At 60.5% G+C, this 56274-nt stretch carries 54 protein-coding genes, 1 tRNA gene and 2 pseudogenes (2 of these 57 cut by a window edge); 32 read left to right on the top strand and 25 right to left on the bottom strand.

What is annotated here, in order from left to right:
* A protein-coding gene (dapD, locus tag JNB85_RS05895; protein WP_220333433.1) for a 2,3,4,5-tetrahydropyridine-2,6-dicarboxylate N-succinyltransferase crosses the window boundary here: on the bottom strand, window positions 1-844 show its 5' portion. The gene continues 14 nt to the left of window position 1, outside the view; the window shows 844 of its 858 coding nt (coding positions 1-844); it begins with the start codon at window positions 842-844; its stop codon lies beyond the left edge, outside the window.
* Between the two features lie 195 nt (window positions 845-1039).
* Here dapD and JNB85_RS05890 point away from each other — a divergent pair, with 195 nt between their 5' ends.
* Window positions 1040-1906 (top strand): LOG family protein, encoded by an 867-nt coding sequence (locus JNB85_RS05890; RefSeq protein WP_220333432.1) that lies wholly within the window; start codon window positions 1040-1042, stop codon window positions 1904-1906.
* 106 nt (window positions 1907-2012) lie between these two features.
* Here the strand turns inward: JNB85_RS05890 and JNB85_RS05885 are convergent, their stop codons facing one another.
* On the bottom strand, window positions 2013-2636 hold the full coding sequence (locus JNB85_RS05885; protein ID WP_220333431.1) for an EF-hand domain-containing protein: 624 nt from the start codon (window positions 2634-2636) through the stop codon (window positions 2013-2015).
* A 102-nt stretch (window positions 2637-2738) separates the two neighbouring features.
* Window positions 2739-3446: a pyrimidine 5'-nucleotidase gene (locus tag JNB85_RS05880; RefSeq protein WP_220333430.1), complete on the bottom strand. Its 708-nt coding sequence runs from the start codon at window positions 3444-3446 to the stop codon at window positions 2739-2741.
* Window positions 3447-3549: 103 nt separating this feature from the next.
* Here JNB85_RS05880 and JNB85_RS05875 point away from each other — a divergent pair, with 103 nt between their 5' ends.
* Both JNB85_RS05875 and JNB85_RS05870 read left to right on the top strand, forming a co-directional pair.
* Complete coding sequence (locus JNB85_RS05875) at window positions 3550-4620, top strand: bifunctional transcriptional activator/DNA repair enzyme AdaA (RefSeq protein WP_220333429.1); 1071 nt, start codon at window positions 3550-3552, stop codon at window positions 4618-4620.
* Entirely contained in the window at window positions 4617-5387 is a 771-nt protein-coding gene (locus JNB85_RS05870) for an isocitrate lyase/PEP mutase family protein (protein WP_220333428.1), read from the top strand. The genes JNB85_RS05875 and JNB85_RS05870 overlap by 4 nt, the downstream gene beginning before the upstream one ends.
* Here JNB85_RS05870 and JNB85_RS05865 read toward each other — a convergent pair.
* A pseudogene (locus JNB85_RS05865) lies at window positions 5372-6288 on the bottom strand (LysR family transcriptional regulator). The gene JNB85_RS05870 and the pseudogene JNB85_RS05865 overlap by 16 nt on opposite strands.
* A gap of 119 nt (window positions 6289-6407) precedes the next feature.
* Between JNB85_RS05865 and JNB85_RS05860 the strand changes: the two are divergent.
* Entirely contained in the window at window positions 6408-7253 is an 846-nt protein-coding gene (locus JNB85_RS05860) for an oxidoreductase (RefSeq protein WP_220333427.1), read from the top strand.
* Between the two features lie 32 nt (window positions 7254-7285).
* Here JNB85_RS05860 and argB read toward each other — a convergent pair whose 3' ends face one another.
* The gene (gene argB, locus JNB85_RS05855; RefSeq protein ID WP_037100983.1) at window positions 7286-8173 is read right to left on the bottom strand and encodes an acetylglutamate kinase; all 888 of its coding nucleotides are present in this window, start codon (window positions 8171-8173) and stop codon (window positions 7286-7288) included.
* 186 nt (window positions 8174-8359) lie between these two features.
* On the opposite strand from argB, the pseudogene JNB85_RS05850 reads away from it, so the two are divergent.
* Both JNB85_RS05850 and JNB85_RS05845 read left to right on the top strand, forming a co-directional pair.
* Window positions 8360-8770 (top strand): annotated as a pseudogene (locus JNB85_RS05850) (sigma factor-like helix-turn-helix DNA-binding protein).
* Window positions 8767-9486: an anti-sigma factor gene (locus JNB85_RS05845; RefSeq protein WP_220333426.1), complete on the top strand. Its 720-nt coding sequence runs from the start codon at window positions 8767-8769 to the stop codon at window positions 9484-9486. Before JNB85_RS05850 ends, JNB85_RS05845 begins: the two are co-directional and overlap by 4 nt.
* A gap of 98 nt (window positions 9487-9584) precedes the next feature.
* Here JNB85_RS05845 and yihA read toward each other — a convergent pair whose 3' ends face one another.
* The 4 genes from yihA to rpmH form a co-directional block, all read right to left on the bottom strand.
* The gene (gene yihA, locus JNB85_RS05840) at window positions 9585-10238 is read right to left on the bottom strand and encodes a ribosome biogenesis GTP-binding protein YihA/YsxC (protein WP_220333425.1); all 654 of its coding nucleotides are present in this window, start codon (window positions 10236-10238) and stop codon (window positions 9585-9587) included.
* 129 nt (window positions 10239-10367) lie between these two features.
* Window positions 10368-12158, bottom strand: a complete 1791-nt coding sequence (gene yidC, locus JNB85_RS05835; protein WP_220333424.1) for a membrane protein insertase YidC — start codon at window positions 12156-12158, stop codon at window positions 10368-10370.
* A complete protein-coding gene (gene rnpA, locus JNB85_RS05830; protein WP_220333423.1) occupies window positions 12158-12559 on the bottom strand; it encodes a ribonuclease P protein component in 402 nt (133 codons plus the stop codon). Before rnpA ends, yidC begins: the two co-directional genes overlap by 1 nt.
* Window positions 12560-12581: 22 nt before the next feature.
* Window positions 12582-12716, bottom strand: a complete 135-nt coding sequence (gene rpmH / locus JNB85_RS05825) for a 50S ribosomal protein L34 (RefSeq protein WP_016552555.1) — start codon at window positions 12714-12716, stop codon at window positions 12582-12584.
* A 451-nt stretch (window positions 12717-13167) separates the two neighbouring features.
* On the opposite strand from rpmH, the gene JNB85_RS05820 reads away from it, so the two are divergent.
* The 13 genes from JNB85_RS05820 (at window position 13168) to JNB85_RS05760 (ending at window position 26025) form a co-directional block, all read left to right on the top strand.
* Window positions 13168-15159 (top strand): methyl-accepting chemotaxis protein, encoded by a 1992-nt coding sequence (locus JNB85_RS05820; RefSeq protein ID WP_220333422.1) that lies wholly within the window; start codon window positions 13168-13170, stop codon window positions 15157-15159.
* 153 nt (window positions 15160-15312) lie between these two features.
* The gene (locus tag JNB85_RS05815) at window positions 15313-16833 is read left to right on the top strand and encodes a sensor histidine kinase (RefSeq protein ID WP_220333421.1); all 1521 of its coding nucleotides are present in this window, start codon (window positions 15313-15315) and stop codon (window positions 16831-16833) included.
* A 123-nt stretch (window positions 16834-16956) separates the two neighbouring features.
* A tRNA-Arg gene (locus JNB85_RS05810) sits at window positions 16957-17033 on the top strand.
* Between the two features lie 263 nt (window positions 17034-17296).
* Window positions 17297-17488, top strand: a complete 192-nt coding sequence (locus JNB85_RS05805) for a helix-turn-helix domain-containing protein (RefSeq protein WP_220333420.1) — start codon at window positions 17297-17299, stop codon at window positions 17486-17488.
* A 133-nt stretch (window positions 17489-17621) separates the two neighbouring features.
* Window positions 17622-17936: a hypothetical protein gene (locus JNB85_RS05800; protein ID WP_220333419.1), complete on the top strand. Its 315-nt coding sequence runs from the start codon at window positions 17622-17624 to the stop codon at window positions 17934-17936.
* A gap of 202 nt (window positions 17937-18138) precedes the next feature.
* On the top strand, window positions 18139-18510 hold the full coding sequence (locus JNB85_RS05795; protein WP_220333418.1) for a cell surface protein: 372 nt from the start codon (window positions 18139-18141) through the stop codon (window positions 18508-18510).
* Between the two features lie 154 nt (window positions 18511-18664).
* Window positions 18665-18940 carry a hypothetical protein gene (locus JNB85_RS05790; RefSeq protein ID WP_220333417.1) on the top strand — a complete coding sequence of 92 codons (276 nt, stop codon included), beginning with the start codon at window positions 18665-18667 and terminating at the stop codon, window positions 18938-18940.
* Between the two features lie 359 nt (window positions 18941-19299).
* Window positions 19300-19959, top strand: a complete 660-nt coding sequence (locus JNB85_RS05785) for a class I SAM-dependent methyltransferase (RefSeq protein WP_220333416.1) — start codon at window positions 19300-19302, stop codon at window positions 19957-19959.
* A 16-nt stretch (window positions 19960-19975) separates the two neighbouring features.
* A complete protein-coding gene (locus JNB85_RS05780) occupies window positions 19976-20626 on the top strand; it encodes a TetR family transcriptional regulator (protein WP_223216433.1) in 651 nt (216 codons plus the stop codon).
* Between the two features lie 288 nt (window positions 20627-20914).
* On the top strand, window positions 20915-21796 hold the full coding sequence (locus JNB85_RS05775) for an aldo/keto reductase (RefSeq protein ID WP_220333414.1): 882 nt from the start codon (window positions 20915-20917) through the stop codon (window positions 21794-21796).
* A 502-nt stretch (window positions 21797-22298) separates the two neighbouring features.
* Window positions 22299-23573 carry an alpha/beta hydrolase gene (locus JNB85_RS05770; protein ID WP_220333413.1) on the top strand — a complete coding sequence of 425 codons (1275 nt, stop codon included), beginning with the start codon at window positions 22299-22301 and terminating at the stop codon, window positions 23571-23573.
* A gap of 77 nt (window positions 23574-23650) precedes the next feature.
* Window positions 23651-24898: an NAD(P)/FAD-dependent oxidoreductase gene (locus JNB85_RS05765; RefSeq protein ID WP_220333412.1), complete on the top strand. Its 1248-nt coding sequence runs from the start codon at window positions 23651-23653 to the stop codon at window positions 24896-24898.
* A gap of 89 nt (window positions 24899-24987) precedes the next feature.
* Entirely contained in the window at window positions 24988-26025 is a 1038-nt protein-coding gene (locus JNB85_RS05760) for a 4-hydroxyproline epimerase (protein WP_220333411.1), read from the top strand.
* A 9-nt stretch (window positions 26026-26034) separates the two neighbouring features.
* Here JNB85_RS05760 and JNB85_RS05755 read toward each other — a convergent pair whose 3' ends face one another.
* Entirely contained in the window at window positions 26035-26511 is a 477-nt protein-coding gene (locus tag JNB85_RS05755; RefSeq protein ID WP_220333410.1) for an RbsD/FucU family protein, read from the bottom strand.
* Window positions 26495-27742: an ROK family transcriptional regulator gene (locus tag JNB85_RS05750; RefSeq protein WP_220333409.1), complete on the bottom strand. Its 1248-nt coding sequence runs from the start codon at window positions 27740-27742 to the stop codon at window positions 26495-26497. Before JNB85_RS05750 ends, JNB85_RS05755 begins: the two co-directional genes overlap by 17 nt.
* A 212-nt stretch (window positions 27743-27954) precedes the next feature.
* Here JNB85_RS05750 and JNB85_RS05745 point away from each other — a divergent pair, with 212 nt between their 5' ends.
* The 7 genes from JNB85_RS05745 to JNB85_RS05715 all read left to right on the top strand — a co-directional run bounded on the left by JNB85_RS05745 (window position 27955) and on the right by JNB85_RS05715 (window position 34795).
* Window positions 27955-28974, top strand: coding sequence for a sugar ABC transporter substrate-binding protein (locus tag JNB85_RS05745; RefSeq protein WP_064693630.1), 1020 nt, complete (start codon window positions 27955-27957; stop codon window positions 28972-28974).
* A 149-nt stretch (window positions 28975-29123) separates the two neighbouring features.
* A complete protein-coding gene (locus tag JNB85_RS05740; RefSeq protein ID WP_220333408.1) occupies window positions 29124-30188 on the top strand; it encodes an ABC transporter permease in 1065 nt (354 codons plus the stop codon).
* A 2-nt stretch (window positions 30189-30190) separates the two neighbouring features.
* Window positions 30191-30973: an ATP-binding cassette domain-containing protein gene (locus tag JNB85_RS05735; RefSeq protein ID WP_183823302.1), complete on the top strand. Its 783-nt coding sequence runs from the start codon at window positions 30191-30193 to the stop codon at window positions 30971-30973.
* A complete protein-coding gene (locus JNB85_RS05730) occupies window positions 30970-31602 on the top strand; it encodes a nucleoside triphosphate hydrolase (protein WP_220333407.1) in 633 nt (210 codons plus the stop codon). Before JNB85_RS05735 ends, JNB85_RS05730 begins: the two co-directional genes overlap by 4 nt.
* A 64-nt stretch (window positions 31603-31666) precedes the next feature.
* Entirely contained in the window at window positions 31667-32707 is a 1041-nt protein-coding gene (pyrC, locus tag JNB85_RS05725) for a dihydroorotase (RefSeq protein WP_220333406.1), read from the top strand.
* Between the two features lie 187 nt (window positions 32708-32894).
* Window positions 32895-34073, top strand: a complete 1179-nt coding sequence (locus tag JNB85_RS05720) for a GGDEF domain-containing protein (protein WP_220333405.1) — start codon at window positions 32895-32897, stop codon at window positions 34071-34073.
* A 185-nt stretch (window positions 34074-34258) separates the two neighbouring features.
* Window positions 34259-34795, top strand: coding sequence for a glyoxalase superfamily protein (locus JNB85_RS05715; protein ID WP_220333404.1), 537 nt, complete (start codon window positions 34259-34261; stop codon window positions 34793-34795).
* 61 nt (window positions 34796-34856) lie between these two features.
* Here JNB85_RS05715 and JNB85_RS05710 read toward each other — a convergent pair whose 3' ends face one another.
* Window positions 34857-35339 (bottom strand): anthrone oxygenase family protein, encoded by a 483-nt coding sequence (locus JNB85_RS05710; protein ID WP_220333403.1) that lies wholly within the window; start codon window positions 35337-35339, stop codon window positions 34857-34859.
* 100 nt (window positions 35340-35439) lie between these two features.
* On the opposite strand from JNB85_RS05710, the gene JNB85_RS05705 reads away from it, so the two are divergent.
* The 3 genes from JNB85_RS05705 to JNB85_RS05695 all read left to right on the top strand — a co-directional run bounded on the left by JNB85_RS05705 (window position 35440) and on the right by JNB85_RS05695 (window position 37853).
* Window positions 35440-36093: a TetR/AcrR family transcriptional regulator gene (locus tag JNB85_RS05705; protein ID WP_220333402.1), complete on the top strand. Its 654-nt coding sequence runs from the start codon at window positions 35440-35442 to the stop codon at window positions 36091-36093.
* Between the two features lie 75 nt (window positions 36094-36168).
* Window positions 36169-36864, top strand: coding sequence for an orotate phosphoribosyltransferase (locus JNB85_RS05700; protein WP_220333401.1), 696 nt, complete (start codon window positions 36169-36171; stop codon window positions 36862-36864).
* Window positions 36865-36926: 62 nt separating this feature from the next.
* Entirely contained in the window at window positions 36927-37853 is a 927-nt protein-coding gene (locus tag JNB85_RS05695; RefSeq protein WP_220333400.1) for a carbohydrate kinase family protein, read from the top strand.
* A gap of 3 nt (window positions 37854-37856) precedes the next feature.
* Here the strand turns inward: JNB85_RS05695 and JNB85_RS05690 are convergent, their stop codons facing one another.
* From JNB85_RS05690 to JNB85_RS05680, 3 genes are all read right to left on the bottom strand, one after another.
* A complete protein-coding gene (locus tag JNB85_RS05690; protein WP_220333399.1) occupies window positions 37857-38660 on the bottom strand; it encodes an alpha/beta fold hydrolase in 804 nt (267 codons plus the stop codon).
* Between the two features lie 117 nt (window positions 38661-38777).
* Entirely contained in the window at window positions 38778-40403 is a 1626-nt protein-coding gene (gene pgi, locus JNB85_RS05685) for a glucose-6-phosphate isomerase (RefSeq protein ID WP_220333398.1), read from the bottom strand.
* A 139-nt stretch (window positions 40404-40542) separates the two neighbouring features.
* Window positions 40543-42243: a long-chain fatty acid--CoA ligase gene (locus JNB85_RS05680; RefSeq protein ID WP_220333397.1), complete on the bottom strand. Its 1701-nt coding sequence runs from the start codon at window positions 42241-42243 to the stop codon at window positions 40543-40545.
* 241 nt (window positions 42244-42484) lie between these two features.
* Here JNB85_RS05680 and JNB85_RS05675 point away from each other — a divergent pair, with 241 nt between their 5' ends.
* Window positions 42485-42877, top strand: coding sequence for a PRC-barrel domain-containing protein (locus tag JNB85_RS05675; RefSeq protein WP_220333396.1), 393 nt, complete (start codon window positions 42485-42487; stop codon window positions 42875-42877).
* A 49-nt stretch (window positions 42878-42926) separates the two neighbouring features.
* On the opposite strand, the gene JNB85_RS05670 is transcribed toward JNB85_RS05675, so the two are convergent.
* The 6 genes from JNB85_RS05670 to osmF are packed head-to-tail and all read right to left on the bottom strand — an operon-like array spanning window position 42927 to window position 49655.
* Window positions 42927-45377 carry a glycoside hydrolase family 2 protein gene (locus JNB85_RS05670; protein WP_220333395.1) on the bottom strand — a complete coding sequence of 817 codons (2451 nt, stop codon included), beginning with the start codon at window positions 45375-45377 and terminating at the stop codon, window positions 42927-42929.
* A 14-nt stretch (window positions 45378-45391) separates the two neighbouring features.
* Window positions 45392-45787, bottom strand: a complete 396-nt coding sequence (locus JNB85_RS05665; RefSeq protein ID WP_220333394.1) for a VOC family protein — start codon at window positions 45785-45787, stop codon at window positions 45392-45394.
* A gap of 48 nt (window positions 45788-45835) precedes the next feature.
* The gene (locus JNB85_RS05660; protein WP_220333393.1) at window positions 45836-46585 is read right to left on the bottom strand and encodes an ABC transporter permease; all 750 of its coding nucleotides are present in this window, start codon (window positions 46583-46585) and stop codon (window positions 45836-45838) included.
* Window positions 46582-47526, bottom strand: coding sequence for an ABC transporter ATP-binding protein (locus JNB85_RS05655; protein ID WP_220333392.1), 945 nt, complete (start codon window positions 47524-47526; stop codon window positions 46582-46584). Before JNB85_RS05655 ends, JNB85_RS05660 begins: the two co-directional genes overlap by 4 nt.
* Window positions 47523-48689, bottom strand: coding sequence for an ABC transporter permease (locus tag JNB85_RS05650; protein WP_220333391.1), 1167 nt, complete (start codon window positions 48687-48689; stop codon window positions 47523-47525). The genes JNB85_RS05655 and JNB85_RS05650 overlap by 4 nt, the downstream gene beginning before the upstream one ends.
* Window positions 48690-48746: 57 nt before the next feature.
* Window positions 48747-49655: a glycine betaine ABC transporter substrate-binding protein OsmF gene (gene osmF / locus JNB85_RS05645; RefSeq protein ID WP_220333390.1), complete on the bottom strand. Its 909-nt coding sequence runs from the start codon at window positions 49653-49655 to the stop codon at window positions 48747-48749.
* Between the two features lie 443 nt (window positions 49656-50098).
* On the opposite strand from osmF, the gene JNB85_RS05640 reads away from it, so the two are divergent.
* The gene (locus JNB85_RS05640) at window positions 50099-51313 is read left to right on the top strand and encodes a LysR family transcriptional regulator (RefSeq protein WP_220333389.1); all 1215 of its coding nucleotides are present in this window, start codon (window positions 50099-50101) and stop codon (window positions 51311-51313) included.
* A gap of 32 nt (window positions 51314-51345) precedes the next feature.
* The gene (locus JNB85_RS05635) at window positions 51346-52068 is read left to right on the top strand and encodes a copper homeostasis protein CutC (RefSeq protein ID WP_220333388.1); all 723 of its coding nucleotides are present in this window, start codon (window positions 51346-51348) and stop codon (window positions 52066-52068) included.
* Here the strand turns inward: JNB85_RS05635 and JNB85_RS05630 are convergent.
* From JNB85_RS05630 to JNB85_RS05615, 4 genes are all read right to left on the bottom strand, one after another.
* A complete protein-coding gene (locus JNB85_RS05630) occupies window positions 52065-53084 on the bottom strand; it encodes a zinc-binding alcohol dehydrogenase family protein (protein ID WP_220333387.1) in 1020 nt (339 codons plus the stop codon). The two genes, JNB85_RS05635 and JNB85_RS05630, sit on opposite strands and share 4 nt — an antisense overlap.
* Before the next feature lie 65 nt (window positions 53085-53149).
* Window positions 53150-54124 carry an ABC transporter permease gene (locus JNB85_RS05625; protein WP_220333386.1) on the bottom strand — a complete coding sequence of 325 codons (975 nt, stop codon included), beginning with the start codon at window positions 54122-54124 and terminating at the stop codon, window positions 53150-53152.
* 27 nt (window positions 54125-54151) lie between these two features.
* Window positions 54152-55705, bottom strand: a complete 1554-nt coding sequence (locus tag JNB85_RS05620; RefSeq protein ID WP_220333385.1) for a sugar ABC transporter ATP-binding protein — start codon at window positions 55703-55705, stop codon at window positions 54152-54154.
* Window positions 55706-55907: 202 nt separating this feature from the next.
* A protein-coding gene (locus JNB85_RS05615; RefSeq protein ID WP_220333384.1) for an ABC transporter substrate-binding protein crosses the window boundary here: on the bottom strand, window positions 55908-56274 show its end. 623 nt of this gene lie beyond the right edge of the window; the window shows 367 of its 990 coding nt (coding positions 624-990); its start codon lies beyond the right edge, outside the window; it ends in the stop codon at window positions 55908-55910.

Raw genomic sequence — 56274 nt, 5'->3', positions numbered from 1 at the left:
GTTCGTTGATGCCCGTCTTGGAACGGGTCTGCTCGTCGACGCGCTTGACGATCACGGCGCAATAGAGGTTCGGCGCCTGCTGGCCGTTTGCCATCGTCTTGTCGGATGGCAGAGAACCCGCAACGACGACCGAATAAGGCGGTACCTCGCCATAGCTGATCTCGCCGGTGGCGCGGTCGACGATCTTGGTCGACTTGCCGATGAAGACGCCCATGCCGAGCACCGAGCCTTCACGCACGATGCAGCCTTCGACGACTTCCGAACGGGCGCCGATGAAGCAATTGTCCTCGATGATCGTCGGGCCGGCCTGCATCGGCTCCAGAACGCCGCCGATGCCGACGCCGCCGGAGAGATGCACATGCTTGCCGATCTGGGCGCAGGAACCGACGGTTGCCCAGGTATCGACCATCGTGCCTTCGCCGACATAAGCGCCGAGATTGACGAAGGACGGCATCAGGATCGCATTCGGAGCAATATAAGCTGAGCGGCGCACGACAGCGTTCGGAACGGCACGGAAGCCGGCGGCGCGGAACTGGTTCTCGCCCCAGCCTTCGAACTTCGAAGGCACTTTATCCCACCAGGTTGCCTGACCGGGACCGCCCTTGACGACTTCCATGTCGTTGAGGCGGAACGACAGCAGCACCGCTTTCTTCAGCCACTGATTGACTTTCCAAACGCCATCGGCACCACGCTCGGCCACGCGCGCCTTGCCCTCATCGAGCAGGTTGAGAGCCGCCTCGACCGCATCGCGGGCCTCGCCTTTCGTCGACGTGTTCACATTGTCGCGATTGTCGAAGGCAGTTTCGACAGTCTTTTCGAGGGATGCGAGGTCGATGGTGCTCATGGGAATTCCTTAAACTTCGATCTTTATCGTGGAGACGGCGGAGTCTCCGGAATTGCGGTTGGCGGGTCGTCACCCGATCTACAGCATGCACCCGTAAAATGGAATGATTTTTCGGACAAGATCATATCTGGATTCAAGGCGTTATAGCGACATATCCGATCACTTGTGACCGGTGATACTGAAAGGCATTTCGTGATGGCAAAGGCAAGAAACGGCGGTGGACGGCGAAAGGACGGCGTCTGGGATCCGTTGAAGAGCAGTTCGAGCGACAGGCAGCGCGCGGAAGCGGTCCCGAAGACGCCGCAGACGCTCTCGCCGGCCTATCGCCTTGCCTATGTGGACGAGGATTTCCTCTGCCGTGAGGAGCTGCGCCCGATCCGCCTGCAGCTCGAACTGCTGAAAGTCGAGATGATGATGGCCGAGCGCGGCATCAAGTCGACTGTCGTCATGTTCGGCGGCGCCCGCATTCCGGCCCCTGGTCAGAGCGCTTGGGCTGCCCGCAACGAGACCCAACGTGCAAACCTCGAAGCCGCATCGGTCTATTACGATGAAGCCCGCAAATTCGCCCGCCTCTGCTCGCGTTATGCGGCCGGCTTCGACTTTCACGAATATGTCGTCGTCACCGGCGGCGGACCTGGCGTCATGGAAGCAGGAAACCGCGGTGCGGCGGATGAGGGAGCTCCTTCGATCGGTCTCAACATCGTGCTGCCGCATGAGCAGGCGCCCAATGCCTATGTAACGCCTGAGCTCAGCTTCAATTTCCACTATTTCGCAATCCGCAAGATGCATTTCATGGTGCGCGCCAAGGCCGTCGCCGTCTTCCCCGGCGGCTTTGGCACGCTCGACGAATTCTTCGAATGCCTGACGCTGATCCAGACCGGCCGCATGGAACGTATCCCGCTGCTGCTCTTCGGTTCGAAGTTCTGGCACAGCGTTGTCAATTTCGATGCACTGGCCGAATTCGGCACGATCGCGCCCGAAGACGTCAACCTGATCAGCTTCGTCGATACCGCAGACGAGGCCTGGAAGATCGTACAGGACTTCTACGAACACCGCGAATAGGCAACTCCAACGCGGCAGCGACAACCCCTCTCCCCGCAAGCGGGAAGAGGGTTCCGGGTGAGAGGCAAACCCCTCGCTGTATCTTGGGAAGGACAATCGTCCCCTTTTAAAGGAAGGGCCGGTCCGGCATGTCGTCAATCGAGATCACGCCGTCCTTGTTGCTGTCCATACGATCGAAGAATTTGCTGAAAGCGGTCTCTGCCTCCTGCTTGCTGATCTGGCCGTTCTGATCGGTGTCGATGCGGTGCATCATCAGCGAGGCGCCCATGATGCGGGCGCGCATTCCGTGACGACCGTCGCGGTCGTGGCGGCGATGATCGTTGTTGTCGGCTATGTCAGGCGCGGCATTGTCATTCGCGTCGTCCTGTTTGGCCGAGGCGGTTTCACGGCGGGCCTTGAACTGCGCCTCGCGGTATTCGCGGATTTCGCCGGGGGTCAAAGAGCCGTCATGGTTGGTATCGATAGCGGCAAAGATCTTTTCCATGCCGTCGGTCGCTTCCTGTTTGGAAACCTGTCCGTCCTTGTTGGCGTCGAACTGCTTCAGCATACGCACAAAAGCGATCTCGCGGAAGGCCGCGCCATGCGGACCGCCCATCATGCCATGCTCCATTTTTCCGTGGTGGCCCGGACGATCGGGCCGGTCGCCAGGTGCTGCGAAGCTCGCCCCGGCGGTTGCGCCGAGAAGAAGAACAGAGGAAAGCGCCGTCAGGATAAGCTTGTTGCGGTACATATCAGTGCGTCCTTTCGTAGGATGTCCCTTGCTACGAAAGGTAGGACCGAACCGTGCTGCGGCCCAGTTAAACATCTGTAAGATAGATGAAACTTTGGTAAGCTAGCCGGTAATCTTCTTCAGGAAATCAGCAAGATCGTCGGTGACGAAATCGATGTGATCGTCCTCGCCGCTCGTTTTCTCCCACCATTCCACGACCGTCTCTTCCAGATTGCGCGGGACGAGCAGAACCGTCTGCATGCCGAGAGCCTTCGGTACGGTGAGATTACGCGGCAGGTCCTCGAACATCGCAGCCTTGCCTGTCTCGACCTGCTTCAGCGCCATGAACTTGTCATAGGTCGCCTGCGCCGGCTTCGGCAGGTAATCGGCCGCAACAATATCGAAAATGTCGTCGAAATGGTCGAGAATGCCGAGTGCGCCGGCCGTCGCCTGTGCATGCCGGACGCTGCCGTTGGTGAAGATGAACTTGCGCCCTGGGAGGGCCTTGATGGCTTCCGCGAGTTCCGGCTGCGGGGTCAGCGCCGAATAGTCGATCGCATGCGCCTTTTCGAGGAAGTCGTTGGGATCGACCCCGTGATGCATCATCAGCCCCTGCAGCGTCGTGCCGTGATCGAGATAATATTGCTTCTGCAGTTTGCGGGCCTCGTCATGCTCCATCTGGAGGAGCGCCGAGACATAGGCGGTCATGTTCTTGTCGATCTGTGCGAAGAGATTGACGTGATGCGGGTAGAGCGTGTTGTCGAGGTCGAAGACCCACTCGGTCACATGCTCGAAATCGCTTTTGGTAGGCGTGCGGTCGATCTTTGTCATGGCCGCCCTTATGGCACGGTCGCGGCGCCGAGAAAATCGCCAAGAGAAAATAGACGCCCGATTTTCGGCGGACGGCCGAGGCGCGGGATGCTAGAAAGCGGATATGCTTTTCGAACGCCCCAACGACGATACGCTCTATGATGCCCTGATCGCGCGCAGTGCCGATTATGAGGGCCAGGCCTATGTCTGCGTAAAGACGACAGGCATCTTCTGCCGTCTGACCTGCCCGGCGCGCAAACCGAAGCGTGAAAACACCATCTTCTTCGATACGATCGCCGCCTGCATGCATTCCGGTTTCCGCCCGTGCCAGCGCTGCAAGCCGCTGGAGCAGCCTGGCAGAGAGCCGATCGTCGACGAATTGCTGGGGCGGCTCGACGGCGAGCCGGAAGTGCGCTGGACTGAAGACGAGCTCGTGCATCGGGGCTATGATCCCTCGACCGTTCGCCGCGCCTTCAAGCGAGCGCTTGGCATGACGTTCCACGATATCGTCCGCTATCGCCGGCTTGGGGAAGCGGCGCGACAACTGGCCAATGGCGCGCGTGTCATCGATGCGCAGCTCGAAGCCGGATACGAGTCCCCGAGCGGCTTTCGGACAGCTTTTCAACGCCTCATCGGCAAGGCGCCGGCGTTCTCTCAGAATCGCGAACTGCTCTTTGCTGACTGGTTCGATACGCCGCTCGGACCGATGATCGCGGTTGCCGACAAGACGCATCTGCATCTTCTCGAATTTCATGATCGCAAGGCCCTGCCGACCGAACTCGAAGCTCTGCAGAAGCGCGTCCGTTCCTCGCTTGCAATCGGCCGCACGCCGGCAATCGACCAGATCGAGACGGAAATCAGGGATTATTTCGAAGGGCGGCTGACAATCTTCAAGACGCCGTTGGCGCTTGGCGGCACGCCTTTCGAAAAACATGTCTGGGCAAAGCTCGTTGACATTCCGGTTGGCCAGACGCGCGCCTATGGCGATCTGGCAAGGGAGATGGAACGCCCCGAAGTCGTGCGCGCCGTCGGCCGCGCCAACGGCGCCAATCAATTCGCGATCATCGTGCCCTGCCATCGTATCCTCGGTGCGGACGGATCGCTGACGGGTTACGGCGGCGGGCTCTGGCGCAAGCAATGGCTGCTGCGGCACGAGAAAAAGATCACCGCACAAAAGATGGAGAGGACAGCATGAACCAGATTGAGAAAGCCGAGCTTTTCGGCAAGCTGCATCGCAAGGGCACGCCTGTCATTCTGTACAATATCTGGGATGCCGGAACGGCCAGGGCCGTGACGGAGGCCGGAGCAAAGGCGCTTGCGACCGGAAGCTGGTCCGTCGCGGCCGCCCATGGTTATGGCGATGGCCAAAAGCTGCCGATGGACGTGCTGATCGAGACCGCCCGCTCGATCACCACAGTCAATGACTTGCCGCTTTCGGTGGATTTCGAAGGCGGCTATTCGACGGAACCGGCCGGTGCCGCGGCCAATGTCGCAAAGCTGATCGATGCAGGCGTTGTCGGGATCAATTTCGAGGATCAGAAGGTAGGCGAGGCTGGCCTCCATCCCATCGAAGCGCAGGCAGCACGCATCCGCTCCATTAGGGAAATGGCCGAGACGCGGGGCATCGATTTCTTCATCAACGCCCGAACAGACCTCTTTTTACAGGAAGGCGACGGCTCCAAGCATGCAGGTCTGCTCGATGCAGCGATCGAGCGCGGCAGGGCCTATGCGGCGGCAGGCGCCAGCGGCTTCTTCGTCCCCGGCCTCATCGACCCGGCTTTGATCGAGAAGGCCTGCGCGGCATCCACGCTGCCGGTCAACATCATGATGAAGACGGGCGCGCCGGATCCGGCGGCTCTCGCAAGGCTCGGCGTCTCGCGCATCAGCTATGGCCCCGGACCCTATCGGGCCGTGATGGAAAAGCTGAAGGAAGCCGCAGCCGCGATCTATTCGGCGATCTGATTGTTGTTGGCCAAGCTTTTCTGCGTGGCGATGGCCTGAGCTGTGAAATTTCGAATGACGGAAGAGCGCTCGTCACGTCGGGTGGCGAGCGCCAACGTGCTGCGGGTGCTTCGCCCGCAATTGCAATGTAGCGAACGCCGGGAACATTGATCTTCGCCATTTCCGCCGGCACGATCGAGACGCCAAGACCGACGGCGACAAAGCTCGGGATCGAGGTGATCTGCGGCGCCGACTGGGCCAGCTGCGGTTCAAATCCCGCTCGCCGGCATGCGGCGGTTATGTCGTCGAAGAAGCCGGCACCTGCCTCGCGTGGAAAAAGCACGAAGCTCTCGGCGGCCAGCGCGTCGAGGCGCAATGTCTGCGCCTCTGACAGCGGATGTCTTTCCGGCAGCACGATGATCATTGGATCTTCAGCCAGCAGCCGACATCGAATCTGAAGCTCATCGCTGCTGCCCGGACGGATAAAGACTGCGTCGAGTTCTTCCCTTTCGAGCCTCTCCAGCAGTTGCGCGGTAGGCGCTTCCTCAAGGCTGAATCCGACAGCCGCATATTTCTCGCGGAAGGCATTCACGATGGCTGGTACGACCGGATTGAAGACTGCTGAACTGGTGTAGCCGACACGCAACCGCCCGCTCTGGCCGCGCGCCGCGCGGATGGCGGATTGCTTGGCCCGTTCCGCCTGAAGCAAAATAGCCAGGGCCTCCGGCAGGAAAGCCTTGCCTGCCTCCGTCAGTTCCGCACCGTTCGACAGGCGGCGGAAAAGGGCCGCGCCAATCTCGTTTTCAAGATCACGTATCTGGTTGCTGAGTGGCGGCTGGCCGATCCCAACCTTCCGTGCGGCGCGCGTGAAATTGAGTTCTTCTGCGACGGCCATGAAATAGCGAAGATGACGAAGCTCCATGTGATACTTTTAAGATATCGCCTTCACCTCCGCAATATATTGGAACTATCGCTTCTGCGCCGCCACATGACGGGACGAGCCGTTTGCATGTTGCACCGGCATCAGGACGGGAGTTCACGATGAGTTCAATCGAAAAGCAGTTTCTCATTACCGGTGTCAGTTCAGGCTTTGGTCGTGCCTTTGCGCAGGCTGCATTGGAAAAGGGCCACCGCGTGGTGGGAACCGTGAGGAACGAGGAAGCCGCAGCTCTGTTCGAGAGCCTGGCGCCCGGTCGCGCAACGGCGGTTCGTCTCGACGTGACCGATATCGAGGCAATCGGACCGGCCGTTGCTGGCATCGAAAGAACAATAGGCTCGGTGGACGTCCTCATCAACAATGCCGGCTATGGGCATGAAGGGACTTTGGAGGAATCGCCGATCGAGGAAATGCGCCGGCAATTCGAGGTCAATGTCTTTGGCGCCGTCGGAATGATGAAGGCCGTTTTGCCGTTCATGCGCCGGCGGCGGGCGGGCCACATCATCAACATCACATCGATGGGCGGGTTTATCACCATGCCGGGCATCGCCTATTATTGCGGCAGCAAATTTGCGCTCGAAGGCATCAGCGAGGTTTTGGCAAAGGAAGTGAAGGCGTTCGGCATCGCAGTCACCGCGGTGGCTCCTGGCTCATTCCGCACCGACTGGGCGGGACGATCGATGATCCGCACCGACAGGAGCATTTCCGATTACGATGCGCTCTTCGATCCCATCCGCAGGGCACGCGAGGAAAAGAGTGGCAAACAGGCAGGCGATCCTCGCAAAGCGGCCGCAGCCGTGCTGGCACTGGTCGAGGCTGAAAACCCGCCGGTCCATCTCTTGCTCGGCGCCGATGCACTGGCGCTCGTTCGTGACAAGCTCAAGAACCTGAGTTCGCAAATCGATGCCTGGGAAGAACTGACGCTCTCGACGAATTTTGCCGAAGCATAAGAAAAAGGCGCCGGGGAGGGCGCCTTGTTCGGTCAGGGGACGATCAGCGTGCCGACGCCGTGTTCGGTGAAGATCTCGAGCAGCACGGAATGGGCCGTCTTGCCGTTCAGGATGACGACACCCTGCACGCCGGCCTTGATGGCGTCGATGCAGGTTTCGACCTTCGGGATCATGCCGCCGGAAATCGTGCCATCGGCAATCAGCGCATGGGCTTCCGCGACGGAGAGTTCCTTGATGAGCTTGCCTTGCTTGTCGAGCACGCCGGGCACGTCCGTCAGGAACAGGAGCCGGGTGGCGTTCAGCGCGCCGGCGATTGCGCCGGCAAACGTGTCGGCGTTGATGTTGTAGGTCGCGCCGTCGCGGCCAGGAGCAACCGGCGCGATGACCGGGATCATCTCGGAACGGGCCAGAAGGTCGAGCAGCGTGCGGTCGACTTCGACGACTTCGCCGACAAAGCCGAGATCGAGCACGCGTTCGATGTTGGAATCGGGATCCTTGACGGTCTTGCGCGCCTTTTCGGCGAAGACCATGTTACCGTCCTTGCCGCAGAGACCGATCGCCCATTCGCCGGTTTGGTTGATCAGCGCGACGATTTCCTTGTTGATCGAACCGGCGAGAACCATTTCGACGATCTCGACCGTCTTCTGGTCGGTAACGCGCAAGCCGCCTTCGAACTTGGATTCGATACCCATCTTCGTCAGCATCGCGCCGATCTGCGGGCCGCCGCCATGGACGACGATCGGGTTTACGCCGGACTGTTTCAGAAGCGCGATATCGCTGGCGAAGGCCTTGCCGAGCTCGGGATTGCCCATGGCATGTCCGCCGTATTTCACGACGATCGTCTTGTTTTCGTAGCGCTGCATGAAGGGCAGCGCCTGTGCGAGAAGACGTGCCTGGATTTCGCTTTCGGACTCGTTCATGGGGGACCCCGCGGAATTGATCGCGGCCTTTTATCTCAAGTTTTTGACAGATGGAATAATCCGGCACGCAATAGTTTTTCGTATCTAAGGCCGACCTGGGAACCTGCCAGTTCATATTGAAACTTTTGAACCTGAAACGTCCATTCGAGGCGACATGACTGGCGATTTGCAGATCTAACAGGCCGCGTGGTGCGCGGCGACCGCAAGGCGGAGGTCTACATAAGATATGGCAGCGCACCGGTGCCTTTTACGCCTGGTTCCGCGACATAGGAGACATGGTTTCCGGCAATTCTCGCAATCAGTCGATTCATGCAATCAGGGCACGCAATCCGGTAGTCGACGAAATCGGCGGCGCGCTCGGCCTTGCGATACCCGTTTCCGGTCCTGAAGCGCAAGTCGTGATTAATGATGAGGAAAGGCGGATTGACACCTGCATGGAAGAGTTGGAAGCTGGTCGTGCGGTCGCGGTGAAACGGGCTTATGTCGAAGGACTAAGCTCTCAGGAACTGGCCGATCAGTTTGGTGTCCCGCTGAATATGATGCGGACATGGCTAAGGACGCAGCCTGCTGAAACTGAGTGAGTGCATGGAACGATGACATCGCCCGACAAAAGCAAGGGAGACCGCTCCCGGGACGAGGTTCTTGCCGGCGAATATGTGCTGGGCGTCCTCTCCCTTCAGGATCGCAGGATCGTTGAGGAGCGTATGCGCCGTGACCGGCCCTTTGCCGCCATCGTCAGCCGCTGGGAGGTCAACCTCTCCAGCTTCAATGACGAGTATGGCACGGCTGATCCGAACCGCGAGACCTTCAGGCAGATCGAGGCGCGCCTCTTCGCCGATGCAGAAAGTGCGCCGCGCCTTTCGTATGGGCTATGGAATTCCGCCGCTTTCTGGCGCTCGCTGACATTTGCCTCGCTCGCGGTCACCCTGGGCGCCATCGCCTTTGCTTCCGGTCTCGTGCCCCAGCCTCCGGCATCGCCGCCGCTGGTGGCGAACCTCTCGGGACAGAACACTCAGGTCAATCTGGCGGCTTCCTACGAAATCCAGAGTGGCCGATTGAGGATCGTGCCGGTTGCGGCCGGCAAGCCGGAGGAGAAATCCCTGGAGCTGTGGCTCGTGCCGGGTAGCGGAACGCCCCGTTCTCTCGGCGTTTTCCAACCGGGCATGAATGGTGAACTGATCATCCCGACCGACATGCGAAGGCAGATTTCCGATGGCGCGACGCTGGCCGTCAGCCTGGAGCCGTTCGGCGGTTCGCTCACACACCAGCCGTCAGGCCCGATCATCGCCAGCGGCTCGATCCACAGACCGTAAAACGAAAATCTGTTCCTGAAACTCTTCTGCGGCGCCTCCGCAATTGCCGATATCCGGGCAGAGCAGGGGCATTAAGCAGCGGCTTCGAAGCGCCCTCTTTATTTCCAGTTGCTGACGCCGACCGTTTCAGCAATCGCCTGCCGCAGTTCGTCCAATCCTTCGTTCTTTTCCGAGGAGGTGGAAAGCACGGCCGGATAGGCGGCAGGGCGCTTGCGAATCTTCTCCGATGTTTCGGCAACCAGCTTCGGCACCGCAGGTGCCTTGATCTTGTCAGTCTTCGTCAGCACGATTTGGTAGGAGACGGCCGCCTTGTCGAGCAGCGTCAGCACGTCGTCATCATTCTTCTTGATGCCGTGGCGGCTGTCGATCAACACATAGACGCGCTTCAGCGTCGAGCGGCCGCGCAGATAGTCGAAGACGAGCTTCGTCCAGTTGTCCACCTGCTCCTTCGGCGCCTGTGCATAGCCATAGCCCGGCATATCGACCAGCGCCATCGGCGGCAGGTCGCCGCCCTCGCCGGAATAGCCGTCGGGAACGAAGTAGTTGAGCTCTTGCGTCCGGCCCGGCGTATTGGAGGTGCGCGCCAGACCTTTTTGGCCGACCAGCGCGTTGATCAGCGACGATTTGCCGACGTTCGAACGGCCGGCGAAAGCGACTTCCAGGGGGCCTTCCGGCGGAAGGAACTTCATGGAAGGCACGCCGCGGATGAAGATCCAGGGGTGGCCGAAGAGCGGCTTTGCGATTTCAGTCATGGCGAGTTCTGCAATCTCCGGTCGGGAATGAAACCGGCTTCGTGTTTTTGAGGTGGGTTGTCAAGGTTCGCCTGGCTCGGCCTTCTCGCGGCCCGAAACAAAAAGCCCCGCCGGAGCGGGGCTTCTCGACTATTTGGATGGTGCCGGTTTTCGCTTGAACAGGCTCTTCAGATTGGCGAAGAGCTCTACTTTCACGCCGTGACGCTTCATGATGACCGACTGTTGGATGACCGAAAGCGTGTTGTTCCAGGCCCAGTAGATCACAAGGCCCGCCGGGAAGCTTGCCAGCATGAACGTGAAGACAAGCGGCATCCAGTTGAAGATCATGGCCTGCGTCGGGTCGGGGGGGGTCGGGTTCATGCGCATCTGGAAGAACATGGTGACACCCATGATCAGCGGCCAGACGCCGAGATGCAGGAAGGTCGGAGCCTCGAACGGCAGCAGGCCGAAAAGGTTGACGATCGTCGTCGGATCCGGCGCTGAAAGATCCTTGATCCAGCCGAAGAACGGCGCGTGGCGCATTTCGATGGTGATGTAAATCACCTTGTAGAGCGAGAAGAAGATCGGGATCTGCAAGGCAACCGGCCAGCAGCCGGCGATCGGATTGATCTTCTCTTCCTTGTAGAGCTGCATCGTCGCCTGCTGCAGGCCCATGCGGTCGTCGCCGAATTTTGCCTTCAGCTCTTCCATCTTCGGCTGCATGCGCTTCATGTTCGCCATCGAAGCATATTGCTTGCTGGCGAGCGGGAAGAACAGCGCCTTGACGACGATGGTCGTGCAGAGGATTGCGACGCCGAAATTGCCGAAGTAGCGGAAGAAGAAGTCCATCAGCTTGAACATCGGCTTGGTGATGAAATAGAACCAGCCCCAGTCGATCAGGCGGTCGAAGCGCGGGATGTTGTAGCTCGCTTCGTAGCCGTCGATGACCGGAACTTCCTTCGCGCCGGCAAATACCAGGTTCTTGAGCTCGACCGACTGGCCGGGCGCCACCGTGAAGGCGTCTTGCTTATAGTCCGCCTGGTAGCGCGGCTGGCCATCGGCGAAATGTGAGAAGCGTGCGTCATAGGCTGCTTGCTGCGGCGGGACGATTGTCGCGGCCCAATATTTGTCGGTAATGCCGAGCCAGCCGCCGGTGGACTTTGCCGGAGTAACGGCCTCCTTCTCAACCGCCGTATATTTGCTCTCGATGAGACCGTCGTCGCCGATGACGCCGATGAAGCCTTCATGCAGAACGTAGACAGACGGCGTCGTCGGCTTGTTGTAGCGCGTCACACGGCCATAGGAAGAAAGCGAGACAGGCGCCTGACCGGCATTCTGGATCTTGTCCGTCACCGCGAACATGTAGCGCTCGTCGACCGAGATCGTGCGGGCGAAGGTGATGCCCTTGTCATTGGTATAGGTCAGCGTGACAGGCGTCTTTTCGGTGAGCTTGGCGCCCTCCGGTGCGGTCCAGACGGTGGCTGGGCCGGGAACGGCGCCTGTCATGTCGCTGCCGATATAACCGAGTTCGGTGAAGTAGCCGTCCTTGGTATCGGCCGGTGAGAAGAGTGTGATGATCGGGCTCGAATCGTCGACGGTCTCATGGTAGCCCTTGAGCTTAAGGTCATCGAGGCGGGCGCCGGCGAGGTTGATGGAGCCGGAAAGTGCAGCGGTGTCGATGGCGACGCGCGGCGTCTTTGCAAGTGCTTCTTCGCGGGTCGCAGTTGCTGCAGCCTGGCCCGTCGGGGCGGCACCGTTCGTCTGGGCGCCCTGGCTGGTTGCGGCCGGTTGCTGCGTCTGCTCGGTCTGCTGTTGTGCCTTCTGGGCTTCCTGAGCCTTGCGCTGAGCTTCGATGCGCGGGTTCATATAGAGAAACTGCCAGCCAAGGACGATCAGCACCGAGAGAGCGATCGCAATGAAGTAATTGCGGTTGTTTTGCATCATACGTTCCTGGGGCGCTCGTCTTTCGGGCGCCGGTGTTTCGGCCTGGTTTCCACGCGGGCTTTCAGTTCCGCGGCCAGTTCGTGAAAGGACGCCGTCAATACGTCCCTGCGGGCGACAACCACATAGTCGTGTCCGGCCTGCATTGCAAACCCTGCATGAAGCCGCACCGCCTCTTTAAGGCGCCGCCGCATGCGGTTTCGTTCAACCGAGTTGCCATGTTTTTTGGTGACTGTGAAGCCGACACGGGCTTCGCCGTCTTCTTCCTTGCGGTTCAGGACCTCGAGAAGGAAGAGACTGCCGCGGCGCTTTTCGCCCTCGCGGACTGCAAGAAATTGCGGGCGGCTCTTCAGCCGCCCGACAATCTTTTTGTTTTCTTTGGTCTTCAAGTCGCCCGCCATGTTCTATCGGGCAATTCCGGCCTTAGGCCGAAAGACGCTTGCGGCCGCGAGCGCGGCGAGCAACGATGACCTTGCGGCCGCCCTTAGTGGCCATACGCGCACGGAAACCGTGGCGGCGCTTGCGAACAAGCTTCGAGGGCTGATAGGTACGCTTCATTTATTTAAAACACCGCGGAGTGCGGCCCTTCTTGGATTTGCATAATGCAAGGAGCGTGGTTTTTCGAACGGGCGAGGTCACGAAAGACCTTGAATGACCGGACGTGCGGCGGCTTATACGGATGAAGTCTGCCAAAGTCAATTATCCAGGCGGATTCCCTGAATGCGCCCGGCGGATAGCAAGATTTCGCACTACGGTATTAACCAATGCGGTGGCTCACTATATGGTTGTATATTCGGCTTGAAACGCCGGAAAGCTTCCAGGCGCAGCGTTTCTTCATTGAATTTGTTCGATTATGGACGCTGGATAATTTGCACAACGGTAAATGTAGGTAATTTCTTGTAGTCGATATTGTTAATATTCGAAATACAACATTAACGAATTTGTCCGATCTTTCAGTGCATCGGCTGGAATCTGCTTCCAGGCATAGTGTAAAGTGAGGGAGCGTTCGTTGAAAATCCGCGGCAAAATCAATCTTCTTGTTTCCGTCATGGGCGGGGTTGCGCTTTTGATCGGCGCCACCGCGCTGTCGGCGATGAGCGAGTACAGCGCGAACCTGACGGCTTATGAGCATGCCGCGGCCCGCGCCTATGCCGGAGAACGCCTGAACCGCTTTGTCACCGCTGTCGTTATGGAATCGCGCGGTCTTTATGCTGCAAAGAGCCTTGAACAGACGCCGGCCTTCGGCAAAGGACTGATGGCTGACTTGGATGAGATCGACAAGGTCATCGCTGGCTGGGCGCCGCTGGTGCCTGACAGTCAGAAGGATTCCTTCGCCAAGCTTGTGGACCGTGCCAAAGAATTCCGCACTTTCCGCACGGAAACGGCTCGCCTCGGCACGCAGGTAAGCCCCCAGGCAGCCAACGAGCAGGGCAACAACGATGCCAACCGGGCCAACCGCAAGGCCTTCCAGGCGGAGATCGACGCCATCGTCAACACCGATAAGGCAGAGCTGACGCGGGTCAACGATGAGATCGAGGACTTCCGCAGCTGGATCCTGATGCTGGTCTTGAGCATCACCGGTATCGGCATTGCAGCCGGCGTCGGCATGGGCTTCTATATCGGTACCAGCCATCTCAGCCGGCCCATCAAGAAAGTCACGCACGCGATCAAGGAAGTCGCAAACGGCAATTTCCAGGCCGATGTGCCGTTTGCCGGCCGCAAGGACGAGATCGGCGAAATGGCGGCCGCTGTCGCCGTCTTCAAGGAAAACGGTCTTGTCATCCAGCGCATGAACGCTCAGGAGGCGGCCATGCGTGCAAAGAGTGACGACCTGCAGTCCAGCATGTCCGTCGTCGTGGCGGCCGCTGCCGCCGGTGATTTCAGCCAGCGCATCGATAAGGACTATGAGGACGAAAGCCTCAATCAGTTCGCGGGCAATATCAACAAGCTGCTGTCGAGCGTCGATGCCGGCGTCGACGAAACCCGCCGTGTCATAGCAAGCCTTGCTGAAGGCGACTTGACGCAGACCATGCGCGGTCAGTTCCAGGGCGCCTTTGCCGAACTGCAGAAAAACGTCAACAGCACGTTTGTCACACTGCAGACGACCATGCGCGAGGTGCGCGAGACGACCGAAGCGATCAACGGCAATACCAACGAACTCCGGAACGCCAGCGACGATCTTTCCAAGCGTACGGAACAGCAGGCTGCCGCACTGGAGGAAACCTCCGCTGCTCTCGACGAGATCACTGCCGTTGTTCAGAATTCGACCGAACGTGCGCATGAAGCGACGATCATGGTTTCCGAGGCGAAGGACAATGCCGGCCGCTCCGGCGTCGTGGTTCGCAACGCCGTCGATGCCATGGGCCGTATCGAGCAGGCGTCCCGCGAAATCAGTCAGATCATCAACGTCATCGATGAAATCGCCTTCCAGACCAACCTCTTGGCGCTGAATGCCGGCGTCGAGGCCGCCCGCGCCGGTGAAGCCGGTAAGGGCTTCGCTGTCGTGGCGCAAGAAGTGCGCGAACTCGCTCAGCGTTCGGCGACCGCCGCAAAGGACATCAAGGCGCTCATCACCAAGTCCGGCGACGAAGTGCAGGTCGGCGTCAAGTTAGTTCAGGCGACGGGTGAAGCTCTCTCGGAGATCGAGACGCGGGTCATCGCCATCAACGATCATATCCATTCGATCGCGACCGCGGCGAAGGAACAATCGACCGGCCTCAAGGAAGTCAATACCGCCGTCAACCAGATGGACCAGGTGACCCAGCAGAACGCCGCGATGGTGGAAGAGACCTCGGCTGCGACCCACAAGCTGTCAGCAGAAGCCGATGGCCTCGTACGCCTCATCTCCCGCTTCAAAGTCTCCAACGAGGCACCCGTTGCCGTTGCCCGCCAGCAGCATCACCAGCCGGTCGCCTCTCCGGCGCGCCGCGCGATTGGCCGCGTTGCGCGCGCCTTCAGCGGCAATGCCGCAGTTGCCGAGCAGAGCTGGGAAGAGTTCTGATAGCCTCCATGAAGGAGATCGGGACGCCGCTTTCGGGCGGCGCCTTCGTTTTGTGACGACTTGCCGCTCCTCGCAAAGATTTGAAAGCGGACTATTCTCGTCTATATAAGAGCTCATTCGGATGGCGGCCTTTCGCCGCACGGACAAGACGAGATGCCGGTTCAAGACCAGGGCGAGAGTTCCAAAGCAGAAAACATAGCGGCCGGCGAAACTGCCAGGAGTTTTTATCCGCGTGCCGGCATGTTCAGCCGCCTGTCGGGCAAGCTGCTCTGGCTCACCGTCTTTTTCATTATGCTGGCGGAAATCCTCATCTTCTTTCCCTCGATCGCGAGCATGCGTGTGCGCTGGCTGGAGGATCGACTGAATACCGCCGCCGCCGCGGCAATCGTCATCGATGGCCTGCAGCCGGTCGAGCTGCCGCGCGCGCTGCAGAAGGAGACGCTGGAAGCGACCGGCACCAAGGCGATCGTGTTGCGCAAGGACGGCACCTCGCGCCTGCTCGCGATGAGCGAGATGCCGACCTCGGTCGATGAATCCTACGACCTCACCGATATCCCGCCATTGACTTCGATGCGCGATGCGCTGGACACTCTGATCTTCGGCGGCAATCGCATGATCCGCGTCTACGGACCGGTGGGCGAAACCAATACCGGCGTCGAAGTGGTGATGAAAGACCGGCCATTGCGCAAGGCAATGTTGGTCTACGCCCGCAACGTGCTGCTGCTGTCGATCCTGATCTCGCTCTTTACCGCGACACTGATCTTCTTCGCCATCAACCGCATTCTCATCCGCCCGATCCGCAGGCTGACGGGCAGCATGCAGCAATTCGCCTCCGATCCGGAAAATCCTCTGCATGTCTATGTCGGCGATGGTGGCCGTGATGAACTGGCCGTTGCCGGGCGCAATCTCACCTCCATGCAGCTCGAATTGCAGAAGACGCTGAAGCAGCAGAGGAACCTTGCAGCTCTCGGCCTCGCGGTCTCGAAGATCAATCACGACATGCGCAACATCCTGGCGTCCGCCCAACTGATGTCCGACCGCCTCGTCGATGTCGACGATCCCATGGTGAAGAGTTTCGCGCCGAAACTGCTGCGCACGATCGATCGTGCCGTGGGCTACACGACCGAAGTCCTCTCTTACGGCAAGGCGACCGAATCGCCGCCGCACCGCCGCCGTATCCGCCTTTATGAGCTGATCCAGGAGGTGAAGGACATCCTTGCCATCGAGCCGCAGAGCGGCGTCGAGTTCGTCGAGCAGATGGGGCCGGATCTGGAAGTGGATGCCGATAGCGAGCAATTGTTCCGGATCATCCACAATCTCTGCCGCAACGCGCTGCAGGCGCTGACTTCGCCGGGCGAGCAGGGGCCTGGGATCGTCAGGCGCATCACGGTCGCCGCCCAGCGCGTCGGCAGCGTCGTCAGCATCACGATAGACGACACAGGTCCCGGCATGCCGCTGAAGGCGCGCCAGAACCTGTTTGCGGCCTTCCGCGGCTCGGCCCGCTCCGGCGGCACCGGGCTCGGCCTCACCATCGCCCGCGAGCTGGTGCTGGCCCATGGCGGCACCATCGCACTTGTGGAAAAGCCTTCGGTCGGTACGCAGTTTCGTATCGAAATTCCGGATCGCCCGGTTTCATTGGAGGATTATCGCAGCCGGTCGCACGCCGAAAAGTGATGCAATTTCCGCAAGCGAGTCTTGCCGAACCAAAGTCGCGATTTTTTTCGAATTGCTCTTGCATTGCCCGAAAAGACCCTTTAGAGAACCGCCCACGCAAGCGGCATGGCCGCCACTGCAGACGCACCCGTAGCTCAGCTGGATAGAGCACCAGACTACGAATCTGGGGGTCAGGAGTTCGAATCTCTTCGGGTGCGCCATCCCCACAAATATATGACTTCATGCGAGTGGCTACGCAATTGCGTGGCTTCGTCAAAGGCGATTCGCGTCGATTTTGATCGATCCTTCCACGGCTATAGCGGCGTCCGGCCGGAAACCGGCAGGGGTCAACGGCTGATCGGTTTACCGCCAGTGAGTTGCCGACCGTCGCCTTCCCGAACTTCTTGGTCCGATGAAGTGCGCGCCTCGAGGAACGGGCCACTCGACCGCGACATGGCTGGTAGGCCGGCTGGAGCGATCCGGCGTGGCCGATCGCGTTCCCTCACCCGGCGATCGACGTGTGAAGCTCGTGCGGGCGACGGAAAAGGGGGCTGAAACGAAGAACGAATTGCTGGCTGCTTATCATCGGCCCCCGCCGGAATTGGCAAGCCTGTCGGAGGGTGATCTGGATGCACTCGTCAGGATTCTCGGGAAACTGCACGCCGAAGGCGCTTGATCGCGCCGCCCGCTTGTAGCCGTGCAAAGAAATCTGCGAGAAACGGTGGCACCCTCATGCCTAGTTTCGCGCAACCTTCGGCGTCTATCTGCGGAAGCGATAGATTATGTCAGGTGAAGTGCCGGAGGATTGCATGAAGACGAGAATTGTTGGCGTGGCTGGTCTCGTCGCGATGATGGCTGCTCTGGCAGGCTGTATCGATCGCGCCAATGCGCCGGTGCTCGTGCCGGTCGCCTCACCCGTCAATCCGCCTGGTGTCACTCACAGCCTGTGTGTGTCCGATGCCAATGCCATGTATGATGAGGCGAACAAGCAGTACGACCTGCGTGCGCAGATGACCGGCCACCGCGATGCAGTGGAACGGGAAACCAATGCAAGCGGCGCCGCCCATCGGCAATACCTCTCTTGCGTCGCAAGCCAAGGCTACCGTCCTTTATACGCGAATTGAGAACAGTGAATTCACGCACCCGATGAATTGTCGGCGGCGATTGCTCTCCGGGCTTTTGCAAAATCGCACTTTTTTGATTTTTTGTGTCTTTCAGTCGCGCCGGATCGCCTGCAATCACAAGTGTAGGAGGCTGCGTTGATGGGGGAACTTCACCCGCGCAAAATGCATTTTTCATACGTAAATCCAGTAAGGAGGATTTATCATGAAAACGCTCAATATAGCTCCGTCCGCCTTTGCGCTCAGCGCTCTTCTCGCCCTCTCGCTTACCGTTCCCGCGCTGGCGGCGCCCGTTCAGCAAGCCCGGATTCCGGTCCCGACGAATGCGGAAATGGTGCAATATAAAGCCCATACCGCTTATTGGCACGGCTATCGCGGCTCCGCTACGGAACGCCCCGGTACCCGCCGTCATTCCGATGGCTTCTGGTATCCGCTTGCTGCGTTCGGCGTCGAAGCCGGCACCACGGGCTCGGTTGTCCGCAACCCCGAGAACCGATCCGCACCTAAAGCGATGTGCAACCCCACGTTTGGTGGCTCCGTCGGCCCCGGCAGCATGCCGTGCGACAACGGCTACTGAGCCGGCAAAGTAAAGGGCGGCCGCGAGCCGCCTTTTTCTCGCGCGCCGCCGAATCTCACGTATCCGTGATCCCTGTTGCGGCGCAGTAGAATATGACAAATCCGCTTCCCAGCTCCTTGGCGTAATTTCCAACAATCCCCCAAGGAGACATGAAATGATCAATGTAGTGAAGAATGGCTTCATGGCCGTGGCCTTTGGCGCAATCATCAGCGTTTCGGCATTCGCATCTGCCAACGCGGCTCCGGCTCAACAACAACAGGTCGTGAAGCAGCACAAAAACACCAACGCTCGCAACGAGCCTCGCACGACCGGTTCGGTCGATGGCGCATCCAACGGCTCGGCGCCCTATCAGTACAGCCGGAAGAAGCCGCTCAACATGGCTTGCGGCCTGCGCTTCAATCCGACCAGCAGCTCGGGCTGCAACTACTGAGGCAGTGCAGGCACAAGGCAGGGGAGAATGGGACTGACGTCCCTGCAGCGAAAGAGGGCAGCCTTCACCGGCTGCCTTTTTCGCTCCAGGAGCCTCGCTCCCGGTGTCAGAGGAAAGACTGGTGACATCTTCAAGTATCTGCCACAGCTTCGCCAGACGCCTTGAAAGGGGCAGTGGTGCATCAGGTGTCGGCATTATTGCATTAATTGCAAATATGCATTAGGTATAAAAATACACGAAATGTTGTTGGAAGCAGACATACGCCAGGACGATGGATTGACGGAGCTGCCTTCGAATTGACATGCTGCAGACGATCGTCGCATCGATGGTCAGTCGCGTTTCAGACAGGTGGGATAATCATGATCGCAAACGGTGCATTCTCCGATCTCCTGCATTTTTTCCGTTCCTGGCTGAGCAACCCGCTGAGGGTGGCCGCCATCGCGCCCTCTGGCGACTCGCTTGCGCGCATCATGACCAGCGAGATCGCTGCTCTGGATGGTCCGATCATCGAGCTCGGCCCGGGCACCGGCGTCTTTACCCGCGCGCTGCTTGCGCGTGGCATCAGCGAGTGCGACCTGACGCTCATCGAATACGGTCCTGAGTTCATCGGGTCACTTCGGAACCGCTTCCCTGACGCGCGTATCCTGCAGATGGATGCCGGCCATCTGGCGCAGGCCAATATTTTCGAGGGTGAACCCGTTGGTGCGGTCGTCAGCGGTCTGCCGCTGCTTTCCATGTCGCCGCGCAAGATCGCCTCGATCCTTGCCGGCGCCTTCGTCTATATGCGGGCCGGCGGCGCCTTTTACCAGTTCACCTATGGGCCGCGTTGTCCCGTACCGCGTCCGATCCTCGACCGCCTGGGCCTGAAGGCCACGCGTATCGGCGGTACGGTTCGCAACCTGCCGCCGGCCTCCGTCTATCGGATTTCACGCCGCAGGCCGCTTGAGCTCTCGCGTGAGCGTTTCAAATATCGTAGCGGCGGAGTGGATATGGAGATCGCCGCTGAAGCGGACGACTGAACGACAGCTGATGGGAATGACCGAGAAGAAACTGCCTGAAGCCGTCGAGGGCAGGCGTGAGCGCAAGCGTCGCCAGACCCGCGAGCGCATCGAACAGGCAGCGATTACCCTCTTTATGGAGCGCGGGTTCGACGCGACCACCATCGAGGAGATTACCGAGGCAGCTGATGTCTCGAAGCGCAGTTTCTTCGACTATTTCCCGTCGAAGGAAGAGGTTGTCTTCGCCTGGCAGGATTCCTTTGCTGATCGCCTGATGACGGCGGTTGCCGCACGTCCAACCGGCGAATCCCCCGTCAAGACCGTTGAAGAAGCCCTTATCGCCACTGTGACTGCCTCGACTGACGAGCGCGCTCTGGCGCTCAGCGAACTGATCCATTGCACGCCAACCCTCAAGGCCCGTGACCAGCTCAAATATGCCAAGCTGGAGCAGAAGCTGACCGAGGCGCTGGTCACCCGCAGGGGCGGTGATCCGGATGCACGGGCGCACATGCGCTTGCTTTCGGCTGTTGTCATCGGCGCGCTGCGCGTTGGCGGTGAGCTCTGGCAGCAGCGCGTGCCGGATACTCCGACCGAAAGCGTCTCGATGGAAGCCTTCGCACGCGGGATCTTTCGTGAGCTCTGGAAGATGCTGGCCGAATTCGGCGAAGAAGCAAAATCCCGGTTCTAGGGAATTCCGCGCCTAGACGATCACTTTCTGTCGCGCTGCTTCCGATCGGTACTTCGCAGGAAGTCGTGAGGCGCGTCGAAGATCGACGATGGACGAACTGCGCCGAAAGTTTGAGGTCAACATTTCCGGTCTGGTGGCTGTCATGGAGGCAGTCCCGCCCTATATGCGCACTGTTGCTTTGGGCGTGGCGCGATCAGCCCCGTTCGCGAGAAGCTCGGCTTCGACGCTTGGGAGCAGGTTTCCAGCTGACTGATTTGAATGATTTATTGACCAAGAGAGGAAAAGACGATGAGCGATTACAATGCAGCGAAATCGGGCACCTTCAAGATAGGTGGCGATATGGAGGTCAACCGTCTCGGCTTCGGCGCCATGCGCGTCACCGGCGACGGTATCTGGGGCAATCCAGCCGATCGCGATGAATCGATCCGCACCCTGAAGCGTCTGCCGGAACTCGGCATCAACTTCATCGATACGGCCGATTCCTATGGCCCTGACGTTTCCGAATGGCTGATCAAGGAGGCGCTTTACCCCTACAAGAAGGGCCTCGTCGTCGCCACCAAGGGCGGCCTCACGCGCCACGGCCCAAACATCTGGCTGCCGCTCGGCCGCCCGGAATATCTGATCCAGCAGGTGCATAAGAGCCTGCGCAACCTCGGTGTCGAGCAGATCGATCTCTGGCAGCTTCACCGTATCGACCCGAAAGTGCCGGCCAAGGAGCAGTTCGACACCATTAAGTCGCTGCTCGATTCCGGCTTGATCCGCCATGCCGGCCTCAGCGAAGTCTCCGTCGCCGATATCGAAGCCGCCTCCAAGGTCTTCAAAGTCGCAACGATTCAGAACCGTTACAATCTCGTCGACCGCACCAGCGAGGATGTTCTCGACTATTGCGCCAAGCACAATATCGGCTTCATCCCCTGGTATCCGTTGGCGGCCGGCGATCTCGCCAAGCCGGGCTCGCTGCTCGATACCATCGCCAGGAAGCACAATGCGGCGCCGAGCCAGATCGCGCTGGACTGGGTGCTGAAGCGCAGCCCCGTCATGCTGCCTATCCCGGGCACGTCGAAGGTCAAGCATCTCGAAGAGAACGTCGCTGCGGTCAACATTACGCTGTCCGACGACGAGTTTGCTGCCCTTGATGCGGAAGGCAGGAAACTCTTCAAGGCCGCCTGATAAACATAAAATCAGCGATGAAACGGCCGCGGTTTCAGCCACGGCCGTTTCGTCATTTCCATGCGACATCGGGAAAGGTACGCAGCCCATGGGATTCATGCATGGGCAATGTGCGGTATATTTTGATCAGTTGATCAAAGATGCCGCAAAATGAGGCGCACGCGTGGCGCCAGGGAGGCAAGCATTGCGCCACATGCATTGCTGCATTGCGGTAATTTCGCTGTTCTCCAGCGAATGAATTGAGTATTGATAATCACGAAGGCAGCGCACTCCTCCTCCCAGCGCTCCTTCATCGGACTGACAACACTCCTCCTCCCAGTTGTCGGTCAGGATCAAGAGCCCGACGCACCTCCTCCCGCGTCGGGCTCTTTCTTTTTCCGGATGACCGTTCTCCCAAACCTTCGTAAAATTGACTCCGCCCTTGGCCTCGGCCTATCTGAAGGCGCGCAGCGAGCGCATGTTGGTGGTTTGGCGCGATGGCGCCTGAACCTGCGGAGATGTCATGATCGGCAGATGCAGTGTTTTGGGCAAAGCTCTCGCAGCCCTGCTCGTCCTTTTCCTCCTCGTTTCCTGCGGTCGGCCTATCGGCGTCATGCAGGCGGCTGGCACGGTTCCGCCGGGCACGTCGCGCGTCGATTTGCTGGTAGCGACCACGCGCGCTGCCGATGAAAATCCGGCCATTCTCTTCTCCGGAGAGCGTGGCACCGGGTTGATCGTCGATGCCGTCGATGTCTCCATTCCTCCGGAAGCCAATCGGAAGGTCGGGCAGGTGCAATGGCCCCGCCGTCTACCTGCCGATCCGCTCAAGGATTTCGTCACTGTCGCAGTCGATCCGCTTAATGGAGAGAAGGCGGGCGAGAACTGGTTGAGAACGCATATGCCAAAGAGCAAGCGCGTCCTCATCTTCGTACATGGCTTCAATAACCGTTATGAGGATGCGGTCTATCGCTTCGCACAGATCGTCCATGATTCGCATGCCGACGTGGCGCCCGCCGTTTTCACGTGGCCTTCGCGCGCCAGCATCTTCGACTACAACTACGACAAAGAGAGCACCAACTATTCGCGCGATGCGCTGGAAGAGCTGCTGCGGCGCACGGCGGACAATCCGTCGGTAGGTGATATCACCATCATGGCCCACTCCATGGGGACCTGGCTGACGGTCGAGGCGCTGCGCCAGATGGCGATCCGCGACGGCCACGTAGCCTCCAAGATCAACAACGTCATCCTTGCCTCGCCGGATCTCGATGTCGACGTGTTCGGCCGCCAGTTTCAGAGCCTCGGCAAGGACAGGCCGCATTTCACCATCTTCGTTTCCCGGGATGACCGCGCGCTCGCGCTCTCGCGGCGCATCTCCGGCAATGTCGATCGCCTCGGCCAGATCGATCCGTCCGCCGAGCCCTATCGCAGCAAGCTGGAGGCGGCCGGTATCACCGTGCTCGACCTCACCAAGCTGAAAACCGGCGATCGCCTGAACCATGGCAAGTTCGCTGAAAGTCCGGAAGTGGTGAAGCTCATCGGCGACCGGCTGATTGCCGGTCAGACGATCACCGATTCCGAAGTTGGGCTCGGCGAAGCGGTCGGCGCCGTCGCCATTGGCGCGGCCCAGACGGCTGGCAGCGCAGTCAGTCTCGCAGTCAGCACGCCGATCGCCATCTTCGATCCACGCACCCGCCGCAACTACGATGCCCAGGTGCGCCGTCTCGGCCAATCGATGAACAATACCGTGGGTTCGGTGGGCGACAGCGTCGGAGCGGGGCTGCAGGAAGACACTCAGTAAAAAACCATAGGCATCCGCTTCGTTGTGATATATCACGTCTCCGGCGGCAATCGACTCTGCCGTGCGGTGGACAAGACATGGTAAATGAAAATAGGACGGTGGCCGTTGTCGGCGCCGGTGTGATCGGCGCTTCGATTGCTTTCGAATTGCAGCGGCGCGGTTTTCAGGTAACGCTGATCGACAAGGGGGAGCCGGGCAGGGGAACCTCCTACGGCAATATGGCGAGCATCGCGCTCGACTTCGCGGCCGGTTCCGGTCCGTCGACATGGAAGAAGCTGCCGCGCTGGCTGGTCGATCCGGAAGGCCCGGTCTGGCTGCGGCCGGGCTATGCGCCGAAAATCCTGCCCTGGTTCCTGCGGTTTCTCGCAGCCGGCCGTCCCGCCCGGCTCAGGGAGATTGAGGATGCGGGCATGAGCCTCTCCAAGACCGCTCTCGGCGATTTCCGCACCATGCTCGATGCGATCCGCGCGCCCGATCTGATGACCGAAGAGGGCTGTCTCGCGATCTATGAGACCGAGGCCGAATTCGATGCGGACCGTGGCCATCTCGAATTGATGCGGCGCTATGGCCTGGAATTCGAGGTGCTGAGCAACGGCGCAATCCAGTATTACGAGCCGACCCTTTCGCCGAAAATCGCTAAGGCAGTGTTGTTGCCGGACAACAAGTCGATCCGCGATCCGTATGAACTTGTCGTAAAGCTCACCGATGCCGCAAGGGCCGCTGGCGCCGATTTCGTGTTCGGCGAGGTAAAAAGCGCCGAACGCAGCAGTGATGGCAAGCTTGCCATCCTGCTCGAAAACAGTAGCTGCATCGAAGCCGACAAGGTCGTCCTGGCCGCCGGCGTTCATACACGATTCCTCGCAGAGGCTCTCGGCGAGCCCATCCCGCTTGAAACCGAGCGCGGCTACCATACCCAGATCATGCAGCCCGGAATTTCCATGCGCTATTCGGTGATCTGGCCGTATCGTGCCTTCATGGTCACGCCGACGGCCGGCGGTATCCGCATCGGAGGGAATGTCGAGCTGGCCGGTCTGACGGCTCCTCCCGACTTCCGCCGTCCGCGTGTGCTCGTGCGCCACGCGCAGCGAATTCTGCCCGATCTCAGGGTTCAGGACACCAGCGAATGGATGGGCCATCGCCCGGCGCTGCCGGATACGATCCCTATTATCTCGCCCTCTTCGAAAATACCTGGCGTCTTCTATGCCACTGGCCACGGCCATCTCGGTCTGACCTATTCGGCAACGACAGCACGGTTGATTGCGGATATGGTGGCGGGTGTCAAAACATCAGTCGATATCAAGCCGTTCCGCATCGACAGGTACTAGGACTGGTCATGGCCGGAACCTTCGTCACCCGTAATAATATCCGCGTCGGTGGAGGCACCGCGCGCGTCACGTCTGATTGGAGTTGAAGGATGAGATGGAAGCGCACGATCCAGCTTCTGGATGTTCATGCCGAAGGTGAAATCGGCAAGGTGGCGATCGGCGGCGTGCCAAAGATTCCGGGCGAGACGGTTGCGGCCCAGCTTCACTGGCTGAACACCGACCCCAAGGGGCAGGAGCTTCGTCGCTTCCTCTGCCTTGAGCCGCGCGGTGCACCGATCGGCTCGGTCAACCTGTTGCTGCCGGCGAAGCATCCGGACGCAGACGCGGCCTTCATCATCCTGCAGCCTGATCAGGCGCATGCGAGTTCGGGCTCGAATTCCATCTGCGTGACGACCGCTCTTCTGGAATCCGGCATCGTCGAGATGAAGGAGCCGGAAACCGTCGTGACGCTGGAAACCGCGGCCGGCTTGGTCAAGGCCACGGCCACCTGCCGCGACGGTCGCTGCGAAAAGGTGAAACTGACCATGGTGCCGTCCTTCGTCCAAGAACTGGATGTCGAGATCGACACGCCGCATTGGGGAAAAATCAAGGCGGACATCTGCTACGGCGGCATCTTCTACGCACTGGTCGATGTCGGTCAGATCAATCTGACGATCGAAAAGGCGAATGCCGCTGGACTGGTGCAGGCTGGCATGATCCTCAAAGACCTGATCAACCGCAATACCAAAGTCGTGCATCCGGAAATCCCGGCAATCTCAGGCGTGGCCTATGTCATGTTCCGCGATACCGAGGCGGATGGCACAGTGCGCACCTGCACCACCATGTGGCCGGGACGCGCCGATCGCTCGCCCTGCGGCACGGGCAACTCGGCTAATCTCGCGACGCTCCATGCGCGCGGAAAGGCAAAGGTCGGTGATATCTTCAAGTCGAAATCGATCATCGGCTCGGAATTCGAAGTCGGCCTGCAGGCGGTGACGGAAGTGGCCGGAAAACCGGCCGTCATCCCGACGATATCGGGTCGCGGCTTTACCTTCGGCCTGTCTCAGGTCGCACTCGACCCCTTTGATCCGCATCCCCTCGGTTTTGCGCTGACGGATGTTTGGGGACCATCGGCCGGCGAGATCTGACGGCTGACATCAATAGACGAAGGGATCGACCTCGGCCTTGGCGGGTTCGTCACCGGCCGAAGGATAGATCACGCCCTTGCGCAGGATGATATTGGCATAAAGCCTCGGCTCGCTGGTCTGGATGACGGCGTGGGCGGCGCGCACGCGGCCATAAAAATCCTGCCCCACCATCGGAACGACCTGCCGCTCCGGCTCGTGTCTGGCGCAGCAGGCGATCATTTCCTCATGCACGGGATCGAGCTTGTCACGCTCGGTCTTCACCGTCGAACGGAAGATCGCTTCCTCCACGAAATCGTCGATCGGCAGCACGCTCAAAACGGCGTCGAGAACCGGAATGAGATGATGTCCGTCGAGCCGGATCAGCCGCCGACCATGTTCGACGCCCGGATAATTGCCGTCGACGATGGCGATTTCATCGCCGTGGCCCATGGCCCGAAGTGTCGAAAGCAACTCCGGGCTCAATAGCGGATCAAGTCCTTTCAGCATGGTCTACCTCCTTGAAGAGAACGTTCTGGTCGGTGAGGTAACGCGCGAAGATCGGCAGGCTGGCGCCGCCGATGGCGCGTGCCTGCGCTCCGACCGCGCCCTCGATGATTTCGGGCATGACGACGCCCTGCAGGTCAAGCTTGGCTGCTTCGTCGATCGTGGCCTGCACCACACGGCTGCGCACCCAGGCGGGAAAGCCGCCGTCGATGACGGCCGCGCTGAAATCGACGATCGAAGCGGCCGCGACGATCGCCTGCGCCAGCGCCTTGGCGGTGTCCTGTATCCAGCTTTCCATCGGCTCGCCGAAATCCACCCAATCGTCGGCGGAATACCAGAGCGGCTCGGGATCGATGCCTCGCTCGCGCAGCATATTCTCGAGAACGAAGATCGAGGCGATTTCGAGCAGCTGCTTCGTCTCGCCGTTCTTGCCGCGCACCGGCAGCGGCCCGATCGCGCCCGCCGTCCCGGTGCGGCCGGAAAAGATCGCCGAGTTCAGCACAATGCCGCCGCCGATGAAGGAGCCGATGAAGAAATAAACGAAATCCGGATAGGAAGGCCCGACCCCGAAGACCAATTCCGCCCCGCAGGCGCTGGTCGCATCGTTCTGCAGGAATACCGGATGGGGGACGCGCGCGGCGATATCGGTCTGCAGGTCGACATCGCGCCACACCTCCATCGCGCCCGCCGGCGCTCCCACCTCTTCGGCCCAGTTCCAGAGCTCGAAAGGGGCGGCAATGCCGAGGCCGGCAATGCGGCTGCGCTGCTTTTCGTCGAGCCGGCCTTCGAGCTCCTGGATGCCGGAGGTGACGAAGGCGAGGATTTCGTGCGGCAACGGATAGGCGTAGGTCCGGTGCAGCTGCATGCGGATACGGCCGACGAAATCCATCAGCACCAGATCGGCGCTGCGCCGCCCCATCTTCAAGCCGAAGGAATAGACGGCGTCGGGGTTGAGATGCATTGGGATCGATGGCTGGCCGACGCGACCGCGTACCGGATCCCCGCGCAAAAGCAGGCCTTCCTTTTCCAAGACCCGCATGATGACCGAGACGGTCTGCGCCGAAAGCCCGCTGCGGCGCGCGATATCGGCCTTCGACAATGCGCCGTAGAGGCGCACCAGCGACAGCACGAGCCGCTCGTTATAGGCCCGTACCCTGACCTGGTTCGCACCCCCGGCCGGATTGAGAATTGGTGGCGGGGCCGGCATGTTTTCCGGTCCATCCAAGGATGACATGGCCGCTCCTCCAGATCGTTGGCCTATGCCCGATTTTTGCCGAGCATGCCACATCGAATTAATAATTCAATTGGATTTATTTATTGACAAGCCGATTTCTTTCGCTCTTAATTGCCATCGTCAAGGGCACAGGAAGGCTTTGGAAAGTCTCCGAGTGCCGCCTTTAATTCCGGCCCCGCAGGGGCGGCGCCGGCAAACTCTGGGAGGAGTCCATGAAGAAATCCGTTCTCGCTTTCGGCGCGCTCGCGCTCGGTGTCGCCTTTTCCGCTCCGGCCATGGCGGCCGACGTTTCCGCCTGCCTGATCACCAAAACCGACACCAATCCGTTCTTCGTCAAGATGAAGGAAGGTGCGACGGCCAAGGCCAAGGAACTCGGCGTTTCGCTGAAGTCCTATGCCGGCAAGATCGATGGTGACAGCGAAAGCCAGGTTGCGGCGATCGAAAGCTGCATCGCCGACGGCGCAAAGGGCATCCTGCTGACAGCTTCCGACACCAAGGGCATCGTGCCTGCGGTCAAGAAGGCCCGCGACGCCGGTCTGCTCGTCATCGCGCTCGACACGCCGCTGGAACCGGCCGATGCCGCCGACGCCACCTTCGCCACCGACAACCTGCTCGCCGGCAAGCTGATCGGCCAGTGGGCCAAGGAAACGCTCGGCGACAAGGCCAAGGACGCCAAGGTCGGCTTCCTCGACCTGACACCGTCGCAGCCGACGGTCGACGTTCTGCGCGACCAGGGCTTCATGATGGGCTTTGGCATCGATCCGAAGAACCCGGACAAGATCGGCGACGAAGACGACAAGCGCATCGTCGGTCATGACGTGACCAACGGCAACGAGGAAGGCGGCCGCAAGGCCATGGAAAACCTTCTGCAGAAGGATCCGAGCATCAACGTCATTCACACGATCAACGAGCCGGCCGCTGTTGGCGCCTATCAGGCGCTGAAGGCCGTCGGTATGGAAAAGAACGTGCTGATCGTGTCCGTCGACGGTGGTTGCCCGGGCGTCAAGTCGGTCAAGGAAGGCGTCATCGGCGCCACCTCGCAGCAATATCCGCTGCTGATGGCGTCGCTCGGTATCGAGGCGATCAAGAAGTTCGCCGATAGCGGCGAGAAGCCGAAGCCGACCGAAGGTAAGTCCTTCTTCGATACCGGCGTCTCGCTGGTTACCGACAAGCCGGTATCCGGCGTTAAGTCGATCGACACCAAGGAAGGCACGGACAAGTGCTGGGGCTAAGCCCGATCTGTTGAAAGAGAAAACGGCTGGGGCTTGATCCCCGGCCGTTTTGGACGGACGATGTGCCGTCGCTCCCCGGCTAAGCAACAACGGATGAACAGGAGTGACGGCCTCCGCGCGGTTCGGCGCGCGGATGCGGAGGAGGAACAATGACCGGAGCACAGGAATTCGAACGCGTCCTCGACGGCAGCGACAAGAGCGTCGCCTCTTTCGAGCACCAGGATGTCTCGCTGATCAAGCGCGCGCAGCATTTTCTGCACTCGACGCCGGCCGCCGTGCCGCTGATCGTGCTGGTGCTGGCAATCGTGATCTTCGGGATAGCGATCGGCGGACGGTTCTTCTCGTCCTATACGCTGACACTGATCCTGCAGCAGATCGCCATCGTCGGCATTCTCGGCGCCGCCCAGACGCTGGTCATCCTGACCGCCGGCATCGATCTTTCGATCGGCGTCATCATGGTGATCTCGGCTGTTATCATGGGCAATGTCGCGGTCACCTATGGCATACCGACGCCGATCGCGGTCGCGGCCGGCCTCCTTGTCGGCGGCCTGTGCGGATTGCTGAACGGCTTCCTTGTCGCCTTCATGAAACTGCCGCCCTTCATCGTCACGCTCGGCACCTGGAATATCGTCATGGCGACGAATTTCATCTATTCCGCCAACGAGACGATCCGTGACGCCGACGTCGACGAACAGGCGCCCCTGCTTCATCTTTTCGCTGCGAGCTTCAAGCTCGGCAGCGCCGTGCTCACCCTTGGGGTCATCGCCATGGTGCTGCTCGTCCTGCTGCTCTGGTATGTTCTCAATCACACCGCCTGGGGCCGGCATGTCTACGCCGTCGGCGACGATCCGGAGGCGTCAAAGCTGTCCGGCATCCAGACCAAGCAGGTGCTGCTGGCCGTCTATACGATATCGGGCATCATCGCCGCCTTCGCTGCCTGGGTCTCGATCGGCCGCAATGGCTCGATCTCACCGTCCTCGGCCGTCACCGATTATAATCTTCAAGCGATCACCGCGACTGTGATCGGCGGTATCTCGCTGTTCGGCGGCCGCGGCTCCATTCTTGGCACGCTCTTCGGCGCCATGATCGTCGGCGTCGTGTCGATGGGGCTCAACATGCTCGGTGCCGATCCGCAATGGAAAGTCCTGCTGACGGGCGTGCTGATCATCGCCGCCGTCGCTATCGATCAGTGGATCAGAAAGGTTTCGGTGTAATCATGGCTCGCGAACCCCTTCTCACCGCCCGCGGCCTCGTCAAGCGTTATGGACGCGTCACAGCGCTCGACAATGCCGATTTCGACTTGTATCCGGGTGAAATTCTCGCCGTCATCGGCGACAACGGCGCCGGTAAGTCCTCTCTGATCAAGGCGATTTCAGGCGCCGTCACGCCCGACGAGGGGGTGATCACCCTTGAAGGCCGGCAGGTGCAGTTCAGGTCGCCGATGGAGGCGCGTGAGGCCGGCATCGAGACGGTCTATCAGAACCTCGCTCTGTCGCCGGCATTGTCGATCGCCGACAATATGTTCCTCGGCCGCGAGATCCGTAAACGCGGCCCGCTCGGCTCGGTGTTCCGCATGCTCGACCGGCCGGCGATGGAAAAGCTGGCGCGAAACAAGCTGTCGGAACTCGGCCTGATGACGATCCAGAACATCAATCAGGCAGTGGAGACGCTTTCGGGCGGCCAGCGTCAGGGCGTTGCTGTTGCCCGCGCCGCCGCCTTCGGCTCGAAGGTCATCATCATGGACGAACCGACGGCGGCGCTTGGCGTCAAGGAAAGCCGCCGCGTGCTCGAACTGATCCTCGACGTGCGCGCCCGTGGCCTGCCGATCGTGCTGATCTCCCACAACATGCCGCATGTATTCGAGGTAGCCGACCGGATCCATATCCACCGTCTCGGCCGTCGCCTCACGGTGATCGATCCGAAGGAATATACAATGTCCGACGCCGTCGCCTTCATGACCGGCGCCAAGGCGGCGCCGACGGAGCCTGTTGCGGCATGAGCGCACGCATCGATGACATCGCCGGCGAGGTTCTTGTCCGCGCCGGCGATGCTAAACGTTTCCTGATCGCCGTCGCCGGGCCACCGGGTGCGGGAAAGTCGACGATGGCCGACAATCTGGCCATCGCGCTGAAGGCCAGAGACGAAAGCGCAGAAGTGCTGCCCATGGACGGCTTCCACATGGACAATGCCATCCTGATCGAACGCGGCCTCCTGGCGCGTAAAGGTATTCCCGAAACCTTCGATGTCCGCGGGTTTCTCGATATCATCCGCGCCGTCAGGCGGGCTGACCAGGAGGTTCTGGTGCCGGTCTTCGACCGCTCGCGCGAGCTCGCCATCGCGTCGGCCCGCGCCATTTCCCCCGATCATCGCTTCATCATCGTCGAAGGCAATTACCTGCTGTTTTCGCTGGGCAAATGGGCCGAACTCGAAGGTGTGTTCGATTTTTCGGTGATGCTGGCGCCGCCGATCGAGGTGCTGGAAGAGCGGCTCTGGGATCGCTGGCGCGGCTATAAGCTGACTGAGGAAGAAGCCAGCGCCAAAGTCTACGGCAACGACTTGCCGAACGGCCGTCTCATCCTCGAAAATCGTCGGCCTGCCGACATCACACTGGAACTCGCGCTGGCCTGAGCAGTTGTTTCCGCACCGGTCTTGATGCTATCGAAGCGCAACCCGCATCGCTTCGGAGGCTTCCATGCAATCGATCACCATCCGCCGTCCTGACGACTGGCATCTGCATCTGCGCGACGGCGCCATGCTGGAAGGTGTGATCGGGGATACGAGCCGCACCTTCGCCCGCGCCATCATAATGCCAAACCTGGTGCCGCCTGTCGTCACGACATCTGATGCGGCCGCCTATCGCGAACGCATCATGAAGGCGCTTCCGGCTGGCCATCGCTTCCAGCCGCTGATGACGCTCTATCTCACCGAGCATACGAGCCCCGACGACGTGGAAGAGGGAAAGAAGAGCGGCCTGATTACCGCCGTCAAGCTTTACCCGGCCGGCGCGACCACCAATTCGCATGGCGGCGTGCGCGACATGGAAAAGTCGATGCCGGTGCTGGAGCGCATGGCGAAGATCGGCCTGCCGCTCTGCGTCCACGGCGAGGTGACGACCCCTGAAGTCGATATCTTCGATCGCGAGGCCGTCTTCATCGAGACCGTGCTCGACCCGCTGCGCCGGCGCTTGCCCGAGCTGAAGGTGACGATGGAGCATGTGACGACATCAGACGGTATCGATTATATCAAGGCGGCCAAAGATAATCTCGCCGGCTCGATCACCACCCATCATCTGATCATCAACCGCAACGCCATTCTCGTCGGCGGCATCCGGCCTCACTATTACTGCCTGCCGGTCGCCAAGCGCGAGACCCATCGGGTGGCCCTGCGCGCGGCCGCCACCGGGGCCGATCCCCGCTTCTTCCTCGGCACGGATTCCGCCCCGCATATCGATCCGCTGAAGGAATGCGCCTGCGGCTGCGCCGGCATCTACACCTCGATCAACACGATGAGCTGCCTTGCTCATGTGTTCGAGGAGGAGGACGCTCTGGAACGGCTCGAAGCTTTCGCGTCGCTGAACGGCCCCGCCTGGTACGGCTTGCCGCCGAACGAGGAGCGCATCACCCTGTCCCGGCAGGCCGAGCCGGTCTTCTTTCCCGCCAAGGTAGAAACAGGCGCCGGCTCGGTGACAGTCTTCGATCCAATGTTTCCGCTTCATTGGGAGGTGACGGCGTAGGTGCTACGTCAGTATTTTCTACTTTAAATCGAATATCCGTTTTAAATTCCGGCGCGACGTTAGACGCGTAACATTTTTATTGTGCGATGCATCATTTGTTAACAGATGCATAAGACATTCCTCATCGCGAAGCCCATCAGCTGCCCAATATTCTCTGGCGCGACAATAGCTGCGGAGACTGATAAGCATGATGCTTGACTACAACTCCCTCCTGTTGGCGCTGGGTGTGTCGGCGGCATGTCTCGCCGTGACATTGATGGGCAGCTGGCTCGTCCGTCGGGCCGAAACCGTGCTGCTCACCGCCACCATCGGTCTCGTCCTCGTCGTCAGCGGCATTTTTGCTTACAGCGCCTATGTGAGTAAGCCGGAGCTGTCATTCGGCATCGCCAATTTCGTGCTGTTTCATGCCGGGTTTGCCACTATATGGGGTGCCGGCAAGCAGTTTCTTACCGGGCGCCTGGCGATCCCGGCCATCGCAATCCGGGCTCTGGCAGCGATGGTCTTCTCCATTGTGCCGATGCTATCAGGTTATGACGGCCTGGCCTTCATCGCTGACAATCTTGCAATCGCCCTGCTGCTCTTTGCCACCGCCAGGCAATATTGGCTCGCCCGCGACGAAGCGCCGGCGCCGCTCCTTGGGATTGCTGCGCTCTATACGCTGACGGCGATCTCCTTCGTTCTCTGCGCCGCCGTGCTGATCTCCGAAGGAAGGCTCGTGCTCGGAAAGGCGCCCAGCAATTGGGCGGAAGATCTGAGCCTCGCCGTCTGCATCGCGGGCATGACGGGGATCGGCGCGCTGTCGCTGGCATTGCATCAGTGGCGGCTCGCCGCTCGTCATCGTCTCGAGGCGATCACCGACCCGCTGACCGGTTTGCTCAACCGCCGTGCGCTGTTCGATCAATACGGCACGCGTCCCATGGACCCGACCACCGCCGTCATCGTCTTCGATATCGATCATTTCAAATCCGTCAACGACTGTTATGGCCATGCCACGGGCGATCGGGTGCTCAAGATCTTCGCCGACGAACTTTCGGCCAATTGCCACCCCGACGATACCGTCGCCCGGCTCGGTGGCGAAGAATTTGCGCTGGTGGTGAAGGAGATCATGCCTGGCCGGGCGGAAGTTGCCGCCGAGCGTATCCGCAAGGCCTTCGAGGCCCGCGAGGTCCCAACCGACGACGAGGTGCTCAAATGCACCGTCAGCGTCGGCGTCGCGCCCTGCCGCGCTAAGCCGCTGGATTTCGATGCCATGCTGAGTGCTGCCGACAAGGCGCTCTACGTTGCCAAGCGTGCCGGCCGCAATCGCGTCGAACTTGCCGGCCACCTGCATTCGGTACCGTCAGGCATCGCGCGATCGGCCTCTTGATCGTTCTCTCAACCTTTCATAAGCTGACATCAGGCCGGATGCAGCCAGCCGCCCCGCGATGCGCAAGCATTATGGTGAATGCATTCAAATCCACCTTCACATCCTTGCTCTCGGCAAAAGATGGCGAACGGGTCAGCAGATGCGGGCACTGATCTTCCTGTTTGCCGCCGATGGAAGGATGAACAATGCGCGATTTTCGCGACGCCAAACTTATGGCAAAAACACTGCGGCAGGCTCTTGCCGACCGCGATATTTCCCTCAGCCACAGCGAAACCCTGGAGATCGTTGCCAGGCAATTCGGCTTTGACCAGTGGAACATTCTTTCGGCAAAGCTGGACGAGGCGGAAGGTATGAAATCGGCTATCGGCATCGAGCCGCCGGTACCTATCTTCCGCATTTTTTCGGTCGAAAAAGCCATGGAATTCTATTGCGGCTTCCTGGGTTTCGCCTGGGATTGGAAGCATCGTTTCGGCGAGAACTTTCCGCTCTATTGCCAGGTCTCGCGCGAGAAAATGCAGTTGCATTTGAGCGAGCATTCCGGCGATGCAAGCCCCGGCGCACGAGCATTCGTGCGGGTGAAGAATGTCCGCGCCTATCAGGCCGAACTTGCCGCAAGGAATTACCGCTACATGAAACCGGGTGTCGAGGAAGCGCCCTGGGGCCTGGAGATGACCGTCACCGACCCCTTCAGCAACCGCATCACCTTCTGCCAGCAGAACTAGCGCAATTCCAGCAATTGCGTGAAAATAAAGGAAGGGCGGAGGTCATTCTCTGCGCCCTTCTTCAGATCAGCATCAATGCCCGCACAAAAGCGACGGATGCCAGCAGCGAGGCGATTGTCCTCACATGGTTCCACCAGGTCCAGTCCCGGAGATAGGCGGTCCAGAGTTCGACTGCATCCGGCCCGTTGCCGCTGACCTTGTCCAGCGCATCGTTCATCGGCACGTTGAAGACGATGGTCGAGACGAAGGATGCGAGGAGATAAAGGGCGGCACCCGTGAGCATCATCGAGGAAGCGCCGGCGCGCCAGTTCACGAAAGCGAACCCTGCGATCACGACGCAGAGGATCGCGGTCGGCACGAAGAGCAGCATGAAGGGCGAGCGCACGATGGTGACATTGATCGAGTTCATCGCCGCGATGCCTTGTTCCGCTGGAATGCGCGAGAATGCCGTCATGATGAAGGTCGAAAACGCGAAGAAGATACCGGCGACAAGACCGCTGCCGATCGCGGCGGCAACAAGCGACAGCACGAGAACAATCTGCATGTCGAAACTCCTCCTCTGCTCAAAATAAGAGAAGTTCTCTCATTTGCGAAATGAGATAAACTCTCTTATTTTCTTTGTCAACGGTTGGAGGGAGCGGAAGATGGCGGAAGAAATAATCGCAAGGCGCAGCCGTCAGCAGGAATCGAGCGGTCAGCCACGCCGCATCCCGAGCCAGCAGCGTGGCCGCGAACGCTTCGAGAAGATCCTGAGGGTCGCCTCGGAGCTCATCGAAAAGAATGGCAGCGATGCTCTGAAAATGAGCGAAATTGTTGAAAAAGCTGAGCTTTCCTTCGGCGCCCTCTACCAATACTTCCCGGACAAGACTTCGATCATCCGCACGCTCGCCGAACGTTTCAATGAGGAGGGCCGTCAATGTGTCGCCGCCGAACTGGCCAAGGTGACGAATGCCGACAATCTGCGCACTGCGCTCTCGGTCATCGCAGATGAATATTACGCCTTCTTCCGCCGCGAGCCTGTGATGCGCGATATCTGGCATGCGACCCACACGGACAAGCTTCTTCAGGAAGTCGATGCCGAAGACATGGAATTCCATGCGCAGGCCTTGCTTTCAGTGCTAAAACACCTGTGGCCGGAGCGGGCCGAGACGGAGCTTCTGGCCATCGCCCGGCTGACGATGCAGCTTCTTGCTGCTGCCGTCCGTTATGCGGTTTCGCTGGATGAGAAAGAGGGAGCGCAGGCAATCGCGCTCTTCAAGAAGATGCAGGTTGCGGATATCGGCCGCCTGCTCGGCTGAGAGCACTCTTCCGTCTGGAAACCGGCCGCTCTTGCTGCTATTGCCGCTGAAACGTCAGCCGAAGGAGTAAGCCGCATGATCCAGACCACATTCCCCGATCGCGCCACCATGGCAGAGCTGCTGGCAAAGATGCTCTGGGAGATCAAGGCGGTGCATTTCAACGCTGAGACGCCCTATAAATACGCTTCCGGCATCATGAGCCCCGTCTATATCGATTGCCGCAAGCTCCTGTCCTTCCCGCGTGTCCGCTCGACCGTGATGGATTTTGCCGCCAGCACCCTGCTGCGCGATGCCGGTTTCGAACAGTTCGATTGCATCGCCGGCGGCGAAACCGCGGGCATTCCCTTTGCCGCACTGCTTGCCGATCGTCTCGGCCTGCCGATGATCTATGTCCGCAAAAAGCCGAAGGGCCATGGCCGCAATGCGCAGATCGAAGGCGACATGAAGGACGGCGCCCGCGTTCTCGTTATAGAGGATTTGACGACGGCGGGCGGCAGCATGTTCACCTTCATCGATGCCGTCAGAGCCGCCGGCGGTGTCGTCGATCACGGCATCGCGCTCTTCTTCTACGGAATCTTCCCCGAGGCACATCAGCGCTTTGAGAATGGCAAGGTCCAGCTCCACTATATCGCCACATGGCGCGAGGTTCTGGCAATCGCCAGGCAGCAGAAGCTCTTCGACGACAGGACGCTGCAGGAAGTCGAAGCTTTCCTCGATGCGCCGCTCGCCTGGTCGGCAAGGAATGGTGGCGTAAGTGAGCTTTCGCTCTAGCCTTTTGACAAAAGCTCGCTTAATCGGTTGAGAAACGCGCAAGTCCTGTTGGGAGGAATTCGATGATTTTGTGCTGCGGCGAGGCCCTGATCGACATGCTGCCGAGGGATACGACCCTGGGCGAAAAGGGCTTTGCGCCCTATGCCGGCGGCGCGATCTTCAACACTGCGATTGCGCTTGGCCGTCTCGGCATCCCGACGGCCTTCTTCACCGGCATTGCCGATGACATGATGGGCGAAATCCTGCTCGATACGCTGAAGGCGAGCAATGTCGATTACGGTCCCTGCGCTATCACGGCACGACCATCGACAATTGCCTTCGTCAAGCTCGTCAACGGCCAGGCAACCTATGCCTTCTACGACGAAGGCACCGCCGGCCGGATGATCACCACAGATGATCTGCCTAATCTCGGCGATGACTGCGAAGCCCTGCATTTCGGCGCGATCAGCCTGATCCCAAGCCCCTGCGGTGAAACCTACGAAGCCCTGCTCGACCGCGAAGCAGCAAAGCGTGTCATCTCGCTCGACCCGAACATCCGCCCCGGCTTCATCAAGGACAAGGCCGCGCATATGGCCCGCATCAGGCGCATGGCCGCCAAGTCCGACATCGTGAAATTCTCCGACGAGGATCTCGAATGGTTCGGCCTGGAAGGCGACCATGATGCGCTGGCAGCCCACTGGCTGAACCACGGCGCCAAGCTTATCGTCATCACCAAGGGTGCGGAAGGCGCCACCGGCTATACCGGCGCCCGCAAGGTCACCGTCCCGAGCGAGCGCGTCACCGTCGTCGATACGGTCGGCGCAGGCGACACCTTCGATGCCGGCGTTCTCGCCTCACTGAAGATGGATAACCTGCTGACCAAGGCACAGGTCGCCAATCTCGATGAGCAGGCCCTGCGCAACGCGCTGGCTCTCGGCGCAAAGGCTGCGGCAGTCACCGTCTCCCGCGCGGGTGCCAATCCGCCCTGGGCGCGCGAAATCGGCCTCTGAGCCTCATTCGATCCGCTCGAGAAAGGCCCGGACCTCGCGATTGAAGAGGTCCGGTTGTTGCAGCGGCGCAAAATGGCTGACACCTGGCATGAGCACGAGTTCCGCATTCGGGATCGTGCTTGCCAGATAATCGGCGTGCTCGGGCTTGATGAACTCGTCATGCTCGCCGAGCACGATGGAAACAGGCACTTTGATGCCAGCCAACTGCTCTGCCGAATAATTCGGCTCGGTCGCCATCATCTTTGAGACATCGGCGACAAAGGCTTCGAATTCGTCGGGCGTCGCCGATAGGGCCTGATAATCCTGCCTGTGGCGGCTGAAGCAGCGGTCGATGACCGGCGTCATCTTGAATTCTTTGGTACCGCTGGGGTCCATGTTGCAGGCGAAGAAGAAGACGCCGCAGACCCGCTTAGGATTCTGGTCGGCAAGGATCAGCGACGTGCAGGCGCCGTCGCTCCAGCCGACGAAGGCCGCTTCCTCTATGCCGGCATGATCCATGACCGCCAGCACATCGGAAGCCATCAGGTGATAGGTATAGGGACGGTCGTCACGGGTGCTGCGGCCATGACCGCGGCTGTCGATCACCACGACCCGGTGGCCGGCTTCGACGAGATTGGGGACCTGGTAACCCCAGTTGCCGCTATTGCCCAGCCCGCCATGCAGCAGGATAACTGCTGGACCGGCGCCGTAGCTCGCATACCAGATGCGCGCGCCTTCATTCTTGACGAAACCCTCTTCGTTGGAGGGCGGCAATGGCAACGCCCCCTCGGCTTCGAATTTCACCAGCTCGTCATCCGTTGTGGCCATCGGCTCCTCCTCTGTCACTCGTCTCTATAGACGACGACATGCCCTGTAATTCGACAGGGTCAAATAAAAAGCCCACCCGCAGGACGGATGGGCTTCGATCGGGGTGGACTGCTGAGATTATTTGGCGAGCTTTGCCAACGCAGCAACAAGACCCTGCGTCGAGGAATCGTGGCCGGCAGCGCTTTCCTTGCCTTCGACGACGGGCAGCAGGCCAGTCGCCAGTTCCTTGCCGAGCTCCACGCCCCACTGGTCGAAGGAGTTGATGCGGAACAGCACGCCTTCGACGAAGACGCGGTGTTCATAGAGCGCGATCAGGCGGCCGAGCGCATAGGGCGTCAGCTTGTCGTAGACGAAGGTGATGGACGGGCGGTTGCCGGTGAAGACGCGGTGCGGGGCGATGAAATCGGCCTTCTTGTCGTCCATGCCCTTGTCGGTCAGCTGCTTCTTGGCTTCCGCGAAAGTCCTGCCCTTCATCAGGGCTTCCGACTGGGCGAGAACGTTGGACATCAAGAGCTGGTGCTGGTGGCGCAACTCCGGCTCAAAACCGTTGGCGGCGATCATGAACTCGGCCGGAATGATGCTCGTGCCCTGATGGATCAGCTGGTAGAAGGCGTGCTGGCCGTTGGTTCCGGGCTCACCCCAGGCAACAGGGCCGGAATTGCCTTCGACCGGCGTGCCGTCGATGGTGACACCCTTGCCGTTCGATTCCATGTCGAGCTGCTGCAAATAGGCCGGGAAGCGCGACAGGCGCTGGTCGTAAGGCAGGATGGCGCGTGTCGGGTAACCCAGAACATTGCGATGATAGAAGCCGATGAGGCCGAGCAGCATCGGCAGGTTTTCGGTGATGGGCGCCTTGCGGAAATGGTTGTCGATGGCATGCGCACCGTCGAGGAACTTGCCGAAATTCTCAGGCCCGACGGCGATCATCAGCGGCAGGCCGATCGCCGACCAGATCGAGTAGCGGCCGCCGACCCAGTCCCAGAAGCCGAAGACGCGCTCGCTTTCGATGCCGAAGGCCGCGACCTTGTCGAGAGCCGTCGAAACGGCGGCAAAGTGATGCTGAACGGCAGCTTCGCCGAGCGCGCCGGCGATGAACTTGCGCGCCGTCTGCGCATTGGTCATCGTTTCGACGGTGGTGAAGGTCTTGGAGGCGACGATGAAGAGCGCCGTCTCCGGCTGCACCAGCTTCAGGATATCGGCAATATGGGCGCCGTCGATATTGGAGACGAAATGGGCACGCGGGCCGTCGTGGAAGGGGGCCAGCGCCAGCGTCGCCATGACCGGGCCGAGATCCGAGCCGCCGATGCCGATATTGATGACATCGGTGATCTTCTTGCCGGTCGCACCCTTCAGCGCGCCGGAGCGCACGCCCTCGGCAAACTTGCCCATGGCGGCGAGAACAGCGTTGACGTCTGGCATGACATCCTTGCCATCGACCAGGACAGGCGTGTTGGAGCGGTTGCGCAGCGCCGTGTGCAGCACGGCACGGCCTTCGGTGAAGTTGATCGCCTTGCCGGAGAACATCTCCTCGCGCTTCTTCTCTACGCCGCCTTCTTCGGCGAGCTTCACCAGAAGCTTCAGGATCTCGTCGTTCACCGCCGTCTTGGAAAAATCCATCAGCAGGTCGTCAAGCGATACGGAAAAGCGCGAAAAGCGCTGCGGATCGGCTGCAAATGCGGCGCGCAGATCGGTGGCATTGGTGGCAGCCGCGGTGCTCTTCAGTTGTTCGACGATGGCATTCATGGAAGGCTCCTTTGGAGGCGGAGGGGTCGCGGAAACTATTCCCTTTCCCGCAGCCAAATCAAGTTCAGCCATCTGACCAAATATGAAAAAAGCCACCCGCGACAAGCGGACGGCCCTCAATTTCACGAGACCATCAAATTTAGCCGCGCAGGTCCTTGCGCAGGATCTTGCCGACAGGGCTCTTCGGCAGTTCGGTGCGGAATTCGATGAAACGCGGCCGCTTGTAATTGGTGAGGTTGGCCGCGCAATGAGCTCTCACATCGGCTTCGGTCAGGTTTGCATCCTTGCGCACGATGAAGAGTTTCACGGCCTCCCCGGAATGTCCGTCAGGCACGCCAACCGCCGCTGCCTCGAGGATGCCGGGATGCATGGCGGCCACTTCCTCGATCTCGTTCGGATAGACGTTGAAGCCGGAGACGAGGATCATGTCCTTCTTGCGGTCGACGATCTTGGTATAGCCGCGCTCATCCATGAAACCCATGTCGCCGGTGCGGAAATAGCCATCCGGCGTCATCACCCGGGCTGTCTCTTCCGGCTTGTTCCAGTATCCGGCCATGACCTGGGGGCCGCGGATGCAGATCTCGCCGATCTCGCCAAGCGGCAGCGAATTGCCGTCCTCGTCTCTGATATCGAGTTCCGTCGAGGGAATGGGAAGGCCGATCGAGCCTGTGAATTCAGGGGAATCGAAGCGGTTCGCGGTGGCAACGGGCGAGGTCTCCGAAAGTCCATAGCCTTCGGTAACATGCGAGCCCGTCACCTTCAGCCAGCGCTCCGCCACCGGCCGCTGCACGGCCATGCCGCCGCCGAGCGACATGACGAGAGAGGAGAAATCGAGCTTGGCGAAATCGGCATTGTTGAGCAGCGCGTTGAACAGCGTGTTGAGGCCGGGGAAAATATGAATGTTCGACTTCTGGAATTCCTTCACCAGCCCTGGAATGTCGCGCGGATTGGCGATCAGCACATTATGGGCGCCGAGTGACATGCCCATCAGTGAATTCACCGTCAGCGCGAAGATATGGTAGAGCGGCAGGGCGCAAAGGAAGTTCAGAACGTCGGGCTGCTTCTTCTTGTTGAAGGCCGATTTCAGCCAGAGCTGCAACTGCGTCTTGTTGGCAAGCAGGTTCTGATGCGTCAGCATCGCGCCCTTGGCAATACCCGTTGTTCCACCCGTATATTGCAGGAAGGCAATGTCGCTGCGAGTCAGCGCGACAGGCGCAAGCGTCCTGTTTGCTCCCTCGGACAGCACCTGCCGAAAGCTTTTGTGCCGCGGGATGGACCAGGACGGGACGAGCTTCTTCACCCGGCGGACGACGAAATTGACGATAAGCCCTTTTGGGCCGAGCATTTCGCCGAGAGAGCTGACGACGACATGGCGGAGGTCCGTCTTGTTGATGACCTGTTCGACTGTGCGTGCGAAATTTTCCAGAACGAAGATCGCCTTGGCGCCGGAATCATTGAGCTGATGCTCGAGCTCGCGCGGCGTATAGAGTGGGTTGACGTTCACGACGACGAGCCCGGCGCGCAGGATGCCGTAGACCGCGATCGGGTTCTGCAACACGTTCGGCATCATCACGGCGACGCGGTCGCCCTTCTGCAGGCCGATGCTCTGCAGCCAGGCAGCCACCTTGCGTGTTTGCACCTCGAGCTCGCGATAGGTCATCACCTTGCCCATGCTGGAAAAGGCTTTGCGATCGGCAAAACGGGCGCAGTTTTGTTCCAGGAGGTCGGGAAGCGAAGCGAATTCCAGCGGCGGAATCTGGGCCGGAACGATGTCCGGATAGGTGGCAAGCCATGGTTTTTCCGGTTTCGCACCACCGGGGTGCACGGAAATGCTGTTCATCGTGTCTCTCTCCCATTCGGCCGCCGAAAACCGGATGACACCGGTCGATCGGAAGATCCTCCATCCTCCGTCAGGGCAGCTTATGCCATTGCTTGAGCGGTTCAAGCGGATTGAGGCTACAATAACCTTAACGTAAACGTCAATATCGCGCGTGTCGCATATGAACGGCAGGGAACTTTGAGGGATAGGGCACGTTTTCTCGATGTGGAAGAACCACGAGGAAACGATAAAGGAGGTGCACATGCTCAATCAGGATACTGACGCCACCCGCCGTGACCCGAATGTGAAGGATACGCCGACGCTGATCGCCAGTGACCGCGTGGAGGGCACGCGCGTCTATGGCGCCGATGGCAGACACATCGGCTCCATCGAGCGCCTCATCCTCGGAAAGCAGGACGGTCGTGTCGCATACGCCGTTCTGAGTTTCGGCGGCTTCCTCGGCATTGGTCATGATCACTACCCGCTGCCGTGGGAAAAGCTGACCTACGATACCCAGCTGGACGGCTATCGCATCGATCTCACCAAGGAGCAGATCGAGGGAGCGCCAAGCTACGCGGATGATGACGACACCTGGTACAATGAGAATGGCCGCCGCGTGTATGACTACTACGGCGTGCCGCCTTACTGGATGTAACACCATCCGCTAGGACGAGCCGGATGAGGCCCCGCGAGAGCGGGGCCTTTCATCTTGGGGTAACAAGATCGTTGGCGCACCGCAGCACCGTGCCGGCGGCCAAATCCTCGGCCGATAATTGCCTCTTGGTTGTGACGCGGAAGACGTGGCTTTCTCCCGGCAGCAAGGTCACCAGCATTGAATCCACCACGGCCGCAGGATCGAGCCGATCTGCCATCAGGCAGAGATCTTTAAGAAAGCTCTTCGCCGTTACCGTCACATCATAACCGGCAGCCGATTCTGCCAGCGAAATACCGAATTCCGGTGCAGGAAGTCTCAGCTCGATATCCTCGACGAAATAATGGAAAGCGCGCTTGTCGAGCATCTGGACGACGATGACTTCCTCATCCGCCGCGCCGGCCCTTGCGATATCCTTCGGCAACGGAAATTCCTTCGCTTCGAACCGGTCGCAGAGCAGTCGCCAGAATTCGAATTCCGCCAGCACCGTGCCGTCAAGCCGCATGCGCTTGCCGCTGATCTTCGAGCGCCAGAACAAGGTCTTCTCATTGACGGCGACCGCCGAAAGACCATCACCGCGCGGCTGGATCGTCAGCAGGCGAGGGTGGAAGGCCTGCTGCATCGCATACCAGAGCGGCTTGCGCCGGCCGGCCGAATCGAGCGCTGCCCATGACGTGACCGGCCAGCAATCGTTGAACTGCCAGACGACCGCGCCCTTGCATATATCGCGATGCGACCGCATGTGCTCGATGGCAAAGCGGATGGCGCGGGCCTGATTGAGCTGTGTGGCGAAATGCCAGTCATCCATCGTCTGCGGCACAGGCAGATGTCCGGCGAGCCCCTTGACGAGCTTGTCATTGCCCTGGGTCGCCTTCTGATGATGAAAGACGCCGCGTGATTCCGGCGTCAGCGGGTCGTCATGAACGCTTTCCTGAAGGGTTGCCCATGTCGGCGGCGCCTGCCAGCCGAATTCGGAGCAGAAGCGCGGGATGTAATTGCGGTAGACCTCGTAGCCGACGTCGTTCCATACATCCCAGATATGCTTGCAGCCATGCCTGTCGTCATTCGGCTCGATGTCCATCGAACCGGAATAGGGGCTGCCGGGATAATAGGGCCTGTTGGGATCGAGTTCGGCGCAAAGCTTCGGCAGGACATCGAGATAATAGCCCAGCCCCCAGCTGACACCGTTCTCGATGATCGGCCTCCAGCCCCACTCGTCAAACCCCCAGATATTTTCGTTATTGCCGTTCCAGATGATCAGCGATGCATGCGGCATCAGCCGCACGACATTGTCGCGAACCTCGGCGATCACCTCGCTACGCAACGGCTCTTCTTCCGGATAGGAGGCACAGGCAAACAGGAAATCCTGCCAGATGAGCATGCCGGCCCGGTCGCAGGCCTCGTAGAATTCGTCCCGCTCGAAGATGCCGCCGCCCCAGACCCGCAACAGATTGATATTGGCGGCCTTCGCCTCGTCGATCCGCGCCGTGTAGCGCTCCGCCGTCACGCGCGAGGGAAAACAATCGTCCGGAATCCAGTTGGCGCCGCAGGCAAAGATCGGCACGTCATTGATGATGAAGGTGAAGGCCGAGCCATGCGCATCCGGTGACGTATCGAGCCGCAGCGAGCGGAAGCCGATCTGCTTCGAATAACCGTCGAGCATATCTCCGCTCTCGTCTTCCAGCCGGATCTCCAGAGGATAGAGCGGCTGAGCCCCGAGATGATGTGGCCACCAGAGCTGCGGTGAGGGGACACGCACGTCGAATGAAATCTCTTCCGCATCCGCTTCGATCGTCACTGTCTGCGTCACGCCGCCGATCTCGGTCGTCAGCTTTGCTGGCGTGGCTTCGCCATGTCTCGCCAGCCGCACATGCACCTTGACCAGCCCATCGCCGCCCGCAAGTGTCGCCGAAACGCGCGTCTCGGCAAGCCGCGCCCGGTCCCAGCTCTCCAGTCGCACCGGCTTCCAAAGCCCCGCCGTCACCAGCGTTGGCCCCCAGTCCCAGCCGAAATTGCAGGCCATCTTCCGCATCAGATTGCCTGGTCCCGGATAGTTGTTCGGGCGGTAGCCGTAATGTTTCTCCATCTCCGCGCCATAGGCATAGGCGGAGTGAAAGGTGACGCTAAGTTCGTTTGCACCTGACCGCAGGAGAGACGAGACGTCGAAGCGATAGGTCCGATGCATGTTGAAGGTTCGGCCGATCTCCTCGCCGTTCAGGCGGATCGTCGCAATCGTATCGACGCCGTCGAAGACCAGTTCCTGCACTTGGGTACCATCGGGCTCGGCCTCGAAAACCAGCCGGTAAACCCATTCCGCCTTGCCGATCCAGTCATTGGTGATCTCGTTGATATCGAGATAGGGATCGGGGATCAGCCGGTTTGCGAGCAGGTCGAGATGCACGCAGCCGGGCACCGTTGCCGGAATGGACGCCGGCAGGTTGGTTCTTCCTGTATCGTTACAGGAAAGCACCCAGCCGTTATGAAGATCTCTCCTCCCGATCATGTCTGCCTCTTATTTTATTGAAAACGGCCGTGGCGCTGCAGCACTTCGATCTTGTAGCCGTCAGGATCGGTGATGAAGAAAAACAGACCGAACAGCTTACCGTCGCGGTTGAGTTCCACGAGCTTGCCGGGGTTGACCCCGAGATCCGTCAACCGCTTGTGCTCGACCTGCACTTCCTGAACGGAAACAGCCAGATGCCCATAGGCATCGCCGAGATTATAGGGCTCGATGCGGCCCTTGTTGACCGTCAGTTCCAGCTCGAAGCCCGTCTCGTCATTGCTCATGTAGATCAGCGTGAAGGTCTCGAAATCGACACGGTCTGCGACCGCGAGCCCGAAGACCTTGCTGTAGAACTCGACCGAGCGCGCCTCGTCCAGAACGCGGATCATGGAATGGATCATTTTGGCCAAGGCGGGTCTCCCATTACGACTGTCTCCGCTGTCTTGGTAGCCGTCCTCTCAAGCCGGACGCAAGCCCATTCTGCGCGTGATTGCGCCTTCGAGCATGCCGATGACATCATAGATCAGCACCGCCATCAGGCCGACAATCAGGCCGCCCTGCAGAATGAAGGCGGTATTGTCGGAGATCAGGCCGGCGATGATAACCTCGCCGAGCCCCTTTGCCGCCACAGTCGAGCCGATCGTCGCCGTGCCGATATTGATGACGGTCGCGACCTTCAGCCCTTCCAGGATCAATGGCAGCGCCAGCGGCAGCTCGACCTGGAAGAGACGCTGCGTGCCGTTCATGCCCATGCCGTCCGCCGCGTCCAGCACCTGCGGCGACACTTGCTTGAGACCCGCGACCGTATTCTCGAAGATCGGCAGCAGGCCGTAGAGAAAAAGCGCAATCAGCGTCGGCGCCGCACCGAATCCGGTGGCGGGAACGGCAAGCGCCAGCACCGCGACCGGCGGAAATGTCTGGCCGGCATTGGCAATCGCCCGCGACAGCGGCAGGAAATCCGCCCCGCTCGGCCGGGTGACGAAAATACCGCCCAGCACGGCAAGCACGGCGCTGCCGATGATAGAGACGAAGACCAGCTCCAGATGCCCGAGCGCCAGCGATGCCAGGCTGTTCTGCGTATAGACCGGCGGTGCATTGTTATTGGTGAGTGGCACCAGCATGAAGGAGAACCACTCCGTCCTGAAGATCAGGATGAGCAGCATCACCAGTGCCAGCGTGCGAAAGAGATTGGCGACGATGAATTTCATGCCTTGCGGCCCAGTTCGAGCAGCCGTTCCATAGAGATCGAACCGACTGGCGCCTTGTTGGCGTCCTGCACGGCTGCCTCGTCGACGCCCTGCCATATCATTTCGGCAAGTGCATCCCGCAGGCTGAGCGACTGTGCCAGCGAATAGGGCAGGCCGGGCTTGGCGGGCTGCATGCTGTCCTTCAGCGGCGTCAGCGACATCAGCTTCAGCGCCCGGTCGGACGTGCCGGTCAGTTGCTGCACGAACGGATCGGCCGGCTCGGTGAGGATCTTCTCCGGCGTCGAGCATTGCAGGAGCTTGCCGCCACTCATGACGGCGATCTGGTTGCCGAGATGAAAGGCCTCGTCCATGTCATGGGTAACGAGGATGACAGTCGTACCGAACTGTTTCTGGATCGCCAGAAGGTCATCCTGTGCCTTGCCGCGGATGACCGGATCGAGAGCGCCGAAGGGCTCGTCCATCAACAGCAGTTCCGGCTCGGCTGCCAGCGCCCGGGCAACACCGACGCGCTGCTGCTGGCCGCCCGAAAGCTGATGCGGGTATTTCTCCGCGAAGGTTGCAGGGTCGAGATTGAAGAGGCCGAGCAGTTCCATGACGCGCTTGTCGGTCCGGGCCGCGTCCCAGCCGAGCAGCTGCGGGACGGTCGCGATATTCTGCGCCACCGTCCGATGCGGAAACAACCCGTGGCCCTGGATGGCGTAGCCGATCTTGCGGCGCAGCTCCGTGGCCGGTACGTCCATGATATTTTGTCCGCCGACGAAGATCTGTCCCTCGGTGATCGGCACCAACCGGTTGATCATCCGCATCAGCGTCGATTTGCCGGAGCCCGACGTGCCGACGATGACGGTAATCGAGCCCTTCTCGACATCAATAGAGACATTGTCGACGACGGTTGCCGAGCCGTAGCGCTTGGTGACATTCCTGATCTCGATCATGCTCATGCGGCTGGCCCCTGGATGCTTTCGATGACCGCATCGAGGATGACGGCCGAGGAGAAGGCGAAGAAAACGGTCGGCACGGCGCCGAGCAGGACGAGGTCCATGGCCGTCTGGCCGAGCCCCTGGAAGATGAAGATGCCGAAGCCGCCGCCGCCGATCAGCGCGGCGATCGTCACCATGCCGATTGCCTGCACCAGCACGATACGGATACCGGTGAGGATGACCGGGAAGGCAAGCGGCAGGTCGATGCCGGTCAGGATCTGCCGGCGCGTCAACCCCATGCCGGCAGCAGCATCGCGCACCGAGGGATCAACGCCTTCGAGGCCGACGACCGTGTTGGCGACGATCGGCAGCAGCGAGTAAAGCACGAGCGCAATCAGCGCCGGCGCCGTGCCGATGCCGCGAATGCCGATATCGGCGGCAAGCTGCACATGCGTCGCGAGATATCCGAGAGGCAGCATCAATATGCCGAAGAGCGCCAGGCTCGGGATCGTCTGGATGAGGCTCAGCGTCTGCAGCACGACGGCGCGCAGCTTCGGCACCCAGAAACAGAGGATGCCGAGCGGCAGCCCCAGAATGATGGCGATGGCAAGCGAGCCAAGAGCCAGCATGAGATGAGACAACGCCTCGGTCCAGAACTGGGCTGAGCGCGTGGAAAATTCCCTCAGGATCGACAGGCTGTCGAGCAGGCCCGAGGAAAGGCAGATACCGAGCAGGGCCGTGTAGCCGGCGAGCACGACAACCCGCATCCAGGGCGTCAGCCTGATCTTCACCAGCGCGTCCGAGATGATGAGGCCGATGACCCCGAAGAGCACCCAGAAGCTGCCGCCGGGCGTCATGCGCGCCACGGTGCTGCCGGGCGGGGTTGCGGCGGTTGCCGTCAGGCCGATGGCGGCGATCAGCCCTGCAAGGCAGAGCGTGCCAAGGGCGAGCCGAATGAAGGCGTTCCGCAGGAAGAGCGTTGCCAGCGCCGTGACAACCAGCAGAGCCAGCAGGGTGAGGACGGACGTCTGTGGGATAAGCTGCGTCAGCAGCATCGGCTTGCCGGCGGCGATCCGGTTTGCCTTCACATAGATGAACGGCAGAAGGGCCGTCGCCGTAATGCCGCCCGCCACCAGTACTACGCCGAGCCGGTCCAGCTTGCGGACCGCTAAGGTTTCTTCCATCGATCCAACCCTGTCCGGAAAGTGCCCCGCCCGGATGCCGGACGGGGCGTCAAGCGATTACTTCAGGAAACCTTTTTCCTTCAGGTAGCTTTCGGCAACGGATTTTGCCGGCTCGCCATCAACCTGGATCTTGGCGTTGAGCTTGCGTAACTCGTCTGCCGTCAGGCTCTGGAAGATCGGAGCAAGGATTTCCTGGATCTTTGGGTTTGCCTGCAGCACGGCCTCGCGGATGATCGGCGTCGGCGCATAGACCTGCTGCACGTTCTTGTCATCTTCGAGAACCGTCAGCTCGGCCGCTTCGATAGCACCGTCGGTGCCGTAGACCATGGCAGTATTGACGCCGTTGGTCTGGTCGGCCGCAGCCTTGATCGTAGCGGCCGTGTCGCCGCCCGAAAGCACGACCTCCTGATCCGGCTTCAGCGTGAAGCCATAGGTCGTCTGGAAGGCGGGCAGGGCGCCGGCGGAGTTCACGAATTCGGCTGATGCCGCGAGCTTGGCGGCACCGCCGCCGGAAACCCACTTGCCGAAATCGGACATGGTCTTGAGTTTGTTCGGGCCGGCGACGTCGTTGCGTACCGCGAGCGCCCAGGTGTTGTTGGCCGGCGAGGGCGTCAGCCAGACGATCTTGTTGGCGTCGTAATCAAGCTTCTTGGCTTCCTGGTAACCCTGCTCGAGGTTCTTCCAGGCGGCGTCGTCGGCCTTGTTGAAGAAGAAGCCGGCATTGCCGGTATATTCCGGATAGATATCGATTTCGCCAGCCGTGATCGCCTTGCGCACGACCGGCGTCGCGCCGAGCGCGATGCGGTCCTGCGTCTTGATGCCGTTGGCTTCTAAAGCGAGCGCGATGACGTTGCCGAGCAACGTACCTTCGGTATCGATTTTTGACGAAACGACGACGTCTGCGGCATGGGCCGCGCCAGCTACAAAGGCGGAAAGCGAAACGGCAAGTGCGATTTTCCTAAGCATGATTGTCCCCTTGTTGAGCACCGTTAAATGTCGCGAAAGCCCCAGGCACGAAGCCTGGGCGCATGAAATCCTGCCGACAGGTCAGCCGTCAGGCCATCATGCCGGAAATGCGTGCGTCATGGAAATAGTGTGCCCGCCCGAAAAATCGATGATCGAAAAATCGATGCCCGACGATCGAAGCAGCCCCTCCAGTATTCGCTGTCGCGGCGCGATTATGGCGGCGAATGCAGACAGTTGCGCGGAATTGCATTCCCTTTTCCAAGGCCGGCGCGATTTGTTTTTGTCCCCTTGCGTGTTTCCACGGTGTTCCGGTGCTTTCGATCGGTTCTTTCGCCGCCCGGATTTCTTATGGACTGACGATAGCCCGCAGGTTTGCAGGCAGGGATATCTTTTTTCACGAACACGTCATATCCTCCGCCTTTTCAGTATCTTCGGAGCAAACCTTGCATCTCGGCGCCCTCTTCGTCGCAAGCCACGTCCTGTCTTCCGGCTCCATGCGGGAGACGGCGCGCCGCTTCAACATCTCCGTCTCGACCGTCTCGGCAGCGATCGACAATCTGGAAACGGAGCTCGCCCTGAAGCTCGCCGAACGTTCCTCGGGCGAACTGGTCATTCTGCTCGCCGGCGGCAGGGTCCAGGAAGGATTGGCGCCGATCCTTGCTGCGACGGAGCAGCTCGGCAACCTGCTCGGTCATCGTGAACCGGAGGCTTACGGACAATGGGCCGCGCGCATCCCCGTCAAGCTCGTCACCATGGAGCGTTACCTGGAGGTTGCCGATCAGGGCAGCATCAATCGCGCAGCCCGACGTCTGCGCCTTGGTCAGCCGCAGCTTTCATTGCAGATTGCCAACCTTGAGAAATTCTTCGGGAGCAGGCTCTTCGAGCGCCAGGCCCAAGGCTCGGCGCTGACCGAGGAAGGCCGCTTCGCCTATACCGTCTTTTCAACCATCAGCCTTGCCTGGAACGAACTGAAATCCGCTGCGGACGAACGCTATCAGCGCACCGCCCGTTCGCTGCGCATCGGCGCCATCATCCCCACGGGCTCGGAAAGCTGGGTCGCGCGCTGCCTGGGCAGCCTCGTTGCCGAGTGGAATACCGGCCGCAACAAGAATGCCTTATCGCTGGTCTCGATGACCGCGGATGATCTGCGCGAGGCGTTGAAATCCGGGCGCATCGACGTCGCGATCCTCGATTCCGTTTTCGGCCTGGAGAGTTTCCGCCATCGCGAATTGCTGCGCACCGACATGGTGGCGATCGCCCCGCCTGACAGTACGGAAGCAACCGCCCCCGAGCTTGTCGCCAGCCATCCCATCTGCACGCCGAGCCCGCGCACCGGCATCGGCCATGCCGCCATGACATTTGGCTATGACCGCACCCTGCATCGCCGCCTTCGCGACCGAGACATCACCGCGGCGGATTCGCTGCCCGTCATCGTCGATCTCGTCGCCAATCATGGCTACGTCTCCTTTCTCGGCCGCGTCAGCGCCATGCCGATTGCCGATCGCGTGCGCATCGTCGAACTCGAGGAACCCATGGCCATGTCCTACCATGTCGCCTTCAATCATCGGAAAGCGGCTGCTGACGCTTGCGACCTGCTGATCGCGACCGCGGCAAAAATTGTCCCGGCGCCTGTCGCGAAAGATGCCGCCTTCGCATAAATAGGCCGCGGCGGAGAAGAGGGATTCGGACGATGACGGTTTTGCTGGAAGTATGCGTCGATAGCGCCCAGGGCCTCGAGGCGGCGATCGAAGGCGGCGCCGGCCGCATCGAACTCTGCTCGGCGCTGGAACTTGGCGGGCTGACGCCGCTGCCGAGCCTGATGCGGATCGCAGCGCAGGCGCCGATCCCTGTCTACGCGATGATCCGCCCGCATGCCGGCCCGTTCATCTTCGATGCGACGGATGAAAGGGCGATGCTGGCCGATATCGATGCTGTCAGGGCTGCCGGCCTTGCCGGCGTCGTCATTGGAGCCAACCGGCCGGACGGCACGCTCGATATGCCGCTCATTCATCGCCTCAAGGCGCATGCCAGTGGCCTGGGCTCGACCTTGCATCGCGCTTTCGATCTCGTGCCCGATCCGGATGCGGCACTGGAGCAGGCAGTCGAACTCGGCTGCGAGCGTATTCTCACCTCGGGCTGCGTACCGAAAGCCATGGACGGGCTCGAAACGCTGATGCGCATCTCCGCCAAGGCAGCCGGTCGCATCTCGATCATGCCAGGCAGTGGCGTGCGCCCGAGCAATGTCGTCGAAATCCTGCGGGCAACCGGCGCGCACGAAGTTCACGGCTCCTGCAGCTCTCCCGTCGCCAGCGCCGATCCGCGCGCCGTCTCCTTCGGCTTCGACGTGCCGACCTCGAACCGGACGGATGTCGAAGTCGTCAGGCAGATGCGCGCGGCGATCGACGCCGCTTAATCCGCGATCTTGATGACAGCCTTGATGAGGCCGCTCTTCTCATGTGCCCAGCGGGCGAGATCGCGCGGCGCATCGCCAAGCGTCGTGCGATGCGTGATCAGCTTGTCGACCGGAACGAAGCCCTTGCCGATCGAATCCGCGACATGTTCGAAATCGACGCGCGTCGCGTTGCGGCTGCCGATGACCATCATCTCCCGCTTGTGGAATTCCGGATCGGAGAAGCGGATATCGTCCTTCACAACGCTGACGAGCACCAGTGCGCCGCCATGGGCGACAAAGCTGAAGGCTTTCTCCATCGACGGCCCATAGCCCGTCGCATCGAAGACGACGTCGAAACCATCGCCATCCGTTTTTGCCTTCACGGCATCGAGGGTGCCGTCATCAGCGACGATGCCTGATGTGAACCCGAAGCGTTCGGAGGCCATCTGCAGCCGTTCCGCACTCGTATCGAGCAGCGTCACATCATGACCGGCAATGCGTGAGAAGATCGCAGCACCCAGGCCGATCGGACCTGCGCCGATAACGAGCGAGCGCGAACCGGCTGATGCCATGGAGCGGCGCACGGCATGCGCTCCAATTGCCAGGAATTCGGTGGTTGCGGCCGCCTCCAGGCTCAGTCCCTTGGCGGCATAGAGATTGCCGGCCGGCACCACGATCTCCTCGCAGAAGGCGCCGTCAGTGTGAACTCCGAGTACCCTAATATTGGTGCAGCAGTTCGGTTTGCCCTGCCGGCAGGCAACACAGTTGCCGCAGGAAAGGTAAGGATTGACGATCACAGGCGTGCCCGTCGCCATCGCCACGCCGTCGCCTGCTTCCAGCACTGTCGCCGAGATCTCATGGCCCATGACGCGCGGATATTCGAGGAACGGGTGCTTGCCTTCGAAGATGTGGTAATCCGTGCCGCAGATGCCGACATGGCTGACGGCAAGCCTTACCCAGCCGGGTGCCGGTTTTTCGGGAGAGGGGCGCTCGACGAGATCGAGGACGCCGGGTTCGCGGCAAAGGACTGCTTTCATGACGGTTCTCGCATTGCTGAAATGAAGAAAGCCGGCCCTCTGGGCCGGCTTCGTTTGTATCTCGCTCAGCCCGCCCGGCGCCGGCGAAGCTGATCGAAGTAGACGATGACGATGATCAGCAGGCCGGTGATGATGCGCTGCCAGAACGAGTTGACGTTTAGAAGGTTGGCGCCGTTGTTGATGGTCGCCAGAATGAAGGCGCCAATCAGCGGGCCATGCACAGAGCCGACGGCTCCGAAGAGCGACGTGCCGCCGATGACCGAGGAGGCGATCGCCTGCAGTTCCCAGCCATCGGCCTGCGTCGCGTTGCCAATGGCGATACGTGAGGCGAGCAGCACGCCGACGAAAGCCGCAAACGAAGCCGAGAGGATATAGGCCAGATAGATCATCCCCTTGACGTTGACGCCGGAAAGGCGCGCGGCTTCCGCATTCGAACCGACGGCGAAGAGATAACGGCCCCAGCGGCTCAGATGCAGGAAGACGAAGGAGGGGACCGCCACCAGGACGACCATCCAGAACAGGCTTGGAACGCCAAGGAAATCCGCTCGGGCGAAGTTGCTGAAGCCCTCGTCGGTAATGCTGATCGTCGAGCCGTTGGTGATCAGGAGGCCGATGCCGCGCAGCGACGTCAGCGTCGCCAATGTGATAATGAAGGGCGGCAGGCCCATATGCACGATGCCGAAGCCATGGAAGGCGCCGATCGCAACGCCGATGGCGAGCGTCAGCAAGATCGCTGCCCAGAGCGGCACGCCCGTCTGCAAGAGCCAGGCGATGATGACGGTGCAGAAGCCCACGATCGCGCCGACCGACAGGTCGATGCCGGCGGTGATGATGACGAAGGTCTGGCCGAGTGCCAGGATCGCCGTCATCGCGCCCTGGCGCAGCAGGTTTGAAATGTTGAGCGGCGTCCAGAAGCTCTCGGTGACGAAGCCGAGCACGATCCAGAGGAAGATCAGCAAGCCGATCAGCGTCAGGCCGAACAGAATGTTCATCTTCCGGCGCGGCGGCGGCGCGACGATTTCGGTGGGGGTGACAGTCATGAGTTTTCTCCCTCTTAGTCTTTTGGCTCAGACGCCGATCGCTTCGCTGAGCACTTCTTCATGCGTCGCCGCGTGGAAATCATGGCTTGCAACGAGCCTGCCGCTGCGGAAGACGTGCAGCCGGTCGGCCAGTTCGTAGACCTCGGGCAGGTAGGAGGAGATCAGGATGATGCCTGCCCCCTCCTTCAGCAGCTTGGCGAAAAGCCGGTAGATTTCCGCCTTGGTGCCGACGTCGACGCCGACAGTCGGCTCGTCGAAAATGAAAAGCCGGGCACCATGGCTCAGCCACTTGCCGATGACGATCTTCTGCTGGTTGCCGCCCGACATGCTGGAGGCCGGAACGCGCCGGCTCGGCGTCTTGATGCTGAGATTGCGGATCTGGCTATCGGCATTGGCCGATTCGCGCGCATGGTTGATAACGGGGCCGTTGCTGAGCCGTCCGAAAACCGGCAGGTTGATATTGAGGCCGATAGGCAGGTTGAGGCAGAGCCCCTGGTCACGCCGGCTTTCGGGCGCGAGCGCAATTCCGAGCTCCATCGCGGTGCGCTCGTTCCTGATATCGACGCGCTTGCCCATCCAATGGATTTCGCCCGCACTTATCGGCTGACGCCCGTAGAGCCCGAGCGCGAATTCGCTGCGCCCGGCGCCGATCAGGCCATAGAGCCCGACGATCTGTCCTGCCTTGACAGAGAGCGACACGTCCTCGAAGCCCGGGCCTGTGAGACCCTTGACGTCGAGGATCGTCTCGCCGATCGGAATGTCTTCCTTATGGTAGATCTGCTCGATCGAGCGGTTGATCATCAGCGCGATCAGCTCGGCCTCATTGGTCTCGCCGATCAGGCGCGTGCCGACATGCGTGCCGTCGCGAAGCACCGAGACGCGGTCGGCAAGCTCGAAGACTTCTTCCATGCGGTGGCTGATATAGACGATGGTGACGCCTTCGCTCTGCAGGCGGCGGATCAGCTTGAAGAGCTGGGCGGATTCCTGGCGGGTGAGATAGGCGGTCGGCTCGTCGAAGATCAGGAACTGCGTGCCGCGCATGGCCGCGCGCGCGGTGGCGACGAGCTGCTGCTGACCGATCGTCAGCGAGCTCAGTAGCGCACTGGCCGGCAGGCCGAAGCCGAGATCGTCGAGGACGGACTGCGCCATCTTCTCCATCTGCTTCCTGCGCATAAGCCCGTAACGGTTGACCTCGTCGCCGAGGAAGAGATTGGCGGCGACGGTCAGGTGCCGGCAGAGCACGACTTCCTGGTGGACGGCGTTGATGCCGCGGGCGATCGCCTCGTTCGGCGTCGACAGTCCCACCGGATGGCCGCACCACAGCACCTCGCCGGCCGTGCGGGTGATGACGCCGGTGAGCAGTTTGATGAGGGTGGATTTGCCTGCGCCGTTTTCGCCGACGATGGCGTGGATTTCACCGGCAAGGAAGGTCAGCGTCGCCGGTTTCAGGGCCTGCACGTGACCATAGTTCTTCTGCAGGCCTTTCAGTTCGAGGATAGGCGATCCGGCGGGAATTCGATTGGCTTCTTTCAGCGTCGCGCTGTCATCGTGGCGATGACTGACCTCTTCCAGTCCGACCATGGACCTCTCCTCCTCTTGTCACGTCTGCTCCATCCCTGGTCAAACATACCATGGATGAGAAAGGCCGCGCCGGTTTTTACAGCGCCGCGCGTCTTTCAAGACGCGCAAAGGACGCTGTAACTCTTTGAGTTTCTGTGTAATTTGTACTTAAATCGATCCGATTTAAGGAATTATGCAGTAGCCGGCGCGGCCGTCTGTCGTTTTACTTGATCTTCGGGTTCAGGAGCGCGTCGATCTTCGGCTCTTTCATGTTCGCCTTGGTGACGAGGTTCGCGCCGGTGTCGACATTTTCCGGGACCTTCTCGCCCTTGGAGACGGCAAGAGCGGTCTTGATGCCGTCATAACCCATGCGATACGGGTCCTGAACGACGAGGCCGGCGATCGCACCATCCTTGAGGAAGCCGACCGTCTTGTCGTCGCTGTCGAAGCCGATGACCTTGATCTTGTCGCCGAGCTTGTTTTCGGCGATCGCCTGGCCCACACCCTGCGCCATGATGAGGTTCGAGGCGAAGACGCCGACGAGCTTCGGGTTTGCCGTGATCAGGTCGGTCATCATGTTGAGGCCGGTG

This window comes from Rhizobium mesosinicum, from assembly GCF_019511345.1.
Classification (GTDB): Bacteria; Pseudomonadota; Alphaproteobacteria; order Rhizobiales; family Rhizobiaceae; genus Rhizobium; species Rhizobium mesosinicum.
This window is presented reverse-complemented; position numbering and strand designations above follow the sequence as displayed.

Coding starts and splice junctions, on each gene's coding strand:
- JNB85_RS05890 (WP_220333432.1), top strand. CDS start 1,040: ATGGCAAAGGCAAGAAACGGCGGTGGACGGCGAAAGGACGGCGTCTGG.
- yidC (WP_220333424.1), bottom strand. CDS start 12,158: ATGCAAAACAACCGCAATTACTTCATTGCGATCGCTCTCTCGGTGCTG.
- pgi (WP_220333398.1), bottom strand. CDS start 40,403: ATGAATGCCATCGTCGAACAACTGAAGAGCACCGCGGCTGCCACCAAT.
- JNB85_RS05845 (WP_220333426.1), top strand. CDS start 8,767: ATGACATCGCCCGACAAAAGCAAGGGAGACCGCTCCCGGGACGAGGTT.
- JNB85_RS05765 (WP_220333412.1), top strand. CDS start 23,651: ATGGTAAATGAAAATAGGACGGTGGCCGTTGTCGGCGCCGGTGTGATC.
- JNB85_RS05655 (WP_220333392.1), bottom strand. CDS start 47,526: ATGAGCATGATCGAGATCAGGAATGTCACCAAGCGCTACGGCTCGGCA.
- JNB85_RS05675 (WP_220333396.1), top strand. CDS start 42,485: ATGCTCAATCAGGATACTGACGCCACCCGCCGTGACCCGAATGTGAAG.
- yihA (WP_220333425.1), bottom strand. CDS start 10,238: ATGACTGAAATCGCAAAGCCGCTCTTCGGCCACCCCTGGATCTTCATC.
- JNB85_RS05785 (WP_220333416.1), top strand. CDS start 19,300: ATGATCGCAAACGGTGCATTCTCCGATCTCCTGCATTTTTTCCGTTCC.
- JNB85_RS05730 (WP_220333407.1), top strand. CDS start 30,970: ATGAGCGCACGCATCGATGACATCGCCGGCGAGGTTCTTGTCCGCGCC.
- JNB85_RS05715 (WP_220333404.1), top strand. CDS start 34,259: ATGCGCGATTTTCGCGACGCCAAACTTATGGCAAAAACACTGCGGCAG.
- JNB85_RS05750 (WP_220333409.1), bottom strand. CDS start 27,742: ATGTCATCCTTGGATGGACCGGAAAACATGCCGGCCCCGCCACCAATT.
- JNB85_RS05815 (WP_220333421.1), top strand. CDS start 15,313: ATGCCGGTTCAAGACCAGGGCGAGAGTTCCAAAGCAGAAAACATAGCG.
- JNB85_RS05795 (WP_220333418.1), top strand. CDS start 18,139: ATGAAAACGCTCAATATAGCTCCGTCCGCCTTTGCGCTCAGCGCTCTT.
- JNB85_RS05770 (WP_220333413.1), top strand. CDS start 22,299: ATGATCGGCAGATGCAGTGTTTTGGGCAAAGCTCTCGCAGCCCTGCTC.
- JNB85_RS05650 (WP_220333391.1), bottom strand. CDS start 48,689: ATGGAAGAAACCTTAGCGGTCCGCAAGCTGGACCGGCTCGGCGTAGTA.
- rpmH (WP_016552555.1), bottom strand. CDS start 12,716: ATGAAGCGTACCTATCAGCCCTCGAAGCTTGTTCGCAAGCGCCGCCAC.
- JNB85_RS05775 (WP_220333414.1), top strand. CDS start 20,915: ATGAGCGATTACAATGCAGCGAAATCGGGCACCTTCAAGATAGGTGGC.
- JNB85_RS05620 (WP_220333385.1), bottom strand. CDS start 55,705: ATGGTCGGACTGGAAGAGGTCAGTCATCGCCACGATGACAGCGCGACG.
- JNB85_RS05690 (WP_220333399.1), bottom strand. CDS start 38,660: ATGGCCACAACGGATGACGAGCTGGTGAAATTCGAAGCCGAGGGGGCG.
- rnpA (WP_220333423.1), bottom strand. CDS start 12,559: ATGGCGGGCGACTTGAAGACCAAAGAAAACAAAAAGATTGTCGGGCGG.
- argB (WP_037100983.1), bottom strand. CDS start 8,173: ATGAACGAGTCCGAAAGCGAAATCCAGGCACGTCTTCTCGCACAGGCG.
- JNB85_RS05755 (WP_220333410.1), bottom strand. CDS start 26,511: ATGCTGAAAGGACTTGATCCGCTATTGAGCCCGGAGTTGCTTTCGACA.
- JNB85_RS05760 (WP_220333411.1), top strand. CDS start 24,988: ATGAGATGGAAGCGCACGATCCAGCTTCTGGATGTTCATGCCGAAGGT.
- JNB85_RS05800 (WP_220333419.1), top strand. CDS start 17,622: ATGAAGACGAGAATTGTTGGCGTGGCTGGTCTCGTCGCGATGATGGCT.
- JNB85_RS05670 (WP_220333395.1), bottom strand. CDS start 45,377: ATGATCGGGAGGAGAGATCTTCATAACGGCTGGGTGCTTTCCTGTAAC.
- JNB85_RS05740 (WP_220333408.1), top strand. CDS start 29,124: ATGACCGGAGCACAGGAATTCGAACGCGTCCTCGACGGCAGCGACAAG.
- JNB85_RS05635 (WP_220333388.1), top strand. CDS start 51,346: ATGACGGTTTTGCTGGAAGTATGCGTCGATAGCGCCCAGGGCCTCGAG.
- JNB85_RS05660 (WP_220333393.1), bottom strand. CDS start 46,585: ATGAAATTCATCGTCGCCAATCTCTTTCGCACGCTGGCACTGGTGATG.
- JNB85_RS05780 (WP_223216433.1), top strand. CDS start 19,976: ATGACCGAGAAGAAACTGCCTGAAGCCGTCGAGGGCAGGCGTGAGCGC.
- JNB85_RS05695 (WP_220333400.1), top strand. CDS start 36,927: ATGATTTTGTGCTGCGGCGAGGCCCTGATCGACATGCTGCCGAGGGAT.
- JNB85_RS05745 (WP_064693630.1), top strand. CDS start 27,955: ATGAAGAAATCCGTTCTCGCTTTCGGCGCGCTCGCGCTCGGTGTCGCC.
- JNB85_RS05625 (WP_220333386.1), bottom strand. CDS start 54,124: ATGACTGTCACCCCCACCGAAATCGTCGCGCCGCCGCCGCGCCGGAAG.
- JNB85_RS05875 (WP_220333429.1), top strand. CDS start 3,550: ATGCTTTTCGAACGCCCCAACGACGATACGCTCTATGATGCCCTGATC.
- JNB85_RS05680 (WP_220333397.1), bottom strand. CDS start 42,243: ATGAACAGCATTTCCGTGCACCCCGGTGGTGCGAAACCGGAAAAACCA.
- osmF (WP_220333390.1), bottom strand. CDS start 49,655: ATGCTTAGGAAAATCGCACTTGCCGTTTCGCTTTCCGCCTTTGTAGCT.
- JNB85_RS05700 (WP_220333401.1), top strand. CDS start 36,169: ATGATCCAGACCACATTCCCCGATCGCGCCACCATGGCAGAGCTGCTG.
- JNB85_RS05735 (WP_183823302.1), top strand. CDS start 30,191: ATGGCTCGCGAACCCCTTCTCACCGCCCGCGGCCTCGTCAAGCGTTAT.
- JNB85_RS05790 (WP_220333417.1), top strand. CDS start 18,665: ATGATCAATGTAGTGAAGAATGGCTTCATGGCCGTGGCCTTTGGCGCA.
- JNB85_RS05710 (WP_220333403.1), bottom strand. CDS start 35,339: ATGCAGATTGTTCTCGTGCTGTCGCTTGTTGCCGCCGCGATCGGCAGC.
- JNB85_RS05720 (WP_220333405.1), top strand. CDS start 32,895: ATGATGCTTGACTACAACTCCCTCCTGTTGGCGCTGGGTGTGTCGGCG.
- JNB85_RS05880 (WP_220333430.1), bottom strand. CDS start 3,446: ATGACAAAGATCGACCGCACGCCTACCAAAAGCGATTTCGAGCATGTG.
- JNB85_RS05630 (WP_220333387.1), bottom strand. CDS start 53,084: ATGAAAGCAGTCCTTTGCCGCGAACCCGGCGTCCTCGATCTCGTCGAG.
- JNB85_RS05885 (WP_220333431.1), bottom strand. CDS start 2,636: ATGTACCGCAACAAGCTTATCCTGACGGCGCTTTCCTCTGTTCTTCTT.
- JNB85_RS05705 (WP_220333402.1), top strand. CDS start 35,440: ATGGCGGAAGAAATAATCGCAAGGCGCAGCCGTCAGCAGGAATCGAGC.
- pyrC (WP_220333406.1), top strand. CDS start 31,667: ATGCAATCGATCACCATCCGCCGTCCTGACGACTGGCATCTGCATCTG.
- JNB85_RS05870 (WP_220333428.1), top strand. CDS start 4,617: ATGAACCAGATTGAGAAAGCCGAGCTTTTCGGCAAGCTGCATCGCAAG.
- JNB85_RS05860 (WP_220333427.1), top strand. CDS start 6,408: ATGAGTTCAATCGAAAAGCAGTTTCTCATTACCGGTGTCAGTTCAGGC.